Below are 45425 nucleotides of genomic sequence, written 5' to 3'. Positions count from 1 at the left end.
AGCGCGCCTGGGGCGTGGCCGGCCAAGGCGCCTGGGGCGCGGCGGACTTCGGCGCCGTCGACGACCCGGCCGCCCCCGGCGGCGGCCCGGCGCTGCGGGTGACGTACGGCGCGGGCTCCTCCGCCGACTCCTGCACCGACTGCCCCAACCCGGGCGGCGGCCAGTTCTACACCGACCTGAACACCCTCGGCCTGTCCGCGCTCGCCCAGGGCCCCACCCTGGACCTCAAGTACTCCGTCCGGTTCCCCGCCGGCCGCGACTGGGGCAAGGCCGGCAAGCTGCCCGGCCTGTACGGCGGCACGATCGGCCAGGAGTCCGGCGGCAACCACGGCGCCGGCTGGTCCACCCGCTACATGTGGCGCACCGCCAAGGGCAGCCCCGACAACGGCGAGGTCTACCTGTACACCCCGACCGACTCCGGCCCCACCGGCTACGGCGTGGACGAGGGCCTGGGCGACTGGCACTTCCAGGCGGACGGCCGCTGGCACACCGTCGAGCAGCTGGTGAACCGCCGCACCGGCGACATCACCGTCTGGTACGACGGCCGTCAGGTGCACGCGGCCACCGGCACCGCCTCCGGCATCGGCTCGATCCCCTTCGGCGGGGTGCTGTTCTCCACCTTCTACGGCGGCCACGACACCAGTTGGGGCCCGGCGAGCACCCAGCAGGCGTACTTCGCGGACTTCTCGCTCTCCGCCGGCGTCCAGCACTGACGGGCGGCTGGGCCGGGGTGTGCGGTCCGGCGATCTCGCTGTACGCGCCGAACTCCGGCTGGACGGCCCGGGAGTTCGCGCCGAACGCCCGGCTGTACGGTGTGGTGGTGGCCGCCGTCTCGCCGGCGGCCAAGGGGCTGCGCCCGAACTGAGCGCGTCCGCCTGGGGGTTGGTGACCGCGGCACTGGCCGGCGCGGCGGTGGCGAACCGGCTGCCGGCCGCCCGGGTGCCGGAGCGGCGAGCCCGCGCGGTGGTGCTGGGGCCGGCCCTCGCGGGCGGTCTGACCACCTCGTCAAGGGGGTTTCCGGACTCTGAGACCTCCGGCTGGGAATGCTCTGTGAAGGGGCGGCCAAATCTGTAGCGGTCATGCCATACTGCGTCGGTGACTCCAGCCAGCCCAGCGACATCCGCGCCCCGCACCAGGCCCCAACTGGGCCGGAAATTCGCCATGCTGTGGTCGGCCTCGTCGATCTCAGCGGTCGGCGACGGCATGCGTGACTCGTCGCTGCCGCTGCTCGCCCTGGCCATCTCGGACTCCCCGTCCTCGGTGTCCGTCGTCGCGGTGGCCGGATCGCTGCCCTGGCTGCTGATGGCCCTGTTCGGCGGCGTCATCGCCGACCGCTTCGACCGCCGCCGGCTGATGTGGACGATCGACCTCGGCCGGGCCGCCATCGTGCTGGGCTTCGCCGCCTGGGTCTTCTCCACCAGCCCGCCGCTGGCCCTGCTCGCCGCCCTGGCCTTCATCCTCGGCTGCGGTGAGACGGTGTTCGTCAACGCCGCCACCTCGACCATCCCGGACGTGGTCCGCTCCGACCAACTGGACGTCGCCAACGGCCGGCTGCAGGGCGGCCTGCTGGTCGGCCGGATGATCGGCCCGCTGGTCGGCACCACCCTGTTCGCCCTCGCCGCCGGCTACCCGTTCACGGTGGACGGCCTGTCCTTCGCGCTCGCCGCCACCCTGGTCGCCCTGACCGGCCGCTCCGGCGCGCCCCGGGCGAAGTCCGAGCGCCGGGTGATGACGGAGGTCCGCGAGGGCGTCCGCTGGCTGTACCGGCACCGGCAACTGCGCCTGGTCGCCTCGCTCTCCGCCCTGGCCGCCGGTGCCTCCTCACTCGGCATCACCATGATGGCGCTACTGGTCACCCGGACCCTGCACGAGCCCACCTGGGCCTACGGCGCCGTCCTGGCCACCGGCGTGGCCGGCGGCACGGCGGCCAGCATGCTGGCCGGCCGGATCAGCGAACGGCTGAGCCGGCGGGCCCGGATCACCCTCTCCTTCGTCCTGATGGGCTCGTCGCTGCTGCTGATGGGCCTGAGCCCCTCGGTGTTCGTGGTGGCGCCGCTGTTCGCGGTCGGCAACTTCGGGGTGGTCACCTGGAACGTCCAGGCGATCTCGCTGCGCCAGCAGACCGTGCCGAAGGAGCTGCTCGGCCGGGTCAACAGCTGCTACCTGATGCTCTCCCGGATCGGGATGCTCATCGGCGCGAGCCTCAGCGGCTGGATCGGCTCCACCGTCAGCGTCCGCACCCCGATCGTGATGGCCGGCGCCCTGATCCTCGCCGCGCTGGTCGCGATCCCGCGGATGGGCGACCTCGAACCCGCCCCGGCGCCCGCCGCCGAGGAGCAGCCGGTCGAGCAGCCGGCCCGCTGACCCCACCGCGACCCGTTTCCGTCCTCATGAGCGCACCTGCGCACACGCCCTACGATGGCGCCATGAGTTCCGGCACCCCCATGGCAGATGCGCACCGCTCGCAGCAGCGGGCCGAGGCCCGGCTGGACGTCGCCGCGTCCGTGCTCTCCCTACTCGCCGACCGCACCCGGCTGGCGCTGCTGGAGCGCCTCGGCCGGGGCGAGGCGGACGTGACCACGCTGACCGAGGCGACCGGCGCCGCCCGCCCCTCGGTCAGCCAGCACCTGGCCAAGCTGCGCCTGGCCGGGCTGGTCGCCACCCGCAAGGACGGGCGGCGGGTGGTCTACTCACTGCGGCACGGGCACCTTCGCCGGCTGGTGGACGAGGCGCTGAACGTCGCCGACCACCAGATCGGCCACCTGCCGCCGCACGACTGAGCCCGACCCCCTCCCCGGCGCCGGCCGCCCCCTCGGAAATAGGTGCACAAGTACGCACGCATTGGCTACGATGGGCACACCGCCACCCCCTCGCCGCCCCGGGACGGGCCCATGCTGACCGTGCTGCGCAACCGCACCTACCGCCATCTGTTCACGGCCCAGGTCGTCGCCCTGGTCGGCACCGGCCTGGCCACCGTGGCGCTCTCGCTGCTGGCGTACTCGGTCGCCGGGAGCGACGCCTCGGCGGTGCTCGGCACCGCACTGGCGATCAAGATGATCGCCTACGTGACCGTCGCACCGGTCGCCGGAGCACTCGCCGGGCGGATCCCCCGGCGCACCCTGATGGTCGGGATGGACCTCACCCGGGCCGGGGTCGCACTCACCCTGCCGTTCGTGGACCGGGTCTGGCAGATCTACCTGCTGATCTTCCTGCTCCAGGCCGCCTCCGCCGCCTTCACCCCGACCTTCCAGGCCACCATCCCGGAGGTGCTGCCCGCCGAACGCGACTACACCCGGGCGCTGTCGATGTCCCGGCTGGCCTACGACCTCGAATCGCTGTTCAGCCCGGCGCTCGCCGCGCTGCTGCTGTCGGTGATCCCGTACAACTGGCTGTTCGCCGGGACGACGGCGGGCTTCCTCGCCTCCGCCGCCCTGGTCGTCTCCGTCGTCCTGCCCAAGCCCGAGCCCGAGCCCGTGCCCGAGCCCGAGCCCGTGCCCGAGCCGCAGGCCGCACCGCAGCGCACGGCGCAGGCCGCACCGCAGCCCACGCCGGCCGACCGTGGCGGCGGGCTCTACCGCAAGGCCGCCTTCGGCACCCGGCTGTTCCGGGCCACCCCCCGGCTGCGGGCGCTGCTCGCACTGGACCTCGCGGTGGCGGCGGCCGGCGCGATCGTCTTCGTCGACACCGTCAACGTGGTCCGCGACCACTTCCACCGCCCGGCCGGGGCCGTCTCACTGGCGCTCGGCGCGTACGGCGTCGGCTCGATGCTCGCCGCGCTGCTGCTGCCCCGGCTGCTGGCCCGGGTCGGCGACCGGTCGGTGATGCTGCCCGCCGCCTTCGCCCTGCCCTGCGTGCTGGCCGCCGTCACCGTGATCACCGCCGCACCGGCCGGCCCGGGCGGCTGGTACGCCCTGCTCGCCACCTGGGCCCTGGTCGGCGCCGGCAGCTCGGCCGTCCTGACGCCCAGCGGCCGGGTCCTCCGCCGCTCCGCCGCCGACCCCGACCTGCCCGCCGCCTTCGCCGCCCAGTTCTCCCTCTCGCACGGCTGCTGGCTGCTCACCTACCCGCTGGCCGGCTGGCTCGCCGCCGGCGCCGGCCTCCCGGTCACCGCCGTCGTCCTGGGCGCGGTCGCGCTCGCCGCCGCACTGGCCGCAACCGCCCTGTGGCCCGCCCGCGACCCGGACGCCCTCCCCCACCTCCACGCCGACCTGCCCGCCGGCCACCCCCACCTCACCGACGCCCACCCGGCCGCCGGCGGCGCGTGGCAGCACGGCCACCACTACGTCATCGACCAGCACCACCCCAGCTGGCCCCGGGCCCACCGCGCCGCGCTCGCCTGGCGGCCGCGAGGGTCTAACCCCGGGTCACCTCGATCCGGTGCGCGGCCATCGCCGCGATCAACCGCTCCGGCTCGTCGGGGGTGATCACCGGCTTGACCCGCCCGCCGAGGTCGAGGACGAAGGCGACGCTCTTGTCCACCCGCCCCAGGTCGAGGTTGAAGTAGTGCACGAAGTCCCCGGAGCCCCAGATCCGCCACCGCCCGCCGAGCCGGGTCAGCGGCACCTGCTGCAGCCCGCGGATCCGCTCGTACGGGATGCGCTTGGCGGACGCCAGCGGGAAGTAGTACCGGCGAATCACGAGCTCACGCGGGGTGCACGTCACCAGACCGTCGTTGTACATGCGGGCCAGGCTAGACCCGGGCCCCGCCGCGAGTGCCGCCATCGAAGGCCGGTCCGGGCAGGTCCGCCCGGACGTCGCATTGGGGGGACTACCTGGTGATACGCATTCCGCCCGCCGCCTACCGCCGACGCCGCCCGCCCCCCTGCGGTCAGCCGCCGCCGATGAACCCGAGCAGGGCCCGGAAGTCGAACGGCTCCCGCGCGGGCAGCCGGATGTCCCTCAGGTGCGGGGACCCGGCCTCCGTCGTCACGGCTCAGCCCTCCGCACGGGTGGCCGGCGCACCGGAGCCGAACGGCGCGCACCACGCCTCGGACAGCGCGTTCAGCACCCCGAGCGCGGCCCCGCGCGGGGCGGGCGCGAAGAACGCGGCGTCGGCCCGCTCCACCGCCTCCATCGCGTCCACCAGCAGCGCCGCCGCGGCCCCGGTGACCCGCACCCGCTTGGCCCGGCTGTCCGCCGGATCGGGCACCCGCTCGACCAGCCCCTTGCCCTCCAGGGTGCGCAGCACCTGGCTGGTCATCATCGGATCGGTGCCGGAGTGCTCGGCCAGCCGCCGCTGGGTGGGCGGCCCCTCCTGCTCCCCGAGCCGGCCCGCCCCGGCCAGCAGCACGAACTGCACATGCGTCAGGCCGTACGGCCGCAGCGCGGCGGCGAGCGCCCGCTGCCAGCTCAGCGTGACGCGCCAGAGCAGGAAGCCCGGACTCTCCCCCGGCTTCGCGGCCCGCTCGAACCCGGCCTCCGACCCGTTCCGCACGACGGACGGTTCCCCCATGGTGCTCACTCCCCCTCGATCTACTATGCGCATTTACCATATCGGCCGCAGTCCCCCCTGGCGAGCCCTTTTACCCTTCCCGACCTCCCCTCAGCGCTCCCGGCCGCGCGCCTTCAGCGGCGCGTCCGGCAGCTCCGGGGCGGCCAGCCGGGCACCGTCGTAGCCGTGGACCTCACCGAAGCGGTCGCCGGTCATCCAGTCGGCGCGGGCCCGGGCGATGTCCTCGGTCGAGCGGCCGATGAAGTTCCACCACATGACGATCCGCTCCTCGAAGGGCGCGCCGCCGAGGAGCAGCGCCGAGGCCTCCGAGCGGGCGAGGAGCGGGAGTTCGCGGCGGCCGCAGCCGAGGTAGAGCAGCGAGCCGGGTTCGACCGGGACGCCGTCGACGTCGATCCGGCCGGTCATGGCGAGGACGGCGTACTCGAACCCGGGGACCAGCGGGAGACGCAGGTCCGTCCCGTCGGCGAGGGCGAGGTCGGCGCCGACCAGCGGGGTGTGGGTGGTGCCCGGGGAGGTGGCGGTGTCCAGGGTGCCGAGGATGACGGTGGCGCGCAGGCCCGGGGCGGTGACCACGGGCAGTTCGGGGTGGTGCTCGAAGGAGGGGGCGGTGTGCCGGTGGGCGCCCGGGAGGGCGACCCAGAGCTGGGCACCGTGCAGGAAGCGGGCGTGCGGGCGCGGGGACTCCTCGGAGTGGGAGATCGCCCGGCCGGAGGTCATCAGGCCCAGCTCGTAGGGCCGGATGGCCTGCAGGCTGCCGAGGCTGTCGCGGTGCAGCACCTCGCCCTGGTGGAGCCAGCTGACCGTCTGCAGGCCCGCGTGCGGGTGCGGCGGGACCCGCATGCCGGGCTCGCCGGCGATGTCGTCCGGGCCGTAGTGGTCCACGAAGCACCAGGCGCCGACCATCCGGCGACCCAGACTGGGGAGCAGTCGACGCACCATCGTGCTTTCGCCGAGCGGGACTTGACGACCCGTCAGCAAGTCCTTCACCGGCCCGCCGCTGGCCTCGCGGCCGCAGTCGGTCGGGGCGGGCCTGAGGTCGAGGTTGCTCATCGCGGTACCACCACCGTACGAGGAGGGCCGGGCGGGAGAGGCGTACACCGTCACCGATCATCCGGCACGGTACGACGTTCCTCCACCCGCGCCCGGCCATCCGGCGGTGCGGCCGCTCCGGGCGGGCGGGCGCCTCAGTGCTCGCAGGCCCACCAGGCGACCGCCGAGGACTTGTCGGCCAGCTCGCGCAGGTTGCGGACGGCCGCGGCCGGGTCCTCCGCCCCGTAGACGGCCGAGCCGGCCACGAAGACGTCCGCGCCGGCCTCGGCGCAGCGCTCGATGGTGGCCGCGGAGACGCCGCCGTCGACCTGCAGCCACAGCTCCAGGCCGTGCCTGGCGATCAGCTCCCGGGTGCGGCGGATCTTCGGCAGCATGATGTCCAGGAAGGCCTGGCCGCCGAAGCCGGGCTCGACCGTCATGATCAACAGCATGTCCAGCTCGGGCAGCAGGTCCTCGTACGGCTCGATCGGGGTGCCCGGCTTGAGCGCCATCGAGGCGCGGGCGCCCTTGGCCCGGATCTCGCGGGCCAGCCGGACGGGCGCGGCGGCGGCCTCGACGTGGAAGGTGATCGAGCCGGCACCGGCCTCGATGTACTGCGGGGCCCAGCGGTCCGGGTCCTCGATCATGAGGTGGCAGTCGAGCGGGATGTCGGTGGCCCGGGCGAGCGACTCGACCACCGGGACGCCCAGGGTCAGGTTCGGCACGAAGTGGTTGTCCATGACGTCCACGTGCAGCCAGTCGGAACCCCGGACGGCCTCGGCCTCGTCGGCGAGCCGGGCGAAGTCCGCGGACAGGATGCTGGGGTTGATCTGGGCCATGACCGACTACCTTCGTACGGGGGTTTGCGAGGGCCGGACGCCCGAGGGCGCCCGCGTCCCATCATCTCGTGCCGGGCCACCGGCGGGCGCACCCCCGGTGCACCGCGTGACGGTGATCACACCCGCTCCGGGGGTTACCGGGGCCGCTGCCGTGGCCATCAGCACCTGAGCGGTCGGGTGCCCGCCCGGCCGCCCCGGCCGGCCGCGTCCGCCTGGTCGCCCCGGCCGGCCGTCGAGCCCCCACGAGGAAGGCCTCCCGATGTCCGATCCCGCCGTTCCCCCCGCCCGCGCCCTGTGGTGGCTCTACGAGCCGGTGCACGCCGTCACCTTCCTCCAGCCCGAGAGCCGGGTGGCCTTCGAGGCGGCCGGGCTGGACGGCGGCTGGCGCGGTTACTTCGCCGCCCGCTCGGCCCCGCTCGGTGCGGTGGACGCCCCGCCGGTGATCGCCGCGTTCTTCAGCTTCGCCCCGGCGATGGTCGAGCACGCCCTGCCCGAGGCGTGGACCCACGCGAGCCCTGAGCAGGCGCTGGCCGCCCGGGCCGGCGGCTCGGCGGCGGCGCTGACCCGACTGCTGGCACAGGTGGAGCCCGGGCGGATCGAGTCGGCGGCGACGGCCCTGGAGGAGGCGGTGGCCCGGCTGGACTGTGCCGGCCGGGTGCTGGCCGCCGCCAACGCCGCGCTCCCCCGGCCCGCCGACGCCCACGGGCGGCTGTGGCAGGCCGCGACCGTGCTGCGCGAGCACCGCGGGGACGGCCATGTGGCCGCGCTGGTCACCGCCGGGCTGGACGGCTGCGAGGCGTCGGTGCTGCACTGCGCGGCGGACACCCGCCGCCAGGTGCTCCAGCCGATGCGCGGCTGGACGGACCAGGAGTGGGAGGCCGCCGCCGCGCGCCTGGCCGAACGCGGCTGGCTGACCGCCGCCGGCACGGTCACCGAACTGGGCCGGATCCGCCGCCAGGCCCTGGAGGCGGCCACCGACCTGGCCGCCGGCCGGGTCTGGGAGGGGCTGCCGGACGGCGAACTCGACCGCCTGACCGCCGTGTTGCGGCCGATCGCGGCACTCTGCCGCGCACAGCTGCCGGTCAACCCGCTCGCGATGCCGCCGGTGCGGCAGTAGCCGGCGCGCGGCGGCCCTCGCCCGCCCCCGTGACCGCCCTTTCACCCGCCCCCACGGTCGCTGAGTGACCGGCATCACATCCCGCCGGGGATTACCGGGACCGCCCCCGTGGTCATCAGCAGGTGAACGGACCACGCACCCGCCCGAGCTGCCCCCGCACCCCGCCGCTCGGGTGACCACCCGTGCCGTGCCGTGCCGACCAGTCAAGCTCCCCGCCCGGAGCCCCGTCCCAGGGAAGGTCTCCCGATGGCCGATCTCGTCCATCCCGCCCGCGCGCTCTGGTGGCTCTTCGAGCCGGTGCACGCGGTCACCTACTTCCAGCCCGAGTGTCTCGACTCCTTCGAGGAGGCCGGGCTGCGCGGCTTCTGGCGCGGCTACTTCGCCGGGCGCTCGGCCCCGCTCGGCGCGGTGGACGCCCCGCCGGTGATCGGCGCGTTCTTCAACTTCGCCCCGGCGATGGTCGAGCGCGCCCTGCCCGCGGTCTGGTCGCTGGCCGGCCCGGAGGAGGCGCTGGCCGCCCGCGGCAAGGGTGCCGGCGCCGCGCTGGCCCGGCTGCTGGAGCACGTGGACCGGGGCCAGGTCGAGCGGGCGGTCGAGACGCTGGAGCAGGCCGCGGCCCGACTGGACTGCGCCGGCCGGGTGCTGGCCGCCGCCAACGCCGCGCTCCCGCCGCCGACCGGCCTGTACGAGCGGCTCTGGCGGGCCGCCACCGTGATGCGCGAGCACCGCGGGGACGGCCATGTGGCCGCGCTGGTCACCGCCGGGCTGGACGGCTGCGAGGCGCTGGTGATGCGCTGTGCGATGGACATGCGCCGCGAGCAGCTCCAGCCGGTGCGCGGCTGGACGGACGAGCAGTGGGATGCGGCCGCCGCGCGCCTGGTCGAGCGCGGCTGGCTGACCGCCGCCGGCACGGTCACCGAACTCGGCCGGATCCGCCACCAGGCCCTGGAGGCCGCCACCGACCTGGCCGCCGCCCGGGTCTGGGAGGACTACCCGCGGGCCGAACTCGACGGGCTGGCCGCCGCGTTGAAGCCGATCTCGGCGCTGTGCCGGAGCAGCCTGCCGTTCTACCCGGTGGGGCTCCCGGACAACACCTGACCGTCGACGGCGCCGGGCGGGCCCAGCACGATCCCCCGCCCGGCGTAGAACTGCCCGAACGAGCGCCACGGCACCCGGGCGAAGGCCTGCGACTCCCCCGGGAAGCCGGAGGGGTTGTGGATCAGCAGCGCCGTCTCGGTGGCGCCCACCGCCAGCACCAGGTGGCCGCCGCGCCGGACCGGCTCCGGACCGCCCGGCTCCCGGATCGACGGGTGCACCGACAGCATCACCAGCCGCCCGTCCGCCACCTCGGCCCCCACCTGGGCGGGGCTCAACTCGGCGGCCCGGGCGGCCAGTCCCCAGCGCCGCCGGGCGTAGCCGGCGAACGGCGTGTGGACCAGCCCGCGCAGGCTCTCACCGTCCCGGACGTACGCGCCGGCCGCCAGGCACTCGGCCGCCAGCGCCATCGCCGCCGGGGTCACGCCCCACCAGTGCTCCAGCGCCATCCGCAGGCAGGCCACCCCGCACAGCCGCCAGGACCACCACGCGTACTCCTCCGGGGTGGCCGCGCCCGACTGGCCCCAGCGCGGGTCACGCGCCGCGTCCAGCCGCCCGTCCACGATGTCCCGCACCAGCTCGGCGGACTCCCACTGCGCCCGGTACGGCACCTCGTGCACCACCCGCGCCGGTCGCGCGGCGCCGCCCTGATCGACCATCCCCCGACGCTCCCACACCGGGGCGGCCGGACGGACTCACGACACTCCCCGGGCCTGCGCGCCGTCCTCGGCGCCGTCCTGCGCACTGCCCTCCGCGCCGTCCTCTCCGCCGCTACCGTCCGCCGAGCGGTAGGCCAGGCGCTGGGCGGCGTGCCGGCCGCGCTCCTCCACCGGCACCTGGCCGGTGGCGCCGGCCAGACCGAAGGCCGGCATGTCGAAGTAGATCGACTCGTAGCCGCCCTCGGGGACGATGTACGTCTCGTGCCAGAGCCCGACGTGCCCGCGCAACCTGCCCTCCCGCACCATCCGGTTGGCGATGCCCCACACGGTGTGGTGGAAGCCGTCCGGCGCGGTCGCGTAGCGGTACAGGTGCTCCTTCGACTCCCAGTACTGGACGACGTAGTAGGTGCGCGGCGAGGCGGTGAGCAGGATCCGGCCGCGCAGGCCGCGTTCGGGGCTGCGGCGCAGCTCGTACAGCATCCGGAACATCGCGAACATCACCGGGCCCCAGTGGTGCACGGCCCAGAAGCGGTTGATCCGCATGCCGATCAGCAGCACCACGGTGTCGCCGGTGGCGGCGGCGGTGGTGTAGCCCGGCTGCGGCTTGGCGAACATCGAGCGGACGAACGTGTTACCCATCGGCATCGCGGCCTCCCGAACCCGTGCGCGTACGCGCGCCGGCGCCTCATGTAATCGGTGATTACATCAACGCCCGGAAACCCGGTCAAGGCCTGCCACAGCCACAATTCGACGACGGCTGAGGCGGATTGACGACCCCGCCGATCCCCCGACGGAAGGTGTCCAGCACCTGGACGACCAGTTCCTCGGCCCGCTCGGCCGGCAGGTAGCCGTCCACGATCATCTGCGCCAGCCCGTACACCAGCGCCTGCCCGGCCAGCAGCACCAGCCCCGGGTCCCCGGCACCCACCCGGCCCGCCGCCTGGTCCGCCACGACCAGCTCGGTGAACGCCCGGTCCAGACCGTCCAGTTGCTCCCGCAGCCGCGGATCCCGGTCGGCCGCGAACACCCGCGAACGCACCAGCTCGAACCGCCGCGGATAACGCATCGCGTACCGGACGAACCCCAGCCCGAGCGCCCGCATCGCCGACCCCCCGACCGCCTCGGCGGCCGCCACCTCCGCCTCCTGCCAGCGGGCGAAGTCCGCCAGCACCCGGTCCGCCACCGCCGCCAACAGCGCCTGCCGGTCGGCGAAGTGCCGGAACGGCGCCCCCGCCGACACCCCCGCCCGGCGCGCCACCTCCCGGACGCTCACCTTCTCCTGGCCCTGCTCGTCCACCACCTCGACCGCCGCCGCCACCAACGCCTCCGGCAGCGCCCCGTGGTGGTACCCGCTCCGCTCCGTCATGCCTGCCTTGCTACCACAACCACTCAGACCCATTCCCCCCTTCCCGCCCGCCGATCGGAGCCCGATGTCCACGCCCACGCCCCCTCCCACCAGTCGCGCCTCCGCATTCGCCGCCGCCTACGCGCTGCTCCGCGCCTCGGCCGATCTCGCGGATCACTGGATCCAAACCGACCACCAGGCCAGCACCAAGAGCGACCGCTCAGCAGCCGGCCGCCGCGCCTGCGCCGCTCACGTCACGGCCTACACCGCCACCCAGGCGGCCGCGCTGCTCCTGGGGGCCCGACTCCTGGGCCTGCGCCCGAAACCCCGCCGCCTCCTCGCGGCCCTGGCCCTCTCCTGCGCCACCCACTACCTCGCCGACCGCCGCGAACCCCTGCGCCGGGCGGCCGAGGCCACCCGGCGCGGAAACTTCCTCCGACTCGCCGACCACGGCATGAACGGCGCCTACATCCTCGACCAGTCCTGGCACCACGTCATCGAGACCTGCGCTGCCCTGATCCTCGCCGGCTGACCTCACCCGACCTGCGGATACCGCCCACCCAGCCGCTCCGCAGCAGCACGCAACCCGGCCGGGTCCGCCACCACCAGCAGCTTCCGACGCCCCTCCGGAGTTCCCCCGAACGGCAATTCGGCGGTGATCCGCCGCAAGGCCCTGGGGCCGATGCCGAGGCACCCCGCGATGTCCTTCCGGCTGACCTTCAGCCGGATACCGTCGGCCGCCTGCTCCGCCGTCCTCCGGTCGCCGAGCAGGGGCACCAGCACGCACGCGACCCGGGCCAGGTCGTCACCGGGCCTCGACAGCATCTGGGCCTCCCGCTCGCGGCCCGCGATGTACTCGGCGAGCTCGAGGCCGTACTCACTACGGAAATCCGCCCCCCGGAACAACTCCCCCGGCATGAGCGCCATCTCGCACTCGGTACAGGTCGTCACGCTCGCTGTCCGGACGCCGGAGCCGAGTACGGCCAGGTCCCCGAGGACGTCACCACAGCGCCGGAAGTTCCGCAGCCGCCACCGGTCCTCCGATCCGCCACCGATCTGATCGACCCTGAGCACCCCGTTCAGCACGAACATCACCTGCGCCCCCACGGTCCCTTGCCGCATCAACGACCGGTGCGCCGGAAGGCGGATGCGATCAAGCCCGGCGACCAGGGCCTTCCACCGTTCCGGCGTCACGATGTCCAGGAACGTCCGACTCGGGCCGAACAGCGCGGGCGGCATGGAGTTGTCACACGAAACCATGCCCGGAGCGTAGGGGAACCATCGCCAACCATCTTCCAGGTGAAGCAAGTTGCCTCAGGGACCCACCGCCGGGCCGACCTGGCTGCTATCCTCCCGCACCCCGGAGGGTGACCCAGCTCACATCAATAAGGAGCCGACGGCCCCCTACCGATCCGCTTCCGCCCACACACTCTTGGCCACCGACGCGCAGTCGGCCGTTGGACATCCCCCGTGGTTCCCCATGTCCCCGCCAGGAGACCGCCTTGCCCGAACCTCCCCAGCTCCCCGGCGACTCCAGCCAGCCCCTACCGCCGTACCACGCCCTGCTCGGGCTGGATGTGCGGGGCTTCACCGCGATGCCCGGCGTGGTGCACGCACCGGTGAGCGCCTATCTCGAGCCCCTCCTCGATGCCGCCTTCACCGCCGCCGGGCTGGACACTCTCCGAACGGCCAAGCGATTCATCTCCAACTCCGGCGACGGTCTGGCTCTCGGGTTCGCCCCGGAGCTCCTTCCGTTCGTCATCGACCCCGGACTGGACTGCCTCCGCAGGGAGCTCGCCCGGCACAACGCCGAGCCGAACCGTGTCCGCCTCCAGATGCGGGCCAGCCTCCACGCCGGCCACGTCATCGCCTCGGGGCTCCCCGGGGAGGGCAACGGTCCCGCCAGGAACGCCCTCCATCGATTGCTCGACTCCCGCGAACTCAAGGCTTTCCTGGCACACGCCAGTCCGGCGACCACCCACCTGGTGGCGATCCTCTCCGACCGGGTCTACCAGGACGCGGTCAGGCACCGCTACACCGGCCTGCACCCGGACCTCTTCAAGCGGATCCTGGCGACCGTTCCCGGCCGGGACGACAGCGAGTGGGCATGGGTCTACGTCCCCACCCCCTCCGGAAACCTCCTCGCCGCACCCGGTCACGACCGCCTCAGTCTGCCGAAGTGGCTCGCTCTCCTGGGCACGATCGGCCACCTGCACTCGACGATCCGACGCCTTTTCGACCGCGCCTGACGCCGTTCAACGAAAGGAACCGAACCGTGGCTCTGATCACCTACAACAGTGTCTTCGACGTCATCCACCAGCGAGTGACCACCGCCGCCCATCTGCGACCGACCGTCCTCACGATCGAGTTCGGCGGAGGGATCGCCCACCTCGACCTTCCTCAGGCCCACACGGCCCTTTGGGAGCGGCCGACGGGCAGCGAGCTGAGTCACGAAATCTGGCGGCAGGCCGTCGCGCTGGCCCAGCACGACGCGCTGGCGGCCGCCATCGGCTCGACCGACGTCACCGGCTGGGTCGAGGCCGTGGTCTGGCTCGCGCTGCCACGACTCCGGAAGGTCGTCCGCCAGGCCTCGGGCCGTCTGCGGGCGGACCGACGTGACCTCGAGTCCGAGCTCATGCTGGCCATCGTGGAACAGCTGGCCGAGATCTCTCCGGACGACCCCGATGTCGGCGGCCACTTGCTCCGGTTCGCTGCCCGGAGGGGCTGGGCCTTCGCGCGCGGCTCGGCCGACGAGCGCCCGACCGAAGACATCGCCGCCGTCGCCGATGCCCGGGGCGCCAGGACGACCGATGCCGCGTGGGAGCTCGTGATCACTCCCCCCGACAGCGCCGACGGCCTCGCGGCGCCGGTGCGATTCACCTCTCGGTCGGATCTCGAAGCGGCACGACTCAGTGAGCTCACCGAGCACCTCGGCCTGCGGGACGTCGTCCGTCGGACGCTCCGTCCGCACCGGGGTGCACGGCTCGGATCGCTCCCGCTGCGCCCGACGGAGGCGGTCCGTTGACCGCCCCGCACCCGCCTGGGGCGATGACCTTCCCCGAGTTGTTCGGTCTCCCTCTGGCCGTCGACGTCCGGACCGCCTCCCGTGCCTTCGGCATCTGCACCCAGACCGCGTACCGCCTCATCCAGCGCGGTGCCTTCCCCTGCCCGGTCGTCCGCACCGGCCGCCGCTACCGAGTGCCCACCGCAGGCATGCTCTCCGCCCTGGGCATCGAGGAGCTCCCGCTCTACGCAGAAGACCTGGACACCTGGGTGAGCGCACCGTCACTTCCCGGGCTCGACTGGAAGGACCTCTCGTGATGGCGATGCCCATGATCGCCCAGTCGGAGCCGCCCCGGCCGGACGGCGCCACAGAACTGCTGACCTGCTTGGTCGTCGGTCCCATCGGGAACCGGCACGCCGAGGTCGGCAGTACCGCCCGGGAGTCCTACGAGTCCTCCCTCGAAACCTTCGAGCAGGTCATCCGTCCCGCTTGCGCGGCCCTCGGGATCGAGCCGCTCCGCTCCGAACGGATCCAGCGGGCCGGTGAGATCACGGAGCTGATCTGTCGGCACGTGCTCCGGTCCGACATCGTCATCGCCGACGTCACCGGCGGAGACGCCGATGTCATGTACGAACTCGGCCTTCGTCATACGACCGGCCTCCCGACCATCCACATCGGCGAGCACGGCCGGCTCCCGTTCGACGTCTCGCCGATCCGAACGATCCTCTTCGAGCGTTCCCGCAGCGGCTTGGTGGCTGCTCGCAAGGAGTTGCAGAAGGCAGTGGACCGGGGTCTTCAGGAGGGGTGCTCCCCGCTCACCCCCGCCCGGATCCTGCTCGGCCTCCGCTCACGGGACGACGTCGCCGCACCCGAACGGGCCGAGGGCGACGCTGAGGGCCCACCGGGCCTGATCGACCGTTTCGCCGCCGTCGAGGCCGAGATGGACCTGATGACGCAGGGCATCGAGAGCATGACCGGTCTGGTCACCACCATTGCCGCGCTGGCGGAGAAGTTCGGGCCTGAGATGGAGCGCTCCACCGCGAAGGGCAGCCAGCCGTTCGCAGCACTCGCGGTGGCTCGGCGGTTCGCCACAGCCCTCGACCGGCCTGCCGCGGAGCTCAGGGCCTGCGCGGCGGATGTCGCCTCGCGCATGCCGGGGATCGACTCGACCGTGCACGCGTCACTCGACGTGTTCGACACGGCGCCGCAGCTGTCGGAAGGCACGGAGGCCCGCGACTTCCTGTTGCAGCTCATCGGTATGTCCCGGGCGGCGCGAGAAGGCCTGGAGACCCTCCGGCTGTTCAGGATGACGATGGAGTGGCTCACCACCACGAGCCGCGACCTCCGGGCTCCGGGCAGGGACATCATCTCCGCCCTGGACCTCCTCACCGAGACCATGTCCCGGGTCGAGACGTGGGACCGACGCGCCAACTCCCTCGTGTGACCTCCGGCGCACCCCGGCGGGCCCGGGAAGCCCGGTCTCCCGCGCCCGCCGTGCCCGAACACCACATTCGAGGTCGCTCTGCCCGCTGTCCTTCAGCAGCAGGGCGCCGCTGACCGAACGTCACGCACTCCTCGCCGTCGACGTGAACGAGATCCGGAGGCAAAGACCCGTGCGGGACGACGACCGCAGGACACCCCCCATCGAGACCGAGCGCTACATCCGCTTCCAGCTGGACCATCTGACCGCCAGGAACGAACACCACACCTTCGAGGAGATCAGCTACCGGATCGCACTGCGGCGGCTGAGCAGCAACATCGTGCCGGCCACCGGTCCGGTGAGTTCGGGTGGCGACCAGGGGCGCGACGCCGAGTCCTACTACACCAACCTGCCGCTCGAACTTCCCGGAGCGGGCGGATTCGTCGGACGGGCGACGACCGAACCGCTCGTGGTCGCCGCCTCGGTCCAGAAGGACCAGCTCGATGCCAAGATCCGCTCGGACCTGCGGTCCATCTGCGGCCGAGGTGAACGGGTCGCCCGGGTGGCCTTCTTCGCCGTGAGCGAGATCCCGGTCTCGGTCCGGCACCGCCTCCAGGAACACGCCCGGGAGACCCATCATGTCAGTCTGGAGATCTTCGACGGGCTCGCGGTGGCCCAGTTCCTGGCCGAGGGCGATCTGCTCTGGGTCGCACAGCGGTTCCTCGACCTTCCGTCCAACCTCGTGCCGGAGCTCCCCGGAGAACCTCAGCCCGACTGGTACACCCGGACACTCACCGCGCTGCGCGAACGCGAGTTCAAGCGGCTGGTCCCTGGTGCGCACTCCGAGATCCGCGACGGCCTGCGGCATGCCACGTTCGACGCCGAGGCCAGGGTGGACCTTCCGGAGTGGCTCGGCTACATGCGTGAGTTCGTCCGGGACCGCCCCGATGACGATCTGTCGGCCCGGGCCCGGTACGAGTGCGCCGTCGCGGTGCTCCGCGGACTCAACACACTCGACGGGGCCGAGGAAGACATCAGGGCGGTCGTTCAGCACGCCATGACGTCAGACCTCCCGTCCATCCTGGAGGACGCAAGCATCCTGTTGATGTACTGGGGCGGTGCGTGGCTCCGACGGCTGGGAACAGCCTTGCCGGAGGAGATCCGCCACTGCAACCTCCGACTCCGCGAGCGCGTCCGGTCGCTGCTGGACACCACGGACGTGGACGCACAACCGATCCGACGGGTGCGGCTCCTGTCCGTCGCGGCGCATCTGTGCCTGCATCCTCGCTGGACCGAGGTGGAGCGCCCCGAACCGGGTGTCCTGCCCACACCGGAGGAGGCCTCCGCCATCGCCCGGCGCATGCTCGAGGAGGAGGACATCGATCTCGTGCACCTTCCGGAGAACCGGCCACTCGATGTCAACGATGCCATGGGGTACCTCGCCCAGCTCGCCGCGCTCCTGCCGACGGCCCGGGCGTTCCCGGTGGGAAACGTCATCCAGCTCTTCGAACTGCTCGCCGCGTCGCTCGCGGACGACCCGCGCTACGAAGCCGTCCGCGACGCACTCGACACCGCCGAGGGCGCCACCGCGGGCGACAGTGCCATCGCCGCCCGGGCGAGAGCCCGGGCCATGTCCTTCCGTCGCGCCGGCAGACCCCTACAGGCCCTCCGGGAGCTGCACGACGTCAAGCTCAACTGGTGGCACGGGGACACCCTGCGCGGCTCGCTGCTCGCGATGCGGCTCATCGGACGGATCTACGGGGAACTCCGTCTGGTGTACGCCGCCAAGCAGTACTCACTCGCTGCCGCGCTGATCGCCCTGTCATCCGAGGACGAGTCCCTGCACGACCTGGTACCGGAGGCACTCACCGAAGCCATGCACCACGCCTACGCAGCCGGAATGTGGACCGATGCGACGGCCCTCGCGGGAATCGCCGTGAAGGCCCACGCTGCCCTGGCCGAACAGGCCTTCGACCGGGATGCCCACCCCGGCCTCGGAGCCGTCGACTTCGCCGCCCTCACGCCGCTGCTGACGGCCGAGCGCTTCCGGCCGGAGATCCTGCCGGTCCTCCGTTCGGCCTTGGACGACGCCGCCTTCGAGCGGGATCTCACCGAGGCGCTGGACGACGTCCGGCCGGCCTACACCTTCACCGAGGAAGGACTCACGACCGCCACCGACGAGCAGTTGGCCGGGCGACCGTTCGGTGACCTCGGGCCCCGGCGCACCCTGGCTTTCTCGGCCCTGGGAACGACCTGGTGGGTCTCCTGCCGGAACGACCGGGCCACCGTGCTCGCCGCCGAACGCCTGGTCGCCGCCGCACAGGTCCTGCTGGTCGAACTGGTGCCGCAGGATCCCGTCTTCCTGGTCCAGGACGTACGGATCGACGTCACCGTGGACACCGGCAGGCCCGGAGTGGTCTCGTTCGAACCGGGCAACGACGGCGTCACCTGCGCGGTCGCGCTCAGCCCGTACCACGAGTCGGCGGACCCGGCGGCCTTGGAGCACGAACTGGCGTCGACGCTCGTCTACCTCATCGCCCATCTCAGCGCCCGTCCCCCGAGGGCATTCATGGACACCGTGCGCCGAGCGTTCGAGAACGGATTGCACCACAAGCTCTACGTCGCGCGCCCCTACGACGAATCCGCCGCCCTCCTCGGTGAGTCGCACTACACGACGGCCGCCGGAGCACGGGTCGCCCCCTTGACGGGCCCGGGCTACCGGCCGGCCACTGCCGAAGTCCTCCGGGCCCGGAACGGGCCCGGGCCCGGATACGACCACGCCGCCGCCCTGGCGGAGATCCGCGACAACTACGCGTACTTCCCCACCCTGATCGACCGAACGCTTCCGCGGGCCCTGTCCGATCCCACGACGATCGTCGGCCTCCGCGAACTCCGCGACGAGGGCTGGCTGGACTGGCACCTGCTGCTGGCGATGACGAACATCTCGATCAATGTCCGGGCGCGTGCCGCGGGTCTGCTCACCCCCGACGTAGCTCCGGAGCGGCTGAAATCACTCACGCGGCAACGGGAGAGCGAGGGGTCGGTCTCGGTCGTCCTGTCGACGCTGACGCCGGAGGGCATGCGTTCGGCCCTCCGCACGGCAGCGCTCGCAGTCGGCCGCCGACGCTGGGGACTGGGTACGGCCGTCCGGACTCCCAATACCGAGGCCTTCGTCGAGCTGCTGAGGACCAGGTACGGGTTCGCGACCGATGACGTTCCGCATCGGGACCTCCTGGCAGCCGCCCTGGCCGACGACGGAACCGTGCTGCCGCTGATCGGGCCGTGAGCGTACGGCCTCTGGCCGAGGTCACGGGACCTTGACCAGAGGCCGGGTTCGGCCGCCTACCAGGCGTAGTCCTCCGGGGCGGGCTTGTGGCCGGGGAAGAGTTCGTCGAGGCGGTCCAGGGTCTTCTGGTCCAGCTCCAGGTCGAGCGCGGCGAGGGCGGCGTCGAGGTGGGCCGGGGTGCGGGGGCCGATGATCGGCGCGGTGACGGCCGGGCGGGAGAGCAGCCAGCCGAGGGCGAGGACGGCCGGGTCGGTGCCGAGTTCGTCGGCGAAGTCCTCGTAGGCCTGGAGCTGCTCGCGGTACTGGTCGAGGAGGTCGCTCGCGTAGCCCGTGGCGCTGCGGCCGCGGGTGCCCTCGCGCTCCTTGCGCAGGATGCCGCCGAGCAGGCCGCTGCGCAGCGGGGACCACGGGATCAGCCCGAGGCCGTAGTGCTGGAGGGCGGGAATGACCTCCAGTTCGACCGTCCGGTCGAGCAGGTTGTAGAGGGACTGCTCGCTGACCAGGCCGAGGAAGTGCCGGGAGCGGGCGGCCTCCTGGGCCCGGGCGAGGTGCCAGCCGGCGAAGTTGCTGGAGCCGACGTAGATGATCTTTCCCTGGGCGACCAGCAGCTCCATCGCCTGCCAGATCTCCTCCCAGGGCGTGGCCCGGTCGATGTGGTGCATCTGGTACAGGTCGATGTGGTCGGTCTGGAGCCGGCGCAGGCTGGCCTCGACGGCCTTGCGGATGGCGAGCGCGGAGAGCTTGCCCTCGTTGGGCCAGTCGCTCATGTTCGCGTAGGCCTTGGTGGCGAGGACGGTGCGCTCGCGGCGGCCGCCGCCCTGGGCGAACCAGCGGCCGATGATCTCCTCGGTGCGCCCCATGAGGTTGCCCTCGGGGTCGCGGCCGTAGGAGTTGGCGGTGTCGAAGAAGTTGATGCCGCGCTCGTGCGCGGTGTCCATCAGGCGGTGGGCGTCGGCTTCTTCGGTGTGGGGGCCGAAGTTCATGGTGCCGAGGCAGAGGCGGGAGACGGTCAGGCCGGTACGGCCGAGGTGGGTGTACTCCATGGCGCCCCACCTAAGGCCACACCGGCCGCGGTGTCCAGCACATTCCGGCGACCGGGCGGTTCACCGCCCGTGGTTGGCCGGCTTCACCGCCCGTGCGTGGCGAACTTCCGCACGGCCAGCGGCCCGCAGAGCACCAGCAGCGCGGCGCTCCACAGCAGCGTGGCCGGCACGGCGTGCTGCATCGGCCAGGCGGAGCCGGGCGCCGTCGGGTTGCCGAACAGCTCGCGGGCGGCCTCGACCACCGAGCTGATCGGGTTCCAGTCGGCGACCACCCGCAGCCAGCCGGGCATCCCGCCGGTGGGCACGTAGGCGTTGGTGACCATCGCCAACGGGAAGACGACGACGGAGAGTTGACCGGCCGCCTCCTCCTTGCCGACGGCCAGGCCGAGCAGGGTGCCGACCCAGGTCATCACGAACCGGAAGAGCAGTAGCAGCGCGAACGCCTCCAGCGCGTCGGCGGCGCCGTGCCGGGCGCGCCAGCCGGTGGCCAGCCCGACCAGCGTGAGCAGGGTCAGGACGACCACGGTCACCAGCAGGTCGGCGAGGGTCTGCCCGAGCAGCAGTCCGGTGCGGGAGACCGGCATCGAGCGCAGCCGGTCGGTGACCCCGCGGCCGACGTCGCGGGCGGCGCCGACCATGGTGGGCATGATGCCGTTGGTGGCGACCATGGCGAACAGTCCGGGCATCAGGAACTCCCGGTAGTCCCCGCCGCCGGGCACCTGCATGGCGCTGCCGAAGACGTACCCGAAGACCACCACCATGACCACCGGCACACCCAGCGAGGCGGCCAACAGGCCGGGCGAGTGGCGGTAGTTGAGCAGGATGCGGAGCATCGAGGTGCCGGTGTCGGAGACCAGCCGGGCGCCGGTCGAGGGGCGTGAGGCGGTGTACGCGGCGGTGGCGGTGGACATCAGGCGGCCCTTCCCAGATCGGCGTTCTCCCGGGACTTCCCGGTGAGCGCGAGGAACACGTCGTCCAGCGAGGGCGGCCGGACGGCGACGTCCTCGGCGATGACCCCGACGGCGTCCAACTCCCGCACCAGCGAGGGCAGCAGGACGTTCGCCCCGGGCCTGGTCAGCACCGTGACCGCCCGCTCGGCCACGTCCACCTGGGCATCGCCGCCGGACAGGGCAGACAACACCACGGCGGCGGCGCCGAGTTGGCCCGGGTCGGCCAGGGTCACGGAGACCTGGCTGCCGATCGCCGCCTTGAGCCGGTCCGGCGGACCGGTGGCGATCGCGGCGCCGTGGTCGACCACGACGACGTCGTCGGCCAGCCGGTCGGCCTCCTCCAGGTACTGGGTGGTGAGCAGCACGGTGGTGCCGCCGTCGGCCAACTCCTTGACGGTGGCCCAGATCTCCTGGCGGCTGCGCGGGTCGAGCCCGGTGGTGGGCTCGTCCAGGAAGAGCACCGGCGGACTGGTGACCAGGCTGGCGATCAGGTCGAGGCGCCGGCGCATGCCGCCGGAGTAGGTGCGGACCAGCCGGTCGCCGGCCTCGGCGAGGTCGAAGCGGGTCAGCAGTTCGTCGGCGCGCGCCCGGGCCCGGCGGGCACCGAGGCGGTGCAGCCGGCCGAAGAGGTGGAGGTTGTCACGACCGGTGATGCCCTCGTCCAGCGCGGCGTGCTGACCGGCGAGTCCGATCGCCCGCCGGACCTCCTCGGCGTTGCGGACGACGTCGTGCCCGGCGACCCGGACGGTGCCCCGGTCGGGGGCGACCAGGGTGGCGAGCACCCGCACGGCGGTGGTCTTGCCGGCGCCGTTGGGGCCGAGGAGGCCGCAGACGGCGCCGGCCGGGACGGTCAGGTCGAGGCCGCACAGGGCCTCGGTGGCCCCGAAGCGTTTCCGCACGCCCGCCATCTCGATGGCGGGTCGGGTGGTGTCGGACATGGCTCTGCCCTTCTCTAGGTACAGCGTACGTAGAAGTGCGCGCAGCCGCCATCGTACTACGTACGCCGTACGTATCTAAGATGGGGGAGCGAGGTGATCTTCCAGTGCCGTCCAGCAAGCCCCCGAACAGTCCAGCGCGACCCGAAGAACCCCAGAAGCCGGTGCCCCCCGAGGCCCCCGAACTGATCTGGCTGCGCCCCGAGCGCACCGGCCGCGGCCCCCGGCCGGCCCACAGCCGCGACTCGATCGCCGCGGCCGCCATCGCGATCGCCGACGCCGAGGGCCTGGACGCCGTCTCGATGCGCCGGGTCGCGGCCGCGCTCGGCGCGGGCACCATGTCGCTCTACAACTACGTGCCGAAGAAGGAGCACCTGCTCGACCTGATGCTCGACGCCGCCTGCGGCGAGTACCGGCTACCCCCCGCGCCCAGCGGCGACGTCCGGGCCGACCTCGCGAGCCTGGCCCACGAGCAGCTCACCCTCTTCCGCCGCCACCCGTGGCTGCCCGGCCTGGTCATCGCCCGCCCCGGCATCGGCCCCAACGCCCTGCGCTACACCGACCACTTCCTCGCCGTCACCGCCCCCACCGGCCTGCCGGGCGGCACCCGGATGGAGGCGATGGCGATGTTCAACGGCTTCATCTGCCAGTTCGCCCAGTACGAGCGGACGGCCGCCGCAGGCGCCAAGTGGCAGGCGGAGATGGTCGGTTACCTCACCCAGGCGGCGATGAGCGGCGCCTACCCCAACCTCGCCCAGGCCTTCGCCACCGCCGGCCCGCCCGCCGACCCGGACCAGGCCTTCGACCGCACCCTGGACCGGGTCATCCTCGCCATCCTGGCGCCCGCGACGGGGAGTTAGCCCAGAACGTCCCCCATCGGGGAGTCAGCTCCGGACGCCCCGCATCGGGAAGTCAGCCCAGGGCGTCCCGCGACAGCACCCCGGCCACCAGGCCGTCCACCAGCACCGCCACCGCCGGGCGCCCGCCCGCCAGCGCCGCCCGCGCCTCGGCGACCGACTGCCCGACCCCCACCGTCGGCAGGTCCGGCCCCAGCAGCGGGCGCACCGGGCCGTCCGGCTTGACCCCGCCGTCGGCCAGCGCCGCCGCCAGCACCTCCCGGGACACCGAGCCCACCACCTCCAACGCGCTCACCCCGTACGGGCGCGCCGCCCGCGCCAGCACCGCCGGGGCGACCCCGCCCGGCGCGGCCCGCAGCATCTCCAGCGCCTCGCCGACGGTCAGGTCCGCGCCGACCACCACCAGCGGACCGGCCGCCTCCAGGGCGGTGCGCAGCGCCGTCTCCCCCGCCTCCTCCAGGAAGCCCCACTCCCGCATGCAGGCGTCGCTGTGCACCTTGGACAGGTACGAGCGGCCCGAGTCCGGCAGCAGCACCACGACCAGGTCGTCCGGCCCGAGCCGGCGCGCCAGCCGCAGCGCCGCCGCGACCGCCGTGCCGGAGGACGGGCCGGCCAGGATGCCCTCCTCACGGGCGAGCCGGCGGGCCGTCAGGAACGACTCGCGGTCCGGGATCCGCTCGAAGGAGTCGATCACCTCCGAGCGGTAGACCTGCGGCCAGCGGTCCTCGACCGTCTCGGGGTGGAGGAAGTGGCCGATGCTCTCGACGAACCACGGGCTGCCGTCCCCGCCGCCGTAGGACGAGGGCTCCGGGTCCGCGCCGACCACGGTCACGGCCCCGCCGGACACCTGCTTCAGGTACCCGCCGGTGCCGGTGATGGTGCCGCTGGTGCCGACGCCCGCGACGAAGTGGGTCAACCGGCCGCCGGTCTGCTCCCAGAGCTCCGGGCCGGTGGTCCGGACGTGGGCGTCGGGATTGGCCGGGTTGTCGTACTGGTTGGCGAGCCAGGCGCCGGGGATCTCCGCGGTCAGCCGCCGCACGGCGTTGAACAGGTGCTCCGGGTCCTCCTGCGGCACGGCCGTCGGCGCGAAGACCACCTCGGCCCCGTACGCCCGCAGGATGTCCGCCTTCTCCGGCGCCGCCTTGTCGGACACCCCGGCGATCACCCGGTACCCGCGCTGCCGGCCGACGATGGCCAGCCCGATCCCGGTGTTGCCGGACGTCGCCTCGATGATGGTCCCGCCCGGCTTCAACAGGCCGTCCCGCTCGGCGGCCAGCACCATCGACAGCGCCGCGCGGTCCTTGACGCTGCCGCCGATGTTGAGGAACTCGGCCTTGGCGTAGATCGGCGTGGCGATCCCGGCGCCGAGCCGGGCGAGGCGGATCAGCGGCGTGCCGCCGATCGCGTCGAGAACGGATTCGTGCACAGCGGTCATATCAGCAGCTCCCTGGCTAGACGTGTCCGCCCGAGCCTGCCCAGGCCGACTGCCCGCCAGACCCCGGGGGCGGGCGCGGACCGCAGGGTCCGCACTCGCTGCCGACCCTGCGGCGCGAAAAGGGGCGCACAGCACTCCACTCACGCCCCACAGTCGCGACGAGCTCCAAGTTGCGCACCCGTACGGCCCGGGCCCGCCCCGCCGTGGGAACTGCGCACGGAGAGTGACTGATGCTCGGATCAGATGCTCAGATCAGCGGGTCGAAGAGTCCGCGCTCCCAGTGCCCGAGCCACGAGGCCGTGGCGGACGGCAGCAACTGCCCCTCCGTGGACTCGTCGTACGGGAGCACGGCGGTCGGCGCGAACCAGCCCTCGCCCGGGGAGATGCGGATGCGTAGGAGGCTCAGCTGCTTCCGCTCACCGAGGTAGAGACGGAGGTCGTCGGTGTGCGGGCGGTGGCTTTCGTAACGGTCGCGCACAGTCCGGCAGATGGACTTGATGTCGCGGGTCGCGAGCAGGAGGTGGCGGTCGCCGGGGCCGAAGTTGACGCAGAGCCTACGGCGCGCGAACTCGCGCTCGGCGTACAGCAGGTTCTGGTGGCTGTCGATGTGCAGGCCGGGACGCAGGCCGTTCTCCGGCAGGCGGTGGGTGACGGGCTCACCCGGCGGATCGTCGGTCACGGGGAGCCGGACGGGATGGGGATCGCCCAACTCGCCGACCAGGGCGGCGAGCGCGTGCCGGCTGGTGACGGTACCGGGGAGGCGGAAGAACTCCACCAGGCCGCTGTCCAGGGTGAAGGCGCAGGGCGCGTACTGGGCCGGGAGCCCCTCGGGCGGCGGGGCCCAGTCACCGGCCGGGAGCGCGGCACCGGACTCGTAGCCGGGGTCGCCGTAGAGGCGCCGGACACCGCCGATCTCGCAGCGGGCCAGCAGGGCGGCCGGGTCGCGGAAGGCGATCGCGGCGGGGTGCAGGTCGGGCATGGGAAGTCGCCTCGGATCAATCGTCGTCGTCGGTCGGGCCGTTGTGGCGGTTGATGCCGGTCATCAGGGCGGCGGCCAGAGTGGTCCACCAGACGACGTCGGCGGTGGCCGGCTCGCGCGGAGGGACGAGGTCCGAGGCGAAGCAGGCGATGGCAAGGCTGGCGACGGTGATCGCAGCCGTGGGGGCGAGCTTGATGGGGATCAACTCCCGGGCGAGGGAAGGTCGTCGGTCGGGTCGAGCAGGACGCGCACCCAGACCCGCTTGCCCGCGTCGCGGCGGGCGATGACGCCGAAGTCGAAGGCCAGTCGGCGGACGAGTTCGATGCCCCGGCCGCCCTCGCCGAAGCAGCGCGGGCGGGGCCGGCGGAGGTGGAGGTCGCCGCGCGGGTCCCAGACTTCGAGGCGGCAGTCGCCGTCGAACTCCTGGAGGTAGAGCCGGATTTCGCCGTACCCCTGGCAGGCGTGGACCACGGCGTTGGTGACGAGCTCGGAGGCGATCAGGACGAGGTCATCGACGGGGTCGCCGCCCCAGCCCCAGGAGGTCAGCTGCTCGCGGATCAGGCGGCGAGCGGTACGGACCGAGGTCGAGTGCTCGGTGAGGGCGGTCTCCCACGTTCGGAGGACCGGGTTACGCAAGGTGGACATGAGTCACCCCACACCTTCAGTGGCGTGTTCGTGCGGTCACGTTGAGTGTGGAGCATCGCAATTCGAACCTGCAACCCGAACGGAATAACAAATCCGTGGATCTTGAAACGAGTTGAGTCACCCGCGCATCATGATGAGACTGGACCCACACTCACAGGGAGGGGCCCCACTTGAGCAAGGACCTGTCAGCGATCAGGCAGATCCGCCTCGGTGACGAGCTGCGCAACTGGCGGCTGTACAACAACAAGACCTTGACCGAGGTAACGGCGGGCCTGAAGGGTTGGAACGCCGCTCGCCTCAGCAGAATTGAGCGTGCCCACCAGCAGATCAGCGCGGCCGACCTTAAGGCGCTGCTTGACCACTACGGCATCGAGGGCCAGGAACGCGAGGACTTCGAGAGCCTGCTCAGCGACGGACCAACCAGGCAGTGGTGGCGCAACCTTGACTTCGCCGACTCGATCACCGCCGCATTCGCCGAGTACCTCGCATTGGAGTCCGACGCCTCACACATGCAGGAGTACTTCCCGTCAGCGTTCCCCGGGCTTCTCCAGACCGAGGGCTACGCGAAGGAAATGATCGCGGCTGGCCTGAGCGCACCCAACGAGGAGCAGATCGAGACCGCTGCTGAGGTCCGTGTGCTGCGCCAACGCAGGCTGACCGAGGAGTCGGCGCTCAACTTCGAGGCATACTTCGGCGAGGTGACGCTTCTGGTGGCCGGCGATCAGCAGGTACTGGCCGAGCAGATTCGCCACACCATCAAGGTCGCTCAGCTCCCCAACGTCACGGTCCGCATGGTTCCCCTGAGCGCTGGTCGGCAAGGCATTCTCAACTCCGGACTCGTCCTCATGCGCTTTCCTGATAACCCCGATGAGGGCTTCGTCTTCGTCGAAGCGGTCGGCGGTATGCTCCCGCGTAGAACGGGACGTGACGTGAAACGAGCCGAACGGGCATTTGCCCGCGTCAAGCGGTGCGCGCTGTCTCCGGAGGCCACCATCACAACCCTTGAACGCAAGTTGGAAGAGTTGACGTGAACGAAAAGCGCGACCCCTACAACCACGATCCCGCCTCTGCCGCCTGGGTCAAGTCCCCCTTCTCCGGGGACGACAACGGCAGTTGCGTGGTCATCGCGCGCTTCGACAACGGGGACGTCTGGGTCGGCGACGACAAGAACCCCCACCGCCCCCACCTTGCTTTCGACCAGGCCGAATGGACCGCCTTCATCCAAGCCATCGAAGCCCGCGACCCCCGCTTCACGGCCTAACCACCCGGAGGCCCCGATGCGCGACCGGCCTGACCCCTATGACCACGACCCCGCCTCCGCCGCCTGGGTCAAGTCCCCTTTCTCCGGCGATTCCAATGGCAACTGCGTGGTCATTGCCCGCTTCGACAACGGGGACGTCTGGGTCGGCGACGACAAGAACCCGAACCGCCCCCACCTCGCCTTCGACCAGGCCGAATGGACCGCCTTCATCCAAGCCATCGAAGCCCGCGACCCCCGCTTCACCGCCTGACCACCGCGACACCCGGAGGGGGAAGTCGGCCCGGCCGACTTCCCCCTCCGCGTCTCCCCCGCCCGAGGGAGGCCACCGCCCACCGCACTACCCGAGCAGGACGCCCACCAAGGCCCGGTTCCGCGACGGTTGGATCACCACCGACCGAGGGAACCGACATGACCCGCCACCACCACCCGCGCCGTCACCCTGGTTCAACCCGTGCGCTGCACGCCTATCTGCGGTGGCGCAACGCCAACGCCCGCCCCCCGACGTTCTCGCCGCCCAGCGCCGCGAACGCGCCCGCATCCGCATCCGCAGCGAGAAGGGCCTCCGCTGGGGCGGCAGACCGGCTCTCACCGCGTGATCAGGCGACCGCGGGCGGAGCGTCACAGTTCGTACCCCGGGCGATCCGGTACAGCACATTCCGACGCAACGGCCCCTCAGGCGCGGTGGGGTCGTCGAAGTCGTCAGCGGGATCTCGCGTCATGCCGATCCGGCGCATGACCGCCTGGGAACGGAGGTTGGTGGCTGTCGTTACCGCCAGGATTTCGGGGAGTCCAAGGGCCTCGAAGCCGAAGGACAAGGACCACCTCGGCGGCCTCGGTAGCGTAGCCCTGACCCCAGGCTGAACGAGCGAGCCTCCAACCGATCTCCACCCCCGTGAACGACATGTCGTCATCCACCTGGTCCAAGCCTGCGAAGCCGATGAACTCGCCAGTCGCCAAGACCTCGACCGCCCACCACCCGTAGCCTCGCTCGTCGAACGCTCTCTGGAACTTTGCCACGGAGGCATCGCTCTGTTCACGGGTCAGCAGGTCACCCAAGTGCTCCCGGACCTCGGGATCGGCATTCATCGCCGCCCACGGTTCAAGGTCAGAGACCTGCCATCGACGGAGGATGAGGCGATCGGTACGCAGTTCAGTCATGCTGCCGAGCCAACGGTGGGCCGCCGTTCCAAGGCAATCCATTTTCCTCAGGACTGTTACCGCCCAACAGATGGGACTCGACCCGCTCCCAGGGCAGCGAGACAGCCGCCAACCCGGTGAACCTTGCCGGTCACAGCAATAGAGTCCCGGCATGACCCGCCTGAAGATCGAGATATCCGTCCCCGAGAGCCACGTCGAGCAGGTCGTCGACGCCCTCCACGCCGCCGGCGCGGGCCGGGCCGGCGAGTACGCCCGCTGCACCAGCGCCTGGCGGATCACCGGCAGCTGGCTCCCCTCCCCCGCCGCCCGACCGCACCTGGGCACGCCCGGCGAGGTGCAGCGGGCGGACGAGTACCGAGTGGAGTCCTTCTGCGACCACGAGCAGGCCGCCGCCGTCCTGAAGGCCGTACGCGCCGTTCACCCCTACGAGGAGGCCGTGGTCAACTTCCTGCCGCTGTACGACCCGGTCGTCGACTGAGGGCGACAGGGTCTCAGTATCCCTGCGGGTGCGAGGACAGCCAGTCGGCGTGCCGCTCGCGCAGCCGGTCCCGCTCCTCCGTGGAGGCGAGGAAGACGTCGGCGCCGCCGTCGTACGGGTGATGCAGCCGCAGCAGGCCGGTGTCCGTGATGATCACCCCGGCCACCTCGTCGTCCGCGACCCGGCGCAGCAGCTCGTCGAGGCGTCCGCGCCGCCACGCCAACCGCTCGGCGAAGACGTGGCAGTGGGTGCGGAACTCCGGGTCGGGATCGTCGTTCTGCAGCCAGCTCCGCCAGAGCCGGGCGCCCGGGCGCCCCGACGGGGCCCCAGGCTCGGTGGTCCACTCCGGCGTGAGCACGTACACCTGCGAACCGGCGAACAGCTCGTCCAGAAGGGTGTTCTGGCGCTCCAGTACGATCGCGTACTCGCGCTCGTCGCCCGGGTAGCGCTTGGATCCGGGCAGGCTGTGGAAGCGCACCCAGACGTCCCGGGCCGAGCCGTCGATCTCGTGCCCCACCGGTGGGCTGCCCGGCCAGCGCCGCTCCCACAGCGCGGTCAGCTCCGTCAGATCCGCCAGCTCCGTCAGCTCGGTCGGCCCCGTCAGCTCCACCCCGGTCCCCTCTGCGTTCACTGGCGTGTCCGTCACACCCACCCCATTCTCCCCAACCCGGTGAAATCCCTTCGTCACGGCCGCCGCGACCCCGTACCGTGGTCCGGTCGATGATCTTGGCAGTCGCCAGGCGAGCAGAACGGGGCACCACCGATGCAGCAGTACCAGGGCTGGGCCGACGACGGTTACGGCGCCGTCGCGGACGCCTTCGCGGGGAACTTCGCCGAGTTCCCCGAACTCGGCTCCGCCGTCACGGTCTTCGTCGGCGGCCGCAAGGTGGTCGAGCTGTGGGGCGGCACCGCCGACCAGCACACCGGCCGGGCCTGGACGCAGGACACCGTCGTCCCGGTGTTCTCCTGTGCCAAGGGCGCGGTGAGCATCAGCGCCCTGCTGCTCGCCCAGCGGGGCCGGCTCGACCTGGACGCCCCGATCGCCCGCTACTGGCCCGAGTTCGCCCGCCACGGCAAGCAGGCCGTCACCACCCGGATGATCCTCGGCCACCGGGCCGGCCTCCCCGCCCTGGACGCGGTGCTCCCCTTCGAGGAGATCGCCGCCTGGCAGCCGGTGGTCCGGGCGATCGAGCAGCAGCAGCCGCTCTGGGAGCCGGGAACGACGTACGAGTACCACGGCCATGTGTTCGGCTTCGCGGTCGGCGAGGTGATCCGCCGGATCACCGGGCTGACCCCGGGCGCGTTCCTGCGCGAGGAGATCGCCGGGCCGCTCGGCCTGCCGCTGTGGATCGGCCTGCCGGAGAGCGAACACCCGCGGCTGGCCCGGCTGGTGGAGGCCGAGGGCCGCCGTCCGATGCCCGGCCCGGAGCACCTGCTCACCCGGATCGTCACCATGAACGGCGCCCTGGTCTTCCCCGGCCTGGACGTGCCGCACGGCTGGAACGACCCGGCCCTGCACGCGATCGAGCTGCCCGGCGCGGGCGCCGTCGCCTCCGCCACCGGCCTGGCCGGCCTGTACGCGGCCGCGGCCACCGGCCTGGACGGCGGGCCCCGACTGCTCTCCACCGAGACGGTGAGCGACGCGGTGCGCGAACTCTCCTCCGGCCAGGGCTTCCTGGGCTTCGACATGGGCGCCCGCTGGGGTTCCGGCCTGCTGCTCGACTCCCCCGCGTTCCGCCCGCTGCTCGGTGCGCGCAGCTTCGGCAACGACGGCGCGGGCGGCCAGTTCGCCTTCGGTGACGACGAGTTCGGCGTCGGCTTCGGCTATGTCGCCAACCGGATGATCGGCCACGGCGACTCCCGCGCCAACCGGCTGATCGAGGCGGTGCGCGGGTGCCTGTAGCGATGACCTTTCCACGTCTGCTCGCGGACCTCGCCGTCACCGGCGGGTACGGCGATCTGCGGTACGACGCCTCGCTGCCCGAACTCGCCTCCCGCTACGGCGATCCGTGGGACTGCGGGCGGATCCACAAAGAGTCGCGCTGGCCGCACGCCTTCGGCTGGGGCGACGCCTGGACGGTGTTCTGCCGCTGCCGCCGACTCCGCTCGTTCTCCCTGCCGGCCTGGCACGGTGAACTCGAACTCCCGCAGCCGTACGGCGAGTTGGATACCATCGACACCAAGGTCAGCGAGTCCGAGCTGACCGCCGCACTCACCGCCGCCGGCTGCTCCTGGGAGACCGTGACATACGAGAACATCCCCGGCCAGCGGACCCTGGAGGTCGCGCCGGCCGAGGATGTCCGGGTCGGGTTCGTCCTGGTCGACCGACTCGACCGGGACCAACCGCCCTTGGCGGACTGGCTGTTGCACAAGGTGGGCCTGTGGGGCTACGACCACGTCGACTGCCCCGAGCCCGACCCCGCCCTGCCCGACGACGGCTGGGGCGCGACCGAGCGCTGAGCCGGTGACGGGCCGCTCCCTCCCCTGCGCGGAGCGGACCGTCACCGGCCTCACGTCACTTCGACAGGAAGTCGTAGACCGCCTGCCGCCCGGCCGGGTCGGCCGCCCGGGTCTGCACCGAGTGCGCCGCGCCCGGGACGATCACGATCTGCGGGTCGTGCGTCGACTTCGCCTGCTGGTAGAGCCATTCGTAGGGGGTGGAGAGGTCCCGGTCGCCGCCGAGCAGCAGCACCGGCACATCGGGCAGCTTGCGGTGCTCCGACGGCAGCGGCGGTACCTGCTCGCGCGGCCAGTCCAGGCAGACCAGCAGGGAGCCCAGTCCGGTCGCGGTCGCCGGGTCGTACGGCCAGGTCTGGTCGGCGGTCAGGTCCTGCCGGGTCTCCGCCAGTGCGGCCGCCCGGCCCTCGACCGGGGTGTCCGAGGTGCCCCACGGGTAGCGCCCGTCGGCGCACAGGGTGGCGGCGTGCAGGCCCTGGCTGAGCAATTCGGCCGGGGCGGCGTCGCCCTTGTGCACGTCGTCGATGAAGGCCTGGAGCTTCTCCGGTTGCCCGCCGGCCGCCGCGTGCAGGGCTTCCGGCACCCCGCCGTAGTTCGGGTCGGTGAACTCGTAGCTGGTGAGCGCGTCCAGGATCTGTGCCCCGTCGCCGTACTTCCGCACGGTGGTGGCCAGGTCGGCGGCCGGGTCGGTGGTGCAGCCGGTGGCCTGGCAGGCGCTGCGCAGGACTCGCGCGGTGGCGGGCAGCGCGGCGAGGTCCATCGGGTCGTAACCGCCCTGCGGCACAACCGAGTCGAGGACCAGCCGGGCCACGTGCGCCGGGTGGGCGAGGGCGTAGCGTTCGGCGACGAAGGTGCCGTAGGAGACGCCGTCGAGGGTCAGCCGGTGGTCACCCAGGGCCTGGCGCAGCAGGTCGATGTCGCCGACGGTGTCCTCGCTGCTGTAGTAGCGGGCGTTCGGGCCGAGGGCGGTGGCGCAGTCGGCGATGGACTGCCGACGGGGCAGGGCGAGGTCGGAGGAGCCCATGTCCTCCTGGAGGCCGGGGCACTGCAGGGCCCGTTGGCCGGTGCCGCGCTGGTCGTACATGACCAGGCGGTAGTCCTTCAGCACGGGCGTCAGCTTGCTCGCGATCCGGCGCATCAGCGGTACGCCGGGCTGCCCGGGGCCGCCGGCCAGGAAGAGCAGGTCGCCCTTGGGGGCGTCGGCGTTGCCGGTCATCGCCACGTCGAGCTGGAGGGTGCCGGGGGTGGAGCCGCTGTGGTCGAGTGGCACGGTGAGGGTCCCGCAGGTGAATTCGGGCGCATTCCGGCAGGGTGCCTGCCCGGTGATCCCGCCGCCGTGCCGGTGCTGCGGTTCGGCCGGCGCCGCGGCGGCCGGGCCGGCGAGGGTGGTGCCGGCGACCACCGCGACGGCGCCCAGCAGGGCGGCGACGCGGCCGCGCGTGCTCGTCATGTTCGTCCTTCCGTTCGCACCGCGTCCGTCCTGACGCGGTCACGGAAGTAGCTTGTGCCCAGGGCGACTTGGAGGGCGAGCGGGCGGGCGGGGATTCGACCAGGGCCGAATCGTCACCACCCCAAAGGCGGACGATTCACCCGGGGTGCGGGACGCTGCCGACCAGACCGACGCGCACCGTCCACACCAGCACCGTCCACACCAGCACCGTCCACACCAGCACCGTCCACACCAGCGCCGGTCACACCCACGCAGGTCACACCAGCACCGGTCACACCCGCACCGGTCACACCAGCGCGCGCGGGAGCACCACCCGCACCCACTCCTCCGGCTGCGACAGGTGCGGGGCGTGACCGGCGCCCGCGTACAGGTGCCGTTCCGCCTTCGGCAGCGCGAGGTCGATGAGGTCCAGCACCTCGCCGTACATCGGCGGGCTGTCATCGCTCTGGGTGAGCAGCGCGGGCTCGTTGAAGCGGGCGAGCGCGGTGAGGTCCAGGTCCAGCGCGTCCGGATCCCGCAGCTCGTCCAGGTAGGTCGGCGCGTTGCGGATGAAGGTGTGCCGCACCGGCGCGGGCAGCTGGGCCCACGCCCCCGGCCCGTAGGCGACCGTCTCGACGAACAGCTCCGCCGCCGCGGCCGACTCCGCCTGCTCCAGCAGCTCCCGGACGGCCTCCACGCGCCCGGCGAGCGCGGTGCCGACCGGCCGCAGCTCCGGGTCGGTCAGCAGCAGGCCGGTGGCGGGCGGCTCGTGCACGGCGACGCCGCGGAGCAGGTCCGGCCGGGCGGAGGCGAGCCGCAGCGTGACCAGTGCCCCGTACGAGTTGCCGCAGACGAAGGCGGGTGCCAGTCCGAGCCCCTGGACCAGCCCCGCCAGGTCGGCCGCGTCCTCGTACACCGAGCCCTGGGTGAGCGGGTCCTCGCTGCGGCTGTGCCCGCGCCGGTCGTAGGCGACGACGGTGGTGGACTCCGCCAGGCCCGGCATCACCCGGGACCAGGAGTCGCCGTCGGTCCACGAGCCGTGCACCAGGACGACACCGGGGCCCTCACCACGGGCCTCGTAGTGCAGTGAGACCCCGTTCACCCTGATCTCGGCCATCACGAGCCTCCCGAGCTCGGCGGTGCTCCCCCACCAGCCTGACACAAGCGGTCGGGTCGGTCAGATCAGCGAGTCGAAGAGGTCCGGCTCCCAGTGGCCGAGCCAGGAGGAGGTGACGGAGGGGAGGTCGAGGCCCTCGGTGGACTCGTCGTACGGGAGCCTTCCTGCGCTCGCCGTAGGGGAGGTTCTGGTGGTTGTCGACGTGGAGAAGCCGGGGCGCCGGCCGGATTCGGGGAGGACATGCTTCTCCCCCGCTTCACCGCCTGAGGCTCCGGTGTGACGTCACCCTGGGGGCGACCAGTCCTGTTCCACCCACGTCACCCACCGATCAGTGGCCGTGCGTGCCTGGTCCGCCTGTTCCGGGGTCACGACGCCCTCCGCGTCCGGCGCCCGGTCGAGGAGATCCCGGACCATCCTCATCTGGTCTGCGCTGACTACCCAGCGCAGCCAGGTGGAGGAGCCGTCGTCGTGCCAGTCCATGATGTTCAGGGTGTGCCGAACGCTCATCGTGTCCTCCCGCGTGTCGGCCCGGGCGGGCCCGGGCGCGCCTGGCTCCGGCCCAGGGCGGGCCCGGGCCGACCGTCACCCTGCGAGGCGGACGCGTTCGGCCTGCGGTCCCTTCTGGCCCTGGGTCACGTCGAACTCGACCCTCTGGCCTTCCACCAGTTCACGGAAGCCCGAGCTGTCGATGTTCGAGTAGTGCACGAACACGTCCGGACCGCCGCCGTCCTGCTCGATGAACCCGAAGCCCTTCTCGGCGTTGAACCACTTGACTGTCCCAGTAGCCATGACCCCTCCTGGGAAACGAGGCTGCGCTTCGCCGGGTGGGACGAAGCCGGTGCCGGAAGACTCGCCGACAAGAACCGACATGGACACTCATTCGGCAAAGAGCGGCTACCCGGTTCCACCGTAGGACCGGTACGCACGCCTGTCCTGCGGAGGACAAGGAGGCCGGTGGAGCCCCCGAAGGCCCGGCCCTCCCCCGCACGCGCCGTTCGCCCGCAGCGCCGCACGCAGGAGCTTGCTCGATCCGCCCGGACGGCCCTCAGCTCATCCCGCGGACCGGCGGCTCGTCCCGGGTGCCGTCCTCCGCGACCACCGTGAAGTGCTCCCGGCCCGCCACCGAGAGGTCCACCGGGTAGAGCGAGGCGGTGTCGTTGACGTCCAGCTCGCGGCTCTGCCGGCCGGTCGCGGCGTCGATCCGGGTCAGTTTGTCGCGGGTCATCGCCCAGACCGAGGTGCCGTCCGCCAGGACGCCGGTGACCTGGTCGTCCAGGCCCGCCGTCCAGCGCTTCCCGCCGTCCGCCAGGGAGTAGGCGACCAGCCGGCCGGTGGCCGTGCGGCTCGGGTGCAGGCCGCCGCTCATGCTGACGTCGCCGGGCTTCTCCCCGGGCACGATGAACAGGTCTCCGACGACCATGCCGCCGAACAGCGGCCGGGCGCTGAACTCGTCGAAGGCGTGGACGCCGCCGAGCATCACGTCCAGGTCGTACTCGTCGCCGGAGACCGGTATGGCGGCGCGCTGGCGGCCCGCCCGGTCGAAGCTGAGCACGGCGTGGGTGCCGCGCTCGGCCTGGGCGTCGACCCAGACCGCGAGCGGGTCGACGGACACCACCATGAAGTTCTTGATCCCGCCCTCGGCCGGCACGGCGGCCCGCGTCCGAGCCTGTCCGTCCCCGGGGGCCAGGGTGCGCACGACCGCCGTCCCGTCGCCGCACTGGGCGGCCGTCACCACGTCCTGGTCACCGCCCGCGACCTCCAGCGGCGTGCACCCGGTGTCGGGCTCGCCGCGCCACAGCTCCCGGCCGTCGGTCAGCCGTACGGCCCGCCAGCCGTCGGTGCCCTGCAGCACGGCCTCGGTGCCCGCCACCGCGACGAGGTCCGAATCCGCGCCGTCACCGTCCCGGGCGGGTGCGTTCACGGTGGCGGTCCAGCCCGGCTTGCCGTCCGTGAGGTCCAGCGAGGTCACCGCCCCGCAGGGCTTTCCGTGCGCCGAGTGGCCGATCACGCCGATGCCGCCGGTCCCGACCCCGCGGCTCATCGTGCACACGGAGTCGGAGCCCGGCGGCGTCCACTGCCAGGCGACCGCCCCGTCCCCGCGGCGGTACGCCACCACCTCGTCCGGGCGGACCCGCACCACCAGGTCACCGCTGGTCCAGCTGCCGACCGCGCGGACGGTGGACGGGTGGTCCGGCGGGGCCTTCCAGGAGTCGTTGACGCCGTCCCCGGCGAAGCCGAGGAAGATGCCCAGCCCGAGCACGGTGCCGACGGCCGCCGCGGGGAGCCCGCGCCGGGGGTGGATCAGCGCCCAGACGAAGCTCGCCCCGCAGGGCAGCATCCCGAGGATGCTGAGGGCGCCCATCACGCCGAGGCTGGCGCCGCCGAACCCGTTGGCGGGGCCGAACAGCACCGCCAGGCCCAGGCTCGCGAACATGGCTCCCAGGACTCCGCCGAAGACCACCATCAAGGTCTCCCTGTCCCTGACGAACCTGGCGCGCCACCTCGTCCTCAGCCGGACGACGCTGTCCTCGGGCCGCTCGGCCATGCCGGTTTCTCCCCTGCGAAGCGCCGCCCACCACAATCGGGCGACGATCATCGGATCGTCGCAGAGCAAAGCAAGATCCTAAACAAAGAGCAGGAAAAACCCCTTCCGCCCCTGCACATGGGAGGCCCCGCCCCCGTGATCGTTACGATTCCCGGCCCAGCCCGGCCGGCCCGGACAGCGCCTCCCCCACCCGCCCGGCCGGCAGCATCGGGGCCCTGGGCGCCGTCCGCCACCCCGCCGAGCCGCCCGCCCGAGGTCGCCACGCCCGCCGCCCGCCGCCCGCAGGCCGGTCGCAGGCCGGTCGCAGGCCGGTCGCCACGCCCGCCGCCCGAGGGCCGACCGGGCGGCTCCCCGACGCCCGTCAGTCCGCCGTGAACACCGGCCGGTCCGGCACGAACTCGACGTACTCGAACACCGCCCCGCCGGGGTGCCGAGCGGTGGCGTTGCGTCCGGTCGGCACCTCGTTGGGGCCGTCCAGCAGCTCGCCGCCCTGGATCCGCAGCAGCTCCCCGAGGCCGTCCAGGTCGTCGACCAGCAGGGTGCTCTGCACCCGGCGGAAGGGCGCCCGCGCCTCCTCCGTCCCCGCGACGACCAGCAGGCCGCCGATCCGCGCGACCTCGACCCCGGCGTACGGGAAGCGCAATCCCTCGCGCTCGCCGGTGAGTTCGCGCAGCGTGGGCAGCACCGTGTCCAGATCGTCCACGTACACCCGGGCCAGCGTCGCCAGCACCTTCATCCTCCGGCCTCCCTCTCCGAACGGCCCCGCCGTCGGCGGCCCGGGGCTGATCCACGGTCAGTTCGACTTTCCCGAACTGTCGAAGCGTCATACTAGACAGCACACCGGGCCCGCCACCAGAGCCGGCCGCAGCCCACCCGAGGAACCCGATGCGGACCCTGCCCCAGCCCCACCCCGAGGACTTCGACCTCGCCACCGTCCTGCACGCCCTCGGCGACCCGGTCCGCCTGCAACTCGTCCGGCGCCTCGCCGAGGACGGCGAGACCACCTGCAGCCCCGAGGGGATAGCCGTCCCGCGCTCGACCCTCTCCAACCACTGGCGGCTCCTGCGCGAGGCCGGCGTGGTCGCCGTCCGCACCAGCGGCAAGGCCCGGCTGGTCACCCTGCGCCGGACCGAACTCGACACCCGCCTCCCGGGCCTGCTCGACGCCGTCCTGGCGGAGCTGGCCGCCGACCGCAGCGGATGACCAGCCACCGTGCCCCCGGGGTAGGTTGAAGCGGGCCCGGCCGCGGGCACCGGATCGCGGGAAGGGGCGGGGGATGCAGCCGGGCGAGGTACTCGACGGACGGTACGAACTGGTCGAGCAGATCGGCGAGGGCGCCTTCGGCGCGGTCTGGAAGGCCCGCGACGCGCGCATCCAACGCCTCGTCGCCGTCAAGGTGATGCTCCCCGGCGGCAGCGGCTCCCCCAAGGACGCGGCCCGGTTCGCCCGGGAGGTGGCCACGGCCGGCGCGCTCAACCACCCCTCGATCGTCACCGTGCACGACTTCGGGCAGCACCGGGCCGCCGACCGCCCGCTGTTCTTCCTGGTCATGGAGCTGCTGGACGGCGCCCCGCTCAGCCGCCACCTGGCCGACGGCGTACCGGAGTTGGACCGTTCGCTGGCCTGGGCGGTCCAGATCGCCCGGGCGCTGGCCACCGCGCACCGGGCCGGGGTCGTCCACCGGGACGTCAAGCCGGCCAACGTGATGATCCAGTCCAGCGGCGCGGTCAAGGTCGTCGACTTCGGCATCGCCCGCAGCGGCCACGTCGACGACGGCGTCACCAGCACCAACGTGATCGTCGGCACGCCCGCCTACATGGCCCCCGAACGCTTCGAGAACCGCAGCCTGGACGCCCGATCCGACCTCTACGCCTTCGGCTGCCTGCTGTACGAACTCCTCACCGGGCGACCCCCGTTCCGCGGCACGCTGTACGAGCTGATCCGCCAGCACGCCGAGGTCCGGCCAACCGCCCCCGGCGACCTGCGGCCACCCGTGCCGCCGGGGCTCGACGCCCTCGTCCTCGACCTGCTCGCCAAGGACCCGGCCGCCCGCCCGGCCGACGCCGACGAGGTCGCCGAACGGCTGCTCCGGATCGCCGGACCGACCGGGGCGGCGTGGGCGGCCGGGGCGGCCGACACGTATGGCCACCGGCCCACCGTCCTCGACGCCCACGCCGCCCACGCCGCCCATGCCGCCCATGCCGCCGCCGAACAGGACCGGTACGTCCTGGCCCGTCGCCAGGAGGCGGACACGCTGCTCGCCCGGGCCCGCGAGGAGGTCACCCGGCTCCGGGAGGGGTTCGAGGCCGAGGCCGCCTTCCTCCGCCGCCAGGCCGAGCAGGAGGTGACCGACATCCGGACCCGCACCGAGTCCGCGGCGCAGCAGATCCTCGCCGACGCCCGGGCCCGCGGCGAGCAGCTCGAACGCGAGTCCGCCGCCCGGGCCGCCGCCAGCCTCAGGCAGCTCAGCGAGGCCGAGCAGCGCAACGACCTGCTGAGCCGTCAGGCCGACAAGCTGCGCGGCGACGCCGAGCAGTTGCGGCGCAGCGTGGACAACGCCCGCCGCCAGGCCTCGGACTTCCTGGCCGACGCGGTCGCCAAGGCCGGTCTCGGCCCGGCGCCGGAGCCCCGGCCGCAGCCGGTCGACCCGCCCGCGCAGCAGCGACGGAAGCTCCCGAGCGTGCAGGAGCTGCTCTCGGGCCGCGCCCGGGCGGGCGAGCGGGGGCCGCAGAGCCCCGAGGGCGAGCAGGGGCGTCGGCGCTAGGCCAACTCGGTCTCGTTCGGCGCCAGTTGGCACTGGTAGCAAGTTTGGCCCGTAGCGGTACCGCCCGCCACGCTCGCCCGACCGGGTGAGCATCCACGCCCGACCGTTCGCACACACCCGACGACTCGTTCTGCTGTACATGACCCCCGCGCTCCCCACAGCTTCCGCACGCCCCGGGCACGGTGCGGCTTCCGCACGCCCCGGGCACGGCGCGGCCCCGAGGCCGTCGTGGCGGTGATCGGCCGGGCCACGGCGGCGGCGCTCTCGCTCGCCATCCTGCTGGCCCCGGCGACCGTCACCCCCGGTGAACAGCGGACGCCCGTGGTCGGGGCCGGGTGGTGGGAGGTCTCCGCGAACGCCGCCAACATCCGGCTCGACCACTTCGGCGGCGACACCGTGATCGGGCTGGCCCGCTCCGGCGACCGGGTCGAGGTGGTGGACACCTGGACCTCCCCGCTCGGCGCCCGCTGGGCGAAGGTCCTGGTCGCCCGCACCCGCGTCACCGGCTGGGTGCTGTGGTCGCTCCTGACGCACCGTGACCCGCCGTCGGAACCGTAGAATCCGCGTGTCCACTTCAGCACCACCGTCCCCCGACGGCCCCCAGGAAGGACCGGCGTGTTCCGAGCCCAGCGCCCGCGCACCGCACAGCTCACCCCGTGGGAGGGCGACGGCGACGGCCCGGTCTCCGGCGTCGCCCTGCTGCTGCCCGGCGGGTTCCTCCGCAGCCGGCGCGGACCGCTGCGGATCGCCGAACTGGGCCTGCGGGGGCTCGCCACCGGACTCACCGAACGCGGCCGCCCGCACGGCCTCGCGGTGCACCTGCTGCGCTACCGCTACAGCGGCTGGAACGGCGCCGACGCCGATACCGCGGTCGACACCCGCTGGGCACTCGACGAGCTCGCCCGCCGGTACCCGGGCGCACCGGTGGTGCTGATCGGCAACTCGCTCGGCGGGCGGGCCGCGTTCTGGTGCGCGGGGCACCCGAACGTGGCCGGGGTGGCCGGGATCGCCCCCTGGCTGCCCACCGGCGACCGGGTCGACCAGCTCGCCGGGCGGCGGGTGCTGATCGTGCACGGCACCGCCGACCACAGTGCGGCCAACGCCGCCCAGTCCCTGGAGTACGCGCTGCGCGCCCGGCAGGTGGTGCCCGAGCTGGCGCGCTACGAGGTGCCCGGGGGCAGCCACTACCTGGTCCGGCAGAGCGCCGACATCAACGCGCTGACCACGGACTTCACGCTGGCGGTGGTGGGTGCCGAGGCCGCTTCACTGGCGGCCGGGAGGGTCTGCACCCGGCTGCCGGCCCGGGCGTAGCGGGGGCCCGCCAGGGGTTGGGCGAGGGCGTGGCCAGGCCGGGCGAGGGCGTGGCCAGGCCGGGCGAGGGCCTCGCCTGGCGTGGCCAGGCCTGGGGCCTGAACTCCCGCGCTGGCCCTGCCGATCGGCAGGGCCGGCCGCCGAACTCGGTGATCGCCTTATGCCGATCGGCACATGTGCGGAGGGGGTGTCGGCGACCAGTCTTGGAGTCACCGAGACGGCGGCCACCGGGGTCGCCGCAGAAGGGAGTCTCCACCGTGTTCCGCCTCGCCCGTCCCGCCCGCACCACCAGGGGATCCCGCCGCAGGCGTGATCCCCTGGTGACGGCCCGAGTCGATGGTCTCCACCCCGCCGGCCTGGACCGCTTCCTGAGCGCCCTACTCGACGGCGAACTCCTGCCCCGCAGCAGCTGCGTGACCTGCTCGCCCTGCCACTCGACGCCGCCGGGCAGCTGCTGCCCTACCAGGACTCCGGTGAATGCCAGTTGGGGCCGGACAAGGGCAAGGCCTGCTTACAGCGCGGGGTTGCTGGCCATCCCGCTGCAGGACGGCACCGAGGTCTGGGGCAAAACCGGACACGACCTCGGCTACTGCGACGGCCTCTTCGCCACGCTGGACCTGCGCAAGCGCCTCCACCCGACCTGGCCTGGCCTGACCACCCAGCCCCGACCCGCCAACACACCGGCCTGCCGCCCCGCCGACCCGCCAACACACCGGCCCACCGACCCGCCGCCCCACCCCCGAAATCGCATTGGCGATCGGCACGCCCTCCTGCCTATCGTCGGGGCATGACCACCCGAACCTTCCGCATCATGGTGCGCGGCGTCTTCGACGCCCTGACCGACGAGCAGCGCGCCGAACTCCTCGCCGCCGCGCCCGAGCACGACGTCCTGCACGCGGCCTTCACCCGCGAGGGCCATCTCAGCTACGACCTCACCGCGCGGGCCGCCTTCACCTTCCGCTTCCTGGACGAGGGCGAGGCCGAGGAGGACATCCTGGCGGCCACCGAGCGGGCCGAGGAGGCGGCGCAGTCCTGGCTGACCGAGCACGGTTACGGCTACAAGAACCTCCGCTCCCAGGCCGAGGACCTCTCCCAGGCGCCCCTCGGCAAGCGGCAGCGCCGCGCCGCCAACGCCACCGGCTGACCGACCCCCCTCCCCCGCCACCTCCTTGACGGCTCCGCCCATGCCTATACTTGAGCAGTCAAGGAGGTGGCAATGACAAGCCCGATCAACCCCGATCCCAACCCCGATCCCCCCACCGCCCGCACCACCGACCCCGCCCTCGCCCCCCGCCCGGACCCGCTCGACACCGCCCTGCGCCTGGTCCGCGCCCAGACCGCCGTGGTCAAACGCTTCGACGCGAGCCTCAGCGGCCTGCACGGCGTGAGCCTGTCCGATTTCACCCTGCTGCTGCACCTCGCCCAGGCCCCCGGCGGCCGGATGCGCCGGGTCGACCTCGCCGAGGCCCTCGGCCTCACCGCCTCCGGCGTCACCCGAGGTCTCGCCCCGCTGGAGCGGATCGGCCTGGTCGCCCGCGAGGCCGCCGCCCGTGACGCCCGGGTCGCCTACGCCGCCCTCACCCCGACCGGTCGCGAACGGCTCGCCGAGATGCTGCACACCGCCCGGCAGGTCGCCGCCGACCACTTCGCCCCCGACCAGTGGAGCAGCGAGGACCTCACCCAGCTGTCCACCCTGCTCACCCGCCTGGGCGGCACCGCCCCCGAACACCGGCACATCCCGAGGCCGTGACCGGGGCCCTGCCCGGGGCGCTGCCCGGACACCCGCCCGGGCACCCACCGGCGCACCCCCCGGCCACCGGCCCCACCCCACGCGCCCTAGGCTGAACCCGAACCGCCCGCCCCACCCGCCCTGTCCGCCCCACCCACACCACCTGCACCACCCGCACCACGGCGCACCCCCGCGAAGGGCACCCACCACCATGACCCGCACTCCCGGCCCGACATCCGGCCCGACGCCCGACTCGTCGTCCGGCCCGGCGCCCCACCGGGAGCCCGCCCTCGCCGAGGCCCAGCGCGCCCACTGGCAGCGGACGTACCACGCCCACCCCGCGATGTACGGCGAGCAGCCGTCCGCCCCCGCCGAGTACGCCGCCCGGACCTTCGCCGCCGCCGGCGCCCGCGAGGTGCTCGAACTCGGCGCCGGCCACGGCCGCGACGCCCTCCACTTCGCCCGTGCGGGCTTCACCGTGCTGGCCACCGACTTCAGCCCGGCCGGCCTGGAACAGCTGCGCAGCGCCGCCGTCGAGCAGGGCCTGGCCGAGCGGGTCCGCACCCTCGTGCACGACGTCCGCGCGCCGCTGCCCCTCCCCGACGCCTCGGTCGACGCGGTGTTCGCCCACATGCTGCTCTGCATGGCGCTCAGCACCGAGGAGATCGCGGCGCTGGTCGCCGAGGTCCGCCGGGTCCTGCGCCCGGGCGGCACCTTCGTCTACACCGTCCGCCACACCGGCGACGCCCACTTCGGCGCCGGCACCGGCCACGGGGACGACATCTGGGAACACGGCGGCTTCGCCGTCCACTTCTTCCCCCGCGAGCTGGTGGACCGGCTCGCCGGGGGCTGGCACCTCGCCGAGGTCCACCCGTTCGAGGAGGGCGAACTGCCCCGCCACCTCTGGCGCATCACCCAGGAGACCCCCCGATGACCACCGACACCACCCCCGACGACGCCGCACCCGACGAGGCCGACCTCACCGTCGACGGCACCGGCCTGCTCTGCGTCCAGCTCCTGCTCCGTCTGCGCGCGCAGATCGCCCACCTCCCGGCCGGCGCCGTCGTCCACATCCAGACCACCGACCCCGCCGCCCCGCTCGACCTGCCCGCCTGGTGCCACCTGACCGGTCACGAGTACCTCGGCCCGGTCCCCTCTCCGGCACCGGACCACGAGGTGTACGGACTGCGCCTCACCTCGGCCCCCGTCCAGACCCGCCCCAACCGCCCCTGGCACCCCGCCCCCACCACTACCGTCCCCACCACCGCCACCGCCGACTGAGCCTGGCCGGGCGGCGGTCATCCCCGCGCGCCCGCCCCGCCGCCGGGTGAAGACTGCCCCCCATGTCCACCTCGGCCCCCACCCCGGACGGCCCGCACGCCAACCGGCTCCTCGGCCACCCACCCGACGCCCGCCTCCTGCTCCTCACCTGCGACGACCTCGGCCTGGACGAGTCCGTCAACCTCGCCGTCGTCGAGGCGGTCCAGCAGGACATCGCCGCGTCCTGCAGCCTGATGACGCCCTGTCACGCCGCCCCGCACGCGCTCCGGCTCCTGCGCCGCCACCCGGAGATCCCGTTCGGCATCCACCTCACCCTGGTCTGCGAGGCGCCACACCTGCGCTGGGGCCCGCTGGCCGACCGCGACCAGGTGTCCTCCCTGCTCGACCCCAGCGGCGAGCTGTACGCCCCCACCCCGGCCGGCCGCGCCGCTCTCGCCGCCGAGGCCCGACTCGACCGAGCACGACATCACCGTGCTCGACCACCGTCCGCTGCAGGAAGCCTGGCAAGCCGCCCGAGGACGGGTCACACCGCGCGACCCCGGCCCGCCCGGTGTGCCACGATGAGGAGAAAACGTAACGGCCCGACCCCACAGGGAGGTTGACCACCATGGATCCGATCCTGAGTTGCCGATGGCTCGACCAGCACGGCGAGTGGGAACTGGCGATCCGCCACAACGGCAGCGACTGGGAGCTGTTGGCGGCCGCACCGTTCTGCTCGGAGTCGCTTCCCTTCGCCGACCCGGACGAGGTCCGCCGGCTCGCCCAGGCCCTCCTCGACCTGCCCGCCGAACCCGAACCGTACGAGTTCGAATGGCAGCTCTTCCGCACGGGCACCACGGGCGCCGGGAAGGAGCACGACCTCTACGCGACCCTCACCGTAGGGCTGGACCCCCTGGACGACCACCGCCCGTACCTCGCCTACCAGTCCTACCACCACCTGAGCCACAGCACCGCCCTCGGCATGGAGGCGATCTGCGAGGACCCACCGGTCGACCACCTCCGCGCCCAGGCCCACGCGTTCCTCACCAACTGCCCCGGCCCGCCGCCCCGGTGGCTGTGACGGCGCCGCCCGCTCAGCGGGTGGCCCGCACCGCCGAGTGCACCGGCTCCGGCGTCAACGTCCGCGCGACCGCTCCGAGCCGACCACCCAGACCTCCGCAACGTCCGAGATCCCGAACCCCGGCACCCCCGAACCCCCGGAACCCCCGGAGCCCCCCGAGCCCCCCGAACCGAACACCTCGGCCCGGAACTCCCCAACGAGGCACCCCCGTTCACCCCCAGTCGACCGGACCAACCGGACCAGCCGGACCGACCGGACCAGCCGGTGCACCAGCGTCAACTCCTCGGGCGGACGCCCCGCGCGCGGCCACCGCCCGAGGTGCAAGCGGCGGGGCGAGCCACTCCTCCCGCACGGGGCAGGCCTGGGCCTCTCGTCCGGATCGCACCGGGGCACGATCCGGACGAGAGGCCCTGCACGTCAGGCGGTGCGCCGCAGCAGCGCCAGGTACATCGCGTCCGTCCCGTGCAGGTGCGGCCACAGCTGCACGTCGGGCCCGTCGCCGAGCGCCGGGACACCGGGCAGCAGCGGCCGCGCGTCGATCCACTCGACCCGGCCGCCCTCGCCGCGCAGCACGTCGTCGACGACCGCGCGGGTCTCCGCGAGGTGCGGCGAGCAGGTCGCGTAGCCGACGACGCCGCCGACCCGGGTGGCCTCGATCGCCGAGCGCAGCAGGTCCCGCTGGAGCGGGCCGAAGGCCGCGATGTCGGCCGGCCGGCGGCGCCAGCGCGCCCCCGGGCGGCGCCGC

At 73.0% G+C, this 45425-nt stretch carries 53 protein-coding genes and 2 pseudogenes; 31 read left to right on the top strand and 24 right to left on the bottom strand.

Annotated features, from left to right (window positions below; all coding sequences use genetic code 11):
* The 5 genes from BG452_RS34875 to BG452_RS34860 form a co-directional block, all read left to right on the top strand.
* Positions 1-713 (top strand): polysaccharide lyase (locus BG452_RS34875; protein ID WP_223243161.1); only part of this gene is annotated, 713 nt, incomplete at its 5' end.
* Between the two features lie 17 nt (positions 714-730).
* Entirely contained in the window at positions 731-865 is a 135-nt protein-coding gene (locus BG452_RS47375; protein ID WP_262986090.1) for a hypothetical protein, read from the top strand.
* Positions 866-1161: 296 nt separating this feature from the next.
* Complete coding sequence (locus BG452_RS34870) at positions 1162-2364, top strand: MFS transporter (protein WP_188308348.1); 1203 nt, start codon at positions 1162-1164, stop codon at positions 2362-2364.
* 80 nt (positions 2365-2444) lie between these two features.
* The gene (locus tag BG452_RS34865) at positions 2445-2780 is read left to right on the top strand and encodes an ArsR/SmtB family transcription factor (protein ID WP_223243165.1); all 336 of its coding nucleotides are present in this window, start codon (positions 2445-2447) and stop codon (positions 2778-2780) included.
* Positions 2781-2891: 111 nt separating this feature from the next.
* Positions 2892-4424 (top strand): MFS transporter, encoded by a 1533-nt coding sequence (locus BG452_RS34860; protein ID WP_188308346.1) that lies wholly within the window; start codon positions 2892-2894, stop codon positions 4422-4424.
* On the opposite strand, the gene BG452_RS34855 is transcribed toward BG452_RS34860, so the two are convergent.
* From BG452_RS34855 to rpe, 4 genes are all read right to left on the bottom strand, one after another.
* On the bottom strand, positions 4354-4680 hold the full coding sequence (locus BG452_RS34855) for a hypothetical protein (RefSeq protein WP_188308345.1): 327 nt from the start codon (positions 4678-4680) through the stop codon (positions 4354-4356). The two genes, BG452_RS34860 and BG452_RS34855, sit on opposite strands and share 71 nt — an antisense overlap.
* Positions 4681-4933: 253 nt before the next feature.
* A complete protein-coding gene (locus BG452_RS34850; RefSeq protein WP_188308344.1) occupies positions 4934-5452 on the bottom strand; it encodes a MarR family winged helix-turn-helix transcriptional regulator in 519 nt (172 codons plus the stop codon).
* A gap of 90 nt (positions 5453-5542) precedes the next feature.
* On the bottom strand, positions 5543-6502 hold the full coding sequence (locus tag BG452_RS34845) for a pirin family protein (protein ID WP_188308343.1): 960 nt from the start codon (positions 6500-6502) through the stop codon (positions 5543-5545).
* Positions 6503-6636: 134 nt separating this feature from the next.
* On the bottom strand, positions 6637-7320 hold the full coding sequence (gene rpe / locus BG452_RS34840) for a ribulose-phosphate 3-epimerase (RefSeq protein ID WP_188308342.1): 684 nt from the start codon (positions 7318-7320) through the stop codon (positions 6637-6639).
* Positions 7321-7579: 259 nt separating this feature from the next.
* Between rpe and BG452_RS34835 the strand changes: the two genes are divergently transcribed.
* Positions 7580-8437 carry an SCO6745 family protein gene (locus BG452_RS34835; RefSeq protein WP_188308341.1) on the top strand — a complete coding sequence of 286 codons (858 nt, stop codon included), beginning with the start codon at positions 7580-7582 and terminating at the stop codon, positions 8435-8437.
* Between the two features lie 246 nt (positions 8438-8683).
* Positions 8684-9535 (top strand): SCO6745 family protein, encoded by an 852-nt coding sequence (locus BG452_RS34830; protein ID WP_188308340.1) that lies wholly within the window; start codon positions 8684-8686, stop codon positions 9533-9535.
* On the opposite strand, the gene BG452_RS34825 is transcribed toward BG452_RS34830, so the two are convergent.
* From BG452_RS34825 to BG452_RS34815, 3 genes are all read right to left on the bottom strand, one after another.
* The gene (locus tag BG452_RS34825; protein ID WP_188308339.1) at positions 9505-10191 is read right to left on the bottom strand and encodes a C39 family peptidase; all 687 of its coding nucleotides are present in this window, start codon (positions 10189-10191) and stop codon (positions 9505-9507) included. The two genes, BG452_RS34830 and BG452_RS34825, sit on opposite strands and share 31 nt — an antisense overlap.
* Positions 10192-10227: 36 nt before the next feature.
* Positions 10228-10806, bottom strand: a complete 579-nt coding sequence (locus tag BG452_RS34820) for a DUF4188 domain-containing protein (RefSeq protein ID WP_188308351.1) — start codon at positions 10804-10806, stop codon at positions 10228-10230.
* A 109-nt stretch (positions 10807-10915) separates the two neighbouring features.
* Positions 10916-11557, bottom strand: coding sequence for a TetR/AcrR family transcriptional regulator (locus tag BG452_RS34815; RefSeq protein ID WP_188308338.1), 642 nt, complete (start codon positions 11555-11557; stop codon positions 10916-10918).
* Between the two features lie 64 nt (positions 11558-11621).
* On the opposite strand from BG452_RS34815, the gene BG452_RS34810 reads away from it, so the two are divergent.
* Entirely contained in the window at positions 11622-12068 is a 447-nt protein-coding gene (locus BG452_RS34810) for a transcriptional regulator (RefSeq protein ID WP_188308337.1), read from the top strand.
* Positions 12069-12070: 2 nt separating this feature from the next.
* On the opposite strand, the gene BG452_RS34805 is transcribed toward BG452_RS34810, so the two are convergent.
* On the bottom strand, positions 12071-12775 hold the full coding sequence (locus BG452_RS34805) for a Crp/Fnr family transcriptional regulator (RefSeq protein ID WP_188308336.1): 705 nt from the start codon (positions 12773-12775) through the stop codon (positions 12071-12073).
* Positions 12776-13038: 263 nt separating this feature from the next.
* Here BG452_RS34805 and BG452_RS34800 point away from each other — a divergent pair, with 263 nt between their 5' ends.
* The 5 genes from BG452_RS34800 (at position 13039) to BG452_RS34780 (ending at position 19246) form a co-directional block, all read left to right on the top strand.
* Entirely contained in the window at positions 13039-13785 is a 747-nt protein-coding gene (locus BG452_RS34800; RefSeq protein WP_188308335.1) for a hypothetical protein, read from the top strand.
* Between the two features lie 26 nt (positions 13786-13811).
* Positions 13812-14561, top strand: a complete 750-nt coding sequence (locus BG452_RS34795) for a hypothetical protein (RefSeq protein ID WP_188308334.1) — start codon at positions 13812-13814, stop codon at positions 14559-14561.
* Positions 14558-14857: a helix-turn-helix domain-containing protein gene (locus tag BG452_RS34790; RefSeq protein ID WP_317621369.1), complete on the top strand. Its 300-nt coding sequence runs from the start codon at positions 14558-14560 to the stop codon at positions 14855-14857. The genes BG452_RS34795 and BG452_RS34790 overlap by 4 nt, the downstream gene beginning before the upstream one ends.
* Complete coding sequence (locus tag BG452_RS34785) at positions 14857-15984, top strand: hypothetical protein (RefSeq protein WP_188308333.1); 1128 nt, start codon at positions 14857-14859, stop codon at positions 15982-15984. Before BG452_RS34790 ends, BG452_RS34785 begins: the two co-directional genes overlap by 1 nt.
* Positions 15985-16153: 169 nt before the next feature.
* Positions 16154-19246 carry a hypothetical protein gene (locus BG452_RS34780; protein WP_188308332.1) on the top strand — a complete coding sequence of 1031 codons (3093 nt, stop codon included), beginning with the start codon at positions 16154-16156 and terminating at the stop codon, positions 19244-19246.
* A 56-nt stretch (positions 19247-19302) separates the two neighbouring features.
* On the opposite strand, the gene BG452_RS34775 is transcribed toward BG452_RS34780, so the two are convergent.
* The 3 genes from BG452_RS34775 to BG452_RS34765 form a co-directional block, all read right to left on the bottom strand.
* Positions 19303-20289, bottom strand: a complete 987-nt coding sequence (locus BG452_RS34775) for an aldo/keto reductase (protein WP_188308331.1) — start codon at positions 20287-20289, stop codon at positions 19303-19305.
* A gap of 83 nt (positions 20290-20372) precedes the next feature.
* Positions 20373-21200 (bottom strand): ABC transporter permease, encoded by an 828-nt coding sequence (locus tag BG452_RS34770; RefSeq protein WP_188308330.1) that lies wholly within the window; start codon positions 21198-21200, stop codon positions 20373-20375.
* A complete protein-coding gene (locus BG452_RS34765) occupies positions 21200-22177 on the bottom strand; it encodes an ATP-binding cassette domain-containing protein (protein ID WP_188308329.1) in 978 nt (325 codons plus the stop codon). Before BG452_RS34765 ends, BG452_RS34770 begins: the two co-directional genes overlap by 1 nt.
* Before the next feature lie 161 nt (positions 22178-22338).
* Here BG452_RS34765 and BG452_RS34760 point away from each other — a divergent pair, with 161 nt between their 5' ends.
* Entirely contained in the window at positions 22339-23034 is a 696-nt protein-coding gene (locus BG452_RS34760; protein ID WP_317621368.1) for a TetR/AcrR family transcriptional regulator, read from the top strand.
* A 52-nt stretch (positions 23035-23086) separates the two neighbouring features.
* Here the strand turns inward: BG452_RS34760 and BG452_RS34755 are convergent, their stop codons facing one another.
* The 4 genes from BG452_RS34755 to BG452_RS34740 all read right to left on the bottom strand — a co-directional run bounded on the left by BG452_RS34755 (position 23087) and on the right by BG452_RS34740 (position 26090).
* Positions 23087-24466 (bottom strand): pyridoxal-phosphate dependent enzyme, encoded by a 1380-nt coding sequence (locus tag BG452_RS34755; protein ID WP_188308327.1) that lies wholly within the window; start codon positions 24464-24466, stop codon positions 23087-23089.
* Positions 24467-24713: 247 nt separating this feature from the next.
* Positions 24714-25445: a hypothetical protein gene (locus BG452_RS34750; protein WP_188308326.1), complete on the bottom strand. Its 732-nt coding sequence runs from the start codon at positions 25443-25445 to the stop codon at positions 24714-24716.
* Between the two features lie 16 nt (positions 25446-25461).
* Positions 25462-25650 (bottom strand): hypothetical protein, encoded by a 189-nt coding sequence (locus BG452_RS34745; protein ID WP_188308325.1) that lies wholly within the window; start codon positions 25648-25650, stop codon positions 25462-25464.
* On the bottom strand, positions 25647-26090 hold the full coding sequence (locus BG452_RS34740) for an ATP-binding protein (RefSeq protein ID WP_188308324.1): 444 nt from the start codon (positions 26088-26090) through the stop codon (positions 25647-25649). The genes BG452_RS34745 and BG452_RS34740 overlap by 4 nt, the downstream gene beginning before the upstream one ends.
* Positions 26091-26260: 170 nt before the next feature.
* On the opposite strand from BG452_RS34740, the gene BG452_RS34735 reads away from it, so the two are divergent.
* The 3 genes from BG452_RS34735 to BG452_RS34725 are packed head-to-tail and all read left to right on the top strand — an operon-like array spanning position 26261 to position 27601.
* A complete protein-coding gene (locus BG452_RS34735; protein WP_188308323.1) occupies positions 26261-27121 on the top strand; it encodes a helix-turn-helix domain-containing protein in 861 nt (286 codons plus the stop codon).
* Positions 27118-27351: a DUF397 domain-containing protein gene (locus BG452_RS34730; protein WP_188308322.1), complete on the top strand. Its 234-nt coding sequence runs from the start codon at positions 27118-27120 to the stop codon at positions 27349-27351. Before BG452_RS34735 ends, BG452_RS34730 begins: the two co-directional genes overlap by 4 nt.
* 16 nt (positions 27352-27367) lie before the next feature.
* Entirely contained in the window at positions 27368-27601 is a 234-nt protein-coding gene (locus BG452_RS34725) for a DUF397 domain-containing protein (protein WP_188308321.1), read from the top strand.
* Positions 27602-27947: 346 nt separating this feature from the next.
* Here the strand turns inward: BG452_RS34725 and BG452_RS34720 are convergent.
* Positions 27948-28509 (bottom strand): annotated as a pseudogene (locus BG452_RS34720) (GNAT family N-acetyltransferase).
* 151 nt (positions 28510-28660) lie between these two features.
* Here BG452_RS34720 and BG452_RS34715 point away from each other — a divergent pair.
* The gene (locus BG452_RS34715) at positions 28661-28987 is read left to right on the top strand and encodes a hypothetical protein (protein ID WP_188308320.1); all 327 of its coding nucleotides are present in this window, start codon (positions 28661-28663) and stop codon (positions 28985-28987) included.
* A gap of 13 nt (positions 28988-29000) precedes the next feature.
* Here BG452_RS34715 and BG452_RS34710 read toward each other — a convergent pair whose 3' ends face one another.
* Positions 29001-29618 (bottom strand): hypothetical protein, encoded by a 618-nt coding sequence (locus BG452_RS34710; protein ID WP_317621367.1) that lies wholly within the window; start codon positions 29616-29618, stop codon positions 29001-29003.
* Between the two features lie 132 nt (positions 29619-29750).
* On the opposite strand from BG452_RS34710, the gene BG452_RS34705 reads away from it, so the two are divergent.
* Together BG452_RS34705 and BG452_RS34700 are read left to right on the top strand one after the other, a co-directional pair.
* The gene (locus BG452_RS34705; RefSeq protein ID WP_188308319.1) at positions 29751-30890 is read left to right on the top strand and encodes a serine hydrolase domain-containing protein; all 1140 of its coding nucleotides are present in this window, start codon (positions 29751-29753) and stop codon (positions 30888-30890) included.
* 2 nt (positions 30891-30892) lie between these two features.
* Entirely contained in the window at positions 30893-31447 is a 555-nt protein-coding gene (locus tag BG452_RS34700; protein ID WP_188308318.1) for a hypothetical protein, read from the top strand.
* Between the two features lie 55 nt (positions 31448-31502).
* Here the strand turns inward: BG452_RS34700 and BG452_RS34695 are convergent, their stop codons facing one another.
* From BG452_RS34695 to BG452_RS34670, 6 genes are all read right to left on the bottom strand, one after another.
* Positions 31503-32894, bottom strand: a complete 1392-nt coding sequence (locus BG452_RS34695) for an alpha/beta fold hydrolase (RefSeq protein WP_188308317.1) — start codon at positions 32892-32894, stop codon at positions 31503-31505.
* A 286-nt stretch (positions 32895-33180) separates the two neighbouring features.
* The gene (locus BG452_RS34690; RefSeq protein ID WP_188308316.1) at positions 33181-33990 is read right to left on the bottom strand and encodes an alpha/beta fold hydrolase; all 810 of its coding nucleotides are present in this window, start codon (positions 33988-33990) and stop codon (positions 33181-33183) included.
* A gap of 282 nt (positions 33991-34272) precedes the next feature.
* Entirely contained in the window at positions 34273-34497 is a 225-nt protein-coding gene (locus tag BG452_RS34685) for a hypothetical protein (RefSeq protein ID WP_188308315.1), read from the bottom strand.
* A gap of 75 nt (positions 34498-34572) precedes the next feature.
* Entirely contained in the window at positions 34573-34779 is a 207-nt protein-coding gene (locus BG452_RS34680; protein WP_188308314.1) for a cold-shock protein, read from the bottom strand.
* Between the two features lie 256 nt (positions 34780-35035).
* Positions 35036-36535 (bottom strand): PQQ-binding-like beta-propeller repeat protein, encoded by a 1500-nt coding sequence (locus tag BG452_RS34675; RefSeq protein WP_188308313.1) that lies wholly within the window; start codon positions 36533-36535, stop codon positions 35036-35038.
* 361 nt (positions 36536-36896) lie between these two features.
* On the bottom strand, positions 36897-37271 hold the full coding sequence (locus tag BG452_RS34670) for a VOC family protein (RefSeq protein WP_188308312.1): 375 nt from the start codon (positions 37269-37271) through the stop codon (positions 36897-36899).
* Between the two features lie 149 nt (positions 37272-37420).
* On the opposite strand from BG452_RS34670, the gene BG452_RS34665 reads away from it, so the two are divergent.
* The 11 genes from BG452_RS34665 (at position 37421) to BG452_RS34615 (ending at position 44680) form a co-directional block, all read left to right on the top strand.
* Positions 37421-37738, top strand: a complete 318-nt coding sequence (locus tag BG452_RS34665) for an ArsR/SmtB family transcription factor (protein ID WP_188308311.1) — start codon at positions 37421-37423, stop codon at positions 37736-37738.
* Positions 37739-37811: 73 nt separating this feature from the next.
* On the top strand, positions 37812-39299 hold the full coding sequence (locus BG452_RS34660; protein WP_188308310.1) for a serine/threonine-protein kinase: 1488 nt from the start codon (positions 37812-37814) through the stop codon (positions 39297-39299).
* 228 nt (positions 39300-39527) lie between these two features.
* Positions 39528-39857 carry a hypothetical protein gene (locus BG452_RS34655; protein ID WP_188308309.1) on the top strand — a complete coding sequence of 110 codons (330 nt, stop codon included), beginning with the start codon at positions 39528-39530 and terminating at the stop codon, positions 39855-39857.
* Positions 39858-39914: 57 nt separating this feature from the next.
* Positions 39915-40610, top strand: coding sequence for an alpha/beta hydrolase (locus tag BG452_RS34650; RefSeq protein WP_188308308.1), 696 nt, complete (start codon positions 39915-39917; stop codon positions 40608-40610).
* A gap of 524 nt (positions 40611-41134) precedes the next feature.
* Positions 41135-41401 (top strand): hypothetical protein, encoded by a 267-nt coding sequence (locus BG452_RS34645; RefSeq protein ID WP_188308307.1) that lies wholly within the window; start codon positions 41135-41137, stop codon positions 41399-41401.
* Complete coding sequence (locus BG452_RS34640) at positions 41398-41754, top strand: DUF6204 family protein (RefSeq protein WP_188308306.1); 357 nt, start codon at positions 41398-41400, stop codon at positions 41752-41754. The genes BG452_RS34645 and BG452_RS34640 overlap by 4 nt, the downstream gene beginning before the upstream one ends.
* Positions 41755-41826: 72 nt before the next feature.
* Positions 41827-42360 (top strand): MarR family winged helix-turn-helix transcriptional regulator, encoded by a 534-nt coding sequence (locus BG452_RS34635; protein ID WP_188308305.1) that lies wholly within the window; start codon positions 41827-41829, stop codon positions 42358-42360.
* Between the two features lie 190 nt (positions 42361-42550).
* Positions 42551-43273: a class I SAM-dependent methyltransferase gene (locus tag BG452_RS34630; RefSeq protein WP_188308304.1), complete on the top strand. Its 723-nt coding sequence runs from the start codon at positions 42551-42553 to the stop codon at positions 43271-43273.
* Positions 43270-43620, top strand: a complete 351-nt coding sequence (locus BG452_RS34625; RefSeq protein ID WP_188308303.1) for a sulfurtransferase TusA family protein — start codon at positions 43270-43272, stop codon at positions 43618-43620. The genes BG452_RS34630 and BG452_RS34625 overlap by 4 nt, the downstream gene beginning before the upstream one ends.
* 62 nt (positions 43621-43682) lie before the next feature.
* Entirely contained in the window at positions 43683-44222 is a 540-nt protein-coding gene (locus BG452_RS34620; protein ID WP_188308302.1) for a ChbG/HpnK family deacetylase, read from the top strand.
* A gap of 5 nt (positions 44223-44227) precedes the next feature.
* Positions 44228-44680 (top strand): hypothetical protein, encoded by a 453-nt coding sequence (locus BG452_RS34615; RefSeq protein WP_188308301.1) that lies wholly within the window; start codon positions 44228-44230, stop codon positions 44678-44680.
* Positions 44681-45097: 417 nt separating this feature from the next.
* Here the strand turns inward: BG452_RS34615 and BG452_RS34610 are convergent.
* Positions 45098-45425 (bottom strand): annotated as a pseudogene (locus BG452_RS34610) (rRNA cytosine-C5-methyltransferase); the annotation flags it as partial.

Origin of the sequence: Streptomyces sp. CBMA123 (assembly GCF_014596465.1) — a bacterium.
Taxonomy (GTDB): domain Bacteria; phylum Actinomycetota; class Actinomycetes; order Streptomycetales; family Streptomycetaceae; genus Kitasatospora.
Note: the sequence above shows the minus strand (reverse complement) of the source record. Positions and strands in the feature narration are given on the sequence as shown.

What these genes read in the sequence shown, in the direction of transcription:
- BG452_RS34870 (WP_188308348.1), top strand. Translation starts at nt 1,162, where the DNA reads ATGCTGTGGTCGGCCTCGTCGATCTCAGCGGTCGGCGACGGCATGCGT.
- BG452_RS34865 (WP_223243165.1), top strand. Translation starts at nt 2,445, where the DNA reads ATGGCAGATGCGCACCGCTCGCAGCAGCGGGCCGAGGCCCGGCTGGAC.
- BG452_RS34860 (WP_188308346.1), top strand. Translation starts at nt 2,892, where the DNA reads ATGCTGACCGTGCTGCGCAACCGCACCTACCGCCATCTGTTCACGGCC.
- BG452_RS34855 (WP_188308345.1), bottom strand. Translation starts at nt 4,680, where the DNA reads ATGTACAACGACGGTCTGGTGACGTGCACCCCGCGTGAGCTCGTGATT.
- BG452_RS34850 (WP_188308344.1), bottom strand. Translation starts at nt 5,452, where the DNA reads ATGGGGGAACCGTCCGTCGTGCGGAACGGGTCGGAGGCCGGGTTCGAG.
- BG452_RS34845 (WP_188308343.1), bottom strand. Translation starts at nt 6,502, where the DNA reads ATGAGCAACCTCGACCTCAGGCCCGCCCCGACCGACTGCGGCCGCGAG.
- rpe (WP_188308342.1), bottom strand. Translation starts at nt 7,320, where the DNA reads ATGGCCCAGATCAACCCCAGCATCCTGTCCGCGGACTTCGCCCGGCTC.
- BG452_RS34835 (WP_188308341.1), top strand. Translation starts at nt 7,580, where the DNA reads ATGTCCGATCCCGCCGTTCCCCCCGCCCGCGCCCTGTGGTGGCTCTAC.
- BG452_RS34830 (WP_188308340.1), top strand. Translation starts at nt 8,684, where the DNA reads ATGGCCGATCTCGTCCATCCCGCCCGCGCGCTCTGGTGGCTCTTCGAG.
- BG452_RS34825 (WP_188308339.1), bottom strand. Translation starts at nt 10,191, where the DNA reads ATGGTCGATCAGGGCGGCGCCGCGCGACCGGCGCGGGTGGTGCACGAG.
- BG452_RS34820 (WP_188308351.1), bottom strand. Translation starts at nt 10,806, where the DNA reads ATGTTCGCCAAGCCGCAGCCGGGCTACACCACCGCCGCCGCCACCGGC.
- BG452_RS34815 (WP_188308338.1), bottom strand. Translation starts at nt 11,557, where the DNA reads ATGACGGAGCGGAGCGGGTACCACCACGGGGCGCTGCCGGAGGCGTTG.
- BG452_RS34810 (WP_188308337.1), top strand. Translation starts at nt 11,622, where the DNA reads ATGTCCACGCCCACGCCCCCTCCCACCAGTCGCGCCTCCGCATTCGCC.
- BG452_RS34805 (WP_188308336.1), bottom strand. Translation starts at nt 12,775, where the DNA reads ATGCCGCCCGCGCTGTTCGGCCCGAGTCGGACGTTCCTGGACATCGTG.
- BG452_RS34785 (WP_188308333.1), top strand. Translation starts at nt 14,857, where the DNA reads ATGGCGATGCCCATGATCGCCCAGTCGGAGCCGCCCCGGCCGGACGGC.
- BG452_RS34775 (WP_188308331.1), bottom strand. Translation starts at nt 20,289, where the DNA reads ATGGAGTACACCCACCTCGGCCGTACCGGCCTGACCGTCTCCCGCCTC.
- BG452_RS34770 (WP_188308330.1), bottom strand. Translation starts at nt 21,200, where the DNA reads ATGTCCACCGCCACCGCCGCGTACACCGCCTCACGCCCCTCGACCGGC.
- BG452_RS34765 (WP_188308329.1), bottom strand. Translation starts at nt 22,177, where the DNA reads ATGTCCGACACCACCCGACCCGCCATCGAGATGGCGGGCGTGCGGAAA.
- BG452_RS34755 (WP_188308327.1), bottom strand. Translation starts at nt 24,466, where the DNA reads ATGACCGCTGTGCACGAATCCGTTCTCGACGCGATCGGCGGCACGCCG.
- BG452_RS34750 (WP_188308326.1), bottom strand. Translation starts at nt 25,445, where the DNA reads ATGCCCGACCTGCACCCCGCCGCGATCGCCTTCCGCGACCCGGCCGCC.
- BG452_RS34740 (WP_188308324.1), bottom strand. Translation starts at nt 26,090, where the DNA reads ATGTCCACCTTGCGTAACCCGGTCCTCCGAACGTGGGAGACCGCCCTC.
- BG452_RS34725 (WP_188308321.1), top strand. Translation starts at nt 27,368, where the DNA reads ATGCGCGACCGGCCTGACCCCTATGACCACGACCCCGCCTCCGCCGCC.
- BG452_RS34715 (WP_188308320.1), top strand. Translation starts at nt 28,661, where the DNA reads ATGACCCGCCTGAAGATCGAGATATCCGTCCCCGAGAGCCACGTCGAG.
- BG452_RS34705 (WP_188308319.1), top strand. Translation starts at nt 29,751, where the DNA reads ATGCAGCAGTACCAGGGCTGGGCCGACGACGGTTACGGCGCCGTCGCG.
- BG452_RS34700 (WP_188308318.1), top strand. Translation starts at nt 30,893, where the DNA reads ATGACCTTTCCACGTCTGCTCGCGGACCTCGCCGTCACCGGCGGGTAC.
- BG452_RS34695 (WP_188308317.1), bottom strand. Translation starts at nt 32,894, where the DNA reads ATGACGAGCACGCGCGGCCGCGTCGCCGCCCTGCTGGGCGCCGTCGCG.
- BG452_RS34690 (WP_188308316.1), bottom strand. Translation starts at nt 33,990, where the DNA reads ATGGCCGAGATCAGGGTGAACGGGGTCTCACTGCACTACGAGGCCCGT.
- BG452_RS34685 (WP_188308315.1), bottom strand. Translation starts at nt 34,497, where the DNA reads ATGAGCGTTCGGCACACCCTGAACATCATGGACTGGCACGACGACGGC.
- BG452_RS34680 (WP_188308314.1), bottom strand. Translation starts at nt 34,779, where the DNA reads ATGGCTACTGGGACAGTCAAGTGGTTCAACGCCGAGAAGGGCTTCGGG.
- BG452_RS34675 (WP_188308313.1), bottom strand. Translation starts at nt 36,535, where the DNA reads ATGGCCGAGCGGCCCGAGGACAGCGTCGTCCGGCTGAGGACGAGGTGG.
- BG452_RS34670 (WP_188308312.1), bottom strand. Translation starts at nt 37,271, where the DNA reads ATGAAGGTGCTGGCGACGCTGGCCCGGGTGTACGTGGACGATCTGGAC.
- BG452_RS34665 (WP_188308311.1), top strand. Translation starts at nt 37,421, where the DNA reads ATGCGGACCCTGCCCCAGCCCCACCCCGAGGACTTCGACCTCGCCACC.
- BG452_RS34660 (WP_188308310.1), top strand. Translation starts at nt 37,812, where the DNA reads ATGCAGCCGGGCGAGGTACTCGACGGACGGTACGAACTGGTCGAGCAG.
- BG452_RS34640 (WP_188308306.1), top strand. Translation starts at nt 41,398, where the DNA reads ATGACCACCCGAACCTTCCGCATCATGGTGCGCGGCGTCTTCGACGCC.
- BG452_RS34635 (WP_188308305.1), top strand. Translation starts at nt 41,827, where the DNA reads ATGACAAGCCCGATCAACCCCGATCCCAACCCCGATCCCCCCACCGCC.
- BG452_RS34630 (WP_188308304.1), top strand. Translation starts at nt 42,551, where the DNA reads ATGACCCGCACTCCCGGCCCGACATCCGGCCCGACGCCCGACTCGTCG.
- BG452_RS34625 (WP_188308303.1), top strand. Translation starts at nt 43,270, where the DNA reads ATGACCACCGACACCACCCCCGACGACGCCGCACCCGACGAGGCCGAC.
- BG452_RS34620 (WP_188308302.1), top strand. Translation starts at nt 43,683, where the DNA reads ATGTCCACCTCGGCCCCCACCCCGGACGGCCCGCACGCCAACCGGCTC.
- BG452_RS34615 (WP_188308301.1), top strand. Translation starts at nt 44,228, where the DNA reads ATGGATCCGATCCTGAGTTGCCGATGGCTCGACCAGCACGGCGAGTGG.